The sequence below is a fragment of the Acidobacteriota bacterium genome (genome assembly GCA_040756905.1).
GTDB lineage: Bacteria > Acidobacteriota > Aminicenantia > JBFLYD01 > JBFLYD01 > JBFLYD01.
Genome location: JBFLYD010000047.1, coordinates 1 through 45,276 on the forward strand (window position 1 = coordinate 1; position 45,276 = coordinate 45,276).

At 35.5% G+C, this 45,276-nt stretch carries 36 protein-coding genes and 1 tRNA gene; 12 read left to right on the plus strand and 25 right to left on the minus strand.

What is annotated here, in order from left to right:
- The first annotated feature begins 214 nt into the window (after nt 1-214).
- Nucleotides 215-3,571: a DUF5107 domain-containing protein gene (locus tag AB1410_08035; protein ID MEW6456642.1), complete on the plus strand. Its 3,357-nt coding sequence runs from the start codon at nt 215-217 to the stop codon at nt 3,569-3,571.
- A gap of 27 nt (nt 3,572-3,598) precedes the next feature.
- On the opposite strand, the gene AB1410_08040 is transcribed toward AB1410_08035, so the two are convergent.
- The 4 genes from AB1410_08040 to AB1410_08055 all read right to left on the minus strand — a co-directional run bounded on the left by AB1410_08040 (nt 3,599) and on the right by AB1410_08055 (nt 7,040).
- The gene (locus tag AB1410_08040) at nt 3,599-3,898 is read right to left on the minus strand and encodes a hypothetical protein (GenBank protein ID MEW6456643.1); all 300 of its coding nucleotides are present in this window, start codon (nt 3,896-3,898) and stop codon (nt 3,599-3,601) included.
- Between the two features lie 315 nt (nt 3,899-4,213).
- Nucleotides 4,214-4,286: transfer RNA gene (locus AB1410_08045), tRNA-Thr, on the minus strand.
- Between the two features lie 56 nt (nt 4,287-4,342).
- The gene (locus AB1410_08050) at nt 4,343-6,457 is read right to left on the minus strand and encodes a glycoside hydrolase family 3 C-terminal domain-containing protein (protein MEW6456644.1); all 2,115 of its coding nucleotides are present in this window, start codon (nt 6,455-6,457) and stop codon (nt 4,343-4,345) included.
- 64 nt (nt 6,458-6,521) lie between these two features.
- Nucleotides 6,522-7,040: a peptidylprolyl isomerase gene (locus AB1410_08055; protein MEW6456645.1), complete on the minus strand. Its 519-nt coding sequence runs from the start codon at nt 7,038-7,040 to the stop codon at nt 6,522-6,524.
- A 482-nt stretch (nt 7,041-7,522) separates the two neighbouring features.
- Between AB1410_08055 and AB1410_08060 the strand changes: the two genes are divergently transcribed.
- Nucleotides 7,523-12,193: an LAGLIDADG family homing endonuclease gene (locus tag AB1410_08060; GenBank protein MEW6456646.1), complete on the plus strand. Its 4,671-nt coding sequence runs from the start codon at nt 7,523-7,525 to the stop codon at nt 12,191-12,193.
- A gap of 18 nt (nt 12,194-12,211) precedes the next feature.
- On the opposite strand, the gene AB1410_08065 is transcribed toward AB1410_08060, so the two are convergent.
- Entirely contained in the window at nt 12,212-15,298 is a 3,087-nt protein-coding gene (locus tag AB1410_08065) for a family 10 glycosylhydrolase (GenBank protein MEW6456647.1), read from the minus strand.
- Between the two features lie 200 nt (nt 15,299-15,498).
- On the opposite strand from AB1410_08065, the gene AB1410_08070 reads away from it, so the two are divergent.
- A complete protein-coding gene (locus AB1410_08070; protein MEW6456648.1) occupies nt 15,499-17,028 on the plus strand; it encodes a sensor domain-containing diguanylate cyclase in 1,530 nt (509 codons plus the stop codon).
- A 71-nt stretch (nt 17,029-17,099) separates the two neighbouring features.
- Here AB1410_08070 and AB1410_08075 read toward each other — a convergent pair whose 3' ends face one another.
- On the minus strand, nt 17,100-17,786 hold the full coding sequence (locus AB1410_08075; GenBank protein ID MEW6456649.1) for a VTT domain-containing protein: 687 nt from the start codon (nt 17,784-17,786) through the stop codon (nt 17,100-17,102).
- Between the two features lie 351 nt (nt 17,787-18,137).
- Between AB1410_08075 and AB1410_08080 the strand changes: the two genes are divergently transcribed.
- Nucleotides 18,138-18,296: a hypothetical protein gene (locus AB1410_08080; GenBank protein ID MEW6456650.1), complete on the plus strand. Its 159-nt coding sequence runs from the start codon at nt 18,138-18,140 to the stop codon at nt 18,294-18,296.
- 222 nt (nt 18,297-18,518) lie between these two features.
- On the opposite strand, the gene AB1410_08085 is transcribed toward AB1410_08080, so the two are convergent.
- The gene (locus AB1410_08085; protein ID MEW6456651.1) at nt 18,519-19,562 is read right to left on the minus strand and encodes a hypothetical protein; all 1,044 of its coding nucleotides are present in this window, start codon (nt 19,560-19,562) and stop codon (nt 18,519-18,521) included.
- Between the two features lie 169 nt (nt 19,563-19,731).
- On the opposite strand from AB1410_08085, the gene AB1410_08090 reads away from it, so the two are divergent.
- Nucleotides 19,732-20,055, plus strand: coding sequence for a hypothetical protein (locus AB1410_08090; protein MEW6456652.1), 324 nt, complete (start codon nt 19,732-19,734; stop codon nt 20,053-20,055).
- 159 nt (nt 20,056-20,214) lie between these two features.
- Here the strand turns inward: AB1410_08090 and AB1410_08095 are convergent, their stop codons facing one another.
- Nucleotides 20,215-20,871, minus strand: coding sequence for a methyltransferase domain-containing protein (locus AB1410_08095; GenBank protein ID MEW6456653.1), 657 nt, complete (start codon nt 20,869-20,871; stop codon nt 20,215-20,217).
- A gap of 217 nt (nt 20,872-21,088) precedes the next feature.
- Between AB1410_08095 and dcd the strand changes: the two genes are divergently transcribed.
- Nucleotides 21,089-21,646, plus strand: coding sequence for a dCTP deaminase (gene dcd, locus AB1410_08100; GenBank protein ID MEW6456654.1), 558 nt, complete (start codon nt 21,089-21,091; stop codon nt 21,644-21,646).
- A gap of 22 nt (nt 21,647-21,668) precedes the next feature.
- On the plus strand, nt 21,669-23,036 hold the full coding sequence (locus AB1410_08105) for a glycerate kinase (protein ID MEW6456655.1): 1,368 nt from the start codon (nt 21,669-21,671) through the stop codon (nt 23,034-23,036).
- A 16-nt stretch (nt 23,037-23,052) separates the two neighbouring features.
- On the opposite strand, the gene ricT is transcribed toward AB1410_08105, so the two are convergent.
- Genes ricT through uvrA form a run of 3 tightly spaced genes read right to left on the minus strand, consistent with a single transcriptional unit; the run spans nt 23,053 to nt 27,242 of the window.
- On the minus strand, nt 23,053-23,745 hold the full coding sequence (gene ricT / locus AB1410_08110) for a regulatory iron-sulfur-containing complex subunit RicT (GenBank protein MEW6456656.1): 693 nt from the start codon (nt 23,743-23,745) through the stop codon (nt 23,053-23,055).
- Complete coding sequence (locus tag AB1410_08115) at nt 23,738-24,742, minus strand: hypothetical protein (GenBank protein MEW6456657.1); 1,005 nt, start codon at nt 24,740-24,742, stop codon at nt 23,738-23,740. Before AB1410_08115 ends, ricT begins: the two co-directional genes overlap by 8 nt.
- The gene (uvrA, locus tag AB1410_08120; protein MEW6456658.1) at nt 24,729-27,242 is read right to left on the minus strand and encodes an excinuclease ABC subunit UvrA; all 2,514 of its coding nucleotides are present in this window, start codon (nt 27,240-27,242) and stop codon (nt 24,729-24,731) included. Before uvrA ends, AB1410_08115 begins: the two co-directional genes overlap by 14 nt.
- Nucleotides 27,243-27,373: 131 nt before the next feature.
- Here uvrA and AB1410_08125 point away from each other — a divergent pair, with 131 nt between their 5' ends.
- The 3 genes from AB1410_08125 to AB1410_08135 are packed head-to-tail and all read left to right on the plus strand — an operon-like array spanning nt 27,374 to nt 30,583.
- Nucleotides 27,374-28,258 carry a decaprenyl-phosphate phosphoribosyltransferase gene (locus AB1410_08125; protein ID MEW6456659.1) on the plus strand — a complete coding sequence of 295 codons (885 nt, stop codon included), beginning with the start codon at nt 27,374-27,376 and terminating at the stop codon, nt 28,256-28,258.
- A 4-nt stretch (nt 28,259-28,262) separates the two neighbouring features.
- Nucleotides 28,263-29,348 (plus strand): DUF362 domain-containing protein, encoded by a 1,086-nt coding sequence (locus tag AB1410_08130; GenBank protein MEW6456660.1) that lies wholly within the window; start codon nt 28,263-28,265, stop codon nt 29,346-29,348.
- Between the two features lie 38 nt (nt 29,349-29,386).
- Nucleotides 29,387-30,583 (plus strand): Xaa-Pro peptidase family protein, encoded by a 1,197-nt coding sequence (locus tag AB1410_08135; protein ID MEW6456661.1) that lies wholly within the window; start codon nt 29,387-29,389, stop codon nt 30,581-30,583.
- Nucleotides 30,584-30,941: 358 nt separating this feature from the next.
- On the opposite strand, the gene add is transcribed toward AB1410_08135, so the two are convergent.
- From add to AB1410_08190, 11 genes are all read right to left on the minus strand, one after another.
- Entirely contained in the window at nt 30,942-31,988 is a 1,047-nt protein-coding gene (gene add / locus AB1410_08140) for an adenosine deaminase (GenBank protein ID MEW6456662.1), read from the minus strand.
- Nucleotides 31,985-34,384, minus strand: coding sequence for a prolyl oligopeptidase family serine peptidase (locus AB1410_08145; GenBank protein ID MEW6456663.1), 2,400 nt, complete (start codon nt 34,382-34,384; stop codon nt 31,985-31,987). The genes add and AB1410_08145 overlap by 4 nt, the downstream gene beginning before the upstream one ends.
- A 79-nt stretch (nt 34,385-34,463) precedes the next feature.
- Nucleotides 34,464-35,630, minus strand: a complete 1,167-nt coding sequence (locus AB1410_08150) for an ArgE/DapE family deacylase (protein ID MEW6456664.1) — start codon at nt 35,628-35,630, stop codon at nt 34,464-34,466.
- 23 nt (nt 35,631-35,653) lie between these two features.
- Nucleotides 35,654-36,358, minus strand: coding sequence for a class I SAM-dependent methyltransferase (locus AB1410_08155; protein MEW6456665.1), 705 nt, complete (start codon nt 36,356-36,358; stop codon nt 35,654-35,656).
- Entirely contained in the window at nt 36,327-36,860 is a 534-nt protein-coding gene (locus AB1410_08160; protein MEW6456666.1) for a macro domain-containing protein, read from the minus strand. Before AB1410_08160 ends, AB1410_08155 begins: the two co-directional genes overlap by 32 nt.
- A gap of 50 nt (nt 36,861-36,910) precedes the next feature.
- A complete protein-coding gene (locus AB1410_08165) occupies nt 36,911-37,249 on the minus strand; it encodes a cupin domain-containing protein (GenBank protein MEW6456667.1) in 339 nt (112 codons plus the stop codon).
- A 228-nt stretch (nt 37,250-37,477) separates the two neighbouring features.
- Entirely contained in the window at nt 37,478-38,509 is a 1,032-nt protein-coding gene (locus AB1410_08170) for a hypothetical protein (protein MEW6456668.1), read from the minus strand.
- Nucleotides 38,496-38,627: a hypothetical protein gene (locus AB1410_08175; GenBank protein ID MEW6456669.1), complete on the minus strand. Its 132-nt coding sequence runs from the start codon at nt 38,625-38,627 to the stop codon at nt 38,496-38,498. The genes AB1410_08170 and AB1410_08175 overlap by 14 nt, the downstream gene beginning before the upstream one ends.
- 36 nt (nt 38,628-38,663) lie before the next feature.
- Nucleotides 38,664-38,825: a HepT-like ribonuclease domain-containing protein gene (locus tag AB1410_08180; protein ID MEW6456670.1), complete on the minus strand. Its 162-nt coding sequence runs from the start codon at nt 38,823-38,825 to the stop codon at nt 38,664-38,666.
- A gap of 1 nt (nt 38,826) precedes the next feature.
- Nucleotides 38,827-39,123 (minus strand): HepT-like ribonuclease domain-containing protein, encoded by a 297-nt coding sequence (locus AB1410_08185; protein ID MEW6456671.1) that lies wholly within the window; start codon nt 39,121-39,123, stop codon nt 38,827-38,829.
- The gene (locus AB1410_08190; protein MEW6456672.1) at nt 39,120-39,509 is read right to left on the minus strand and encodes a nucleotidyltransferase domain-containing protein; all 390 of its coding nucleotides are present in this window, start codon (nt 39,507-39,509) and stop codon (nt 39,120-39,122) included. Before AB1410_08190 ends, AB1410_08185 begins: the two co-directional genes overlap by 4 nt.
- A gap of 300 nt (nt 39,510-39,809) precedes the next feature.
- Here AB1410_08190 and AB1410_08195 point away from each other — a divergent pair, with 300 nt between their 5' ends.
- Together AB1410_08195 and AB1410_08200 are read left to right on the plus strand one after the other, a co-directional pair.
- Complete coding sequence (locus AB1410_08195; GenBank protein ID MEW6456673.1) at nt 39,810-42,320, plus strand: hypothetical protein; 2,511 nt, start codon at nt 39,810-39,812, stop codon at nt 42,318-42,320.
- Nucleotides 42,321-44,066 carry a sodium:solute symporter family protein gene (locus AB1410_08200; GenBank protein ID MEW6456674.1) on the plus strand — a complete coding sequence of 582 codons (1,746 nt, stop codon included), beginning with the start codon at nt 42,321-42,323 and terminating at the stop codon, nt 44,064-44,066. It begins immediately after the preceding gene.
- Nucleotides 44,067-44,105: 39 nt separating this feature from the next.
- On the opposite strand, the gene AB1410_08205 is transcribed toward AB1410_08200, so the two are convergent.
- Genes AB1410_08205 through AB1410_08215 form a run of 3 tightly spaced genes read right to left on the minus strand, consistent with a single transcriptional unit; the run spans nt 44,106 to nt 44,972 of the window.
- Nucleotides 44,106-44,276 (minus strand): hypothetical protein, encoded by a 171-nt coding sequence (locus AB1410_08205; GenBank protein MEW6456675.1) that lies wholly within the window; start codon nt 44,274-44,276, stop codon nt 44,106-44,108.
- A 40-nt stretch (nt 44,277-44,316) separates the two neighbouring features.
- Complete coding sequence (locus AB1410_08210; protein MEW6456676.1) at nt 44,317-44,631, minus strand: PhzF family phenazine biosynthesis protein; 315 nt, start codon at nt 44,629-44,631, stop codon at nt 44,317-44,319.
- The gene (locus tag AB1410_08215) at nt 44,562-44,972 is read right to left on the minus strand and encodes a hypothetical protein (GenBank protein MEW6456677.1); all 411 of its coding nucleotides are present in this window, start codon (nt 44,970-44,972) and stop codon (nt 44,562-44,564) included. The genes AB1410_08210 and AB1410_08215 overlap by 70 nt, the downstream gene beginning before the upstream one ends.
- Nucleotides 44,973-45,276 lie beyond the last annotated feature (304 nt).

Below are 45,276 nucleotides of genomic sequence, written 5' to 3' on the forward strand. Positions count from 1 at the left end.
ATCTTTATACTCAAATTTTATCTTTGGAGAGTTTGAGAGGAAATCCTCTCAAAGGAGGGGCTGTCTCCTTCTTAGACAGCCCCTCTGCTCAGCGAAGCGTCTAAGGAGATCTTTCTCCCATAGGGAAAGTGTCGTGTCACATCAAAACAACAAAAGGCATTTAGGTGACACGACACTAGATTCAATTATTTCAATTGATTATTGGAGGAATAAAATGAAAAGTAATAAATTCCTGACGATAATTTTACTGATTGGAATAATCCTTATCAGTCCCTCAGTTCTTGTTTTGGCTAAATCTCCAGTAAAAATATGGAAAGAGCATCTTATAATTCCAACTTATTTAGTAGACGAGCCTGATTTAAATCCTATTTTTTATACTGGAAGAGCTTACCAGGGAGCCAAGGGTCCTGTTTACCCTTATCCATTATTGGATAAGCTGACTGATGTCCGTAAGAATAAAACTTACAATGCAATCTATCTGGAAAACAAATATGTAAAGCTCTGTGTTCTTCCTGAAATAGGTGGGAGAATTTTTTCTGCTGTAGATAAAACGAATAATTATGACTTCTTCTATCATCAGCATGTGATTAAACCTGCCCTTATAGGCATGCTCGGTGCTTGGATTTCTGGTGGTGTGGAGTGGAATTTTCCCCACCATCACAGAGCCACAACCTTTATGGCAGTTGACTATACATTAAAAGAAAACCCTGATGGCAGTAAGACCATTTGTGTAGGAGAAATAGAACTTCGACATAGAATGAAATGGGTGATTGGCATAACTCTCTATCCTGATAAGTCTTATGTAGAAGTTACTGTTAAACTTTTTAACCGTACCCCTTTCGCCCATTCTTTTTTGTACTGGGCTAATGTTGCTGTCCATGCGAATTCAGAATATCAGGTAATCTTCCCGCCAAGCACGGAGTATGTAACTTTTCACGGAAAAAATCAGTTTTCAGAGTGGCCAATTTCATACAGTGTGTTTAACAATGTCGATTATACAAACGGTGTGGACATCAGCTGGTGGAAAAACCACCCTGCTCCGACATCTTTCTTTGCCTGGAACAGTAAAGAGGATTTTTTAGCAGGATATGACCATGGGAAAAAAGCAGGTGTTGTGCATGTGGCTGACCATAACATCGTCCCTGGAAAGAAATTCTGGGAATGGGGAAATGGTCCCCAGGGAAAAATGTGGGATAAAATCTTAACCGAAGCCGATGGCCCTTATGGGGAGCTCATGGTTGGAGCTTACTCAGATAATCAACCTGATTACAGTTGGATACAACCGTACGAGGTTAAAATTTTTAAACAGTACTGGTACCCAATTAGGCAAATTGGCAGTGTAAAAAATGCAAACATGGAGGCTGCTGTTAACTTAGAGATAACTCCAGAGAATATTGCGAAGATAGGATTTAACACAACATCAGAATACAAAGATGCAAAAGTATTGCTTAAAGCGGGAGAGAAAGTAATCTTTGAAAAAATATTAACTGTAAATCCCGAGAAGCCCTTCTGGAGAGAAATTGCCCTCCCTTCCGGAGTAAAAGAAGAAGACGTACAACTTTCTTTATTTTCTTCAGAAAATAAAGAATTAATTACTTATAGACCTGTTAAAAAAGAAAAATCCCCAAAGCCAGAGGTGGTGAAACCTCCGCTTACGCCTAGAGACATAAAAACAATCGAGGAGCTTTATCTCACTGGACTGCGTCTTGAGCAATTTCACAATCCAGCTTTAGAACCATATCTTTATTATGAGGAGGCATTAAGAAGAGACCCTGATGATTATCGAGTCAACACTGCCCTTGGAATTCTTTTTTGCAAAAGAGGAATGTTTAAAGAAGCAGAGGAAAAGCTCAATCGGGCGATTAACCGAATGACAAAAAATTATACAAGCCCTAAAGATATGGAAGCCTACTATTATTTAGGGTTAGCTTTGAAGTATCAAGGAAAATATGAGACTGCCTATGAGACATTTTATAAAGCCACATGGAGTCATGCGTGGCATTCAGCGGGATATTACTCCCTGGCAGAACTTGCATGTCAAAAAGGAGATTTTTTAAAAGCGTTAGAATTTCTCAACCGTTCCATTTCTACCAATGCTTTAAACACAAAAGCGTTAAATTTAAAGGCTGCGGTGCTTAGAAGAATGGGACAGTTTGAAGAAGCAGAAAAAATAATTTCCCAGACTCTCGTGATAGACCCATTAGATTTCTGGGCAGGAAATGAGCTCTATCTTGTAAAATCCATGATAGGATTGGAAAACGAAGCTTCCAAAGAAATGAAAGTCTTGAAGGAAATCATGAGAGAAAATGTTCAGTCTTATCTGGAATTGGCTGTTGACTATGGAAATTGTGGTTTTTTGGATGAGGCAATCGAAATTCTTTCAAGGCTTATTGACTCAGATAAAAAAGAACCCAGGACTTATCCGATGATTTACTATTATCTTGGTTATTTCTGGGAGAAAAAAGGAGGTATAGAGAAAGCTCTTAGATATTATCAGCTCGGAGGCATGATGCTCACTGATTACTGTTTTCCCTTTCGATTGGAATCAATGGATGTGCTTCAAAATGCTTCGAAGAAAAACCCCCAGGATGCTCGAGCTCCCTATTATCTTGGAAACCTCCTCTACGATATTCAACCAGAAAATGCAATAAAGGAATGGGAAAAATCCAGGAATTTGGACGACACATTTTCAATTGTCCATCGAAACTTAGGCTTAGCTTATGCTCGAATCCACAATAATATTCCAAAAGCTATTACAAGTTTAGAAAAGGCAGTTTCCTGTAACAATAAAGACCCAAGACTCTATTACGAATTAGACTTACTCTACGAAGCAGGAGGAGTATCTCCTGAGAAAAGAATGGAACTTATGGAAAAAAACCGTAAAACAATCATTAAACATGACGATGCTCTTTCTCGAGAAATCATTCTTTATGTTCAGTTAGGAAAATATGATAAGGCTATCGATTTACTGAAAACTCATCATTTCCATGTATGGGAAGGCGGGGGCAAGATTCATGATGTATATGTCGATGCCCATTTACTGAGAGGAGAGAAAAAATTTAAGGAAAAAAAATATTTTCAAGCTCTCAAAGATTATGAAGCAGCCCTTGAATACCCTGAAAATTTAGAGGTGGGAAAACCATACCGAGATGGGAGGTCTTCTCAAATCTTCTATTTCATCGGAACTGCTCATGAAGCTTTAGGCGAAAAAAGAAAAGAAAAAGAGTTTTATGAAAAATCAGTGGCTGAAAAACATGGTTGGTCAGAGATCTCCTATTATCAGGGACTGGCATTTCGAAAACTCAGTCGGGAAGATGAAGCAAACAAGATATTTGATGGATTGATTAAATTCGGAAGAGAAGGACTTGAATCCAGCCCATCTCTTGATTATTTTGCAAAATTTGGAGAAAAACAATCTGAAATGGCCAGAATAGCAAATTTTCATTATCTAATCGGCCTTGGATATTTAGGAAAAGGTAAAAAGTCAGAAGCTAAGTCCGAGTTTGAGAAAGCTCTTGAGATAAATCCCAACCACATTGGAGCCAGAATTCAATTATCAGCCCTAAAATGAAAGCTGGAGAAAAGTCAAATCTAAAAATTATTCGCCGCTCTTAGAAGCAAAAGCCTTACTCTTAATCAGATCCACTGCAAAAATCAGAATTGCTAAAGAGCCAAGAATTGCGGGGATAATATATACTTCCTTATAATTTAAGCCTTCCCACCAATGACCAAATACAGGTGAACCTAACCATGCCCCGAACCACCCAATGATTACCTTAGAGAAAAAGGATACTAACCCTGGCCTGACATAATACTTAAAACCAAAATGCAAAATCGCAGAGACAACCAAGCTGATAACCAATAAAGTAAGAAAACTAATGAAATCTATCCCAATCATCTTAAACCTCCTTTTCTTCGACTTTTATTTTTATATCCTAAAAATTTATTTTAGTCAAATCTCTGTATAAGTTAAAGACATTTGCGACATATGTCAAGTCTCAATTAGATAATCAATCAGTGTCTTATTCCCCACCGACTTGTGCTCTCGCTTAGTGTTATAATAGATCAGATATTCTGCCAGCTTCTGATTGAATATCTTGTCTGTCCCTCTTTTGTCCAATCTGGACAAAAAAATTTCGATTTTGGCTCACTTTACCCTATTTTGACAAAAACCGAGGAAGGACAGAAAAGCTTATCAGAAAAGGATTTTCAAAGCCGATGGAGAGATTCGAACCCTCAACCTGCTGATTACGAATCAGCCGCTCTAACCATTGAGCTACATCGGCATCTCTTTTTATTTAACAATTTATTTGGATTGATTTCAATACAAAATCCAAATCCATTATTTTAGCACGAATTTGCCTTTAAGTCTTATATCTTGCGAGGAGCTCCCTATTAATACTTCAAACTCTCCTGGTTCAGCTACCCAATCCTTTCTGATTTCATCGTAAAATGAAATTGCTTTTCTCTCCAGGGTGAAGCTTATCGTTTTTGTTTCTCCGGGCTTCAGATTAACTTTCTTAAATCCCTTCAATTCTTTAAAAGGTCTTTCAACGCTTGATTCCACATCCCTTATATAAAGTTGGACTACCTCAGCGCCTTCTATTTTGCCTGAATTTTTTAAATCAATTTTTACGTTAACAACTTCATCATCTGAAATAGCATCTGGAAAGATTTCAATATTATTATATTCAACAGTAGTATAGGATAGACCGTGACCAAAAGGAAAAAGAGTTTTAATATTTTTTTTATCAAAGTAACGATAACCTACGAAAATTCCCTCTGAATAAGACGTTTCTCCATCTTTTCCAGGATAAGTAAGATACGCTGGACAGTCTTCCCAGCGTAATGGAAAAGCTACCGGTAATTTTCCCGATGGATTATAGTACCCAAACAAAATATCTGCTATTGCATTCCCCCCTTCTTGCCCTGGATACCAGGCTTCGACAACAGCTGAAACTTTGTCTATCCATCTGTTCATTAAAACAGGTGAACCGGTATTTAACACAACTACGACATTTTTATTGACCTCAGAAATTTTCTCAATCAACTCATTCTGACACTCAGGTAAATTTAAGTCTTTTCTATCAAAGCCTTCACTTTCAAATTGATTTGAGAGCCCTGTAAATATAATGACCATATCAGATTTTTTTGCAGTAGTCACAGCATCAATAAAAAGTTCTTTCGGGGAAATTTCATCTTCAAGTTTACATCCTAATGAGTAATTAATTTCTACATCATTGCCGATCTTTTTCTTTAAGCCTTCTAAGGGACTTATCGAATAAAACGGACTCACTGCTGAACTACCGCCACCTCCGTGTCTATTGATTGCCGCGTTCGGACCTATTACGGCAATTGATTTCATTTTCTCGATATTTATGGGTAAAATCTTTCTCTCATTTTTCAAAAGAACTACCCCTTCCCTTGCTGCCTGTAAAGCAATTTCTCTGTGTTCCTTAGTATCAAGGGCTCCTCTATCCAGATTTGACTTTCCATCAAATAGCCCAACTAAGAACATCACTCTTAATATCCGTCTGACTTTATCATCGATTATCGATTCTTTTACTTCCACGCTCTTAACGGCTTTTAATAAATCCTCACCAAAGTAAATTCTCTCAGGCATTTCTAAATCAAGCCCAAAGTTTGCCGCATTTATTGTGCTGTGAGTTGCGCCCCAATCGGAGACAACAAATCCTTCAAAGCCCCACTCATTTTTTAGAATATCATTCAATAAGTGATTGTTTTCAGTGCAGTGAAAGCCATTTACCTTGTTATAGGCAGCCATAATTGACCAAGCCCTTCCTTCTTCAACAGCAGATTGAAAAGCAGGAAGGTAAATTTCTCTTAAAGCTCTTTCATCAACTTTAACATTTATTGAATGTCTTTCCCATTCTTGATTATTGCATGCATAATGCTTAGGAGTTGCAATAACACCTTGCTCCTGAACAATTTTTACATAAGAGACAGTCAATCGAGAAGTCAGATAAGGATCTTCTCCAAAACTCTCAAAATTTCTCCCACCCATGGGAACTCTATTAATATTAATGCAGGGACCTAATAACATATGTCTTCCTTTTGCTTTGACTTCTCTTGCAATAGCCCAACCGATTCTGCTTATTAATTCGGTGTCCCAACTTGCCGCCATTCCGATTGAAGAAGGAAAACATGTAGATTTATCCCATCTCACACCCACAGGCCCATCACACATTCTTATGGAAGGAATGCCCAGCCTCTCAACGGGATTGGTTTCAAATCCCTTGCCGCTCAAAAGAGTGATTTTTTCTTCTAAGGTCATCCGCTTTAACAACTCTTCGACTCTATTCTCCATAAAAAGTTCTGGATTTTTATATAAAAGAATTTTTCCATTCTGAGATGAATAAAGACTTATTAAAAATATTGATAGAATTAACGCCAAACCCGTGGATAATCCTGATTTACTTTTTGGATATAAATTCATAAATCCTCCTCCAAAACAAATTAAATTATATCCAGCCTTATTGTGCAAAATCAAATCCTTATCCTTATTGAATTGGAGGTGTGATTTTTTGAGGCTCTGGAAAATCTTTTCCTTTCAAATCTAATGTTATACTCTTTATAATAGGAGGCTTTAAAGGTTTATCTCTGTTATCTCTTGGAAGAGATGCTATCTTGTGTGCCACATCCATACCTTTGATAACTCGACCAAATGCACTGTATTTTCTATTAAGATGGGAAGCTCGTCCAAGTGTGATAAAAAATTGACTTCCCGCACTGTCAGGATGAGAGGATTTTGCCATTCCAACAACTCCTTCTTCAAAGGGAATGTCGTTAAATTCTCCCTTAATGCTGTACGATGGCCCTCCTTCACCATTTCCAATAGGGTCGCCACCCTGAATCACAAACCCGGGAATCACCCTGTGAAACGTTAGTCCATCATAAAACTTTTTCCTTGCCAAGTCGATAAAATTATTTACTGTATTTGGCGCCTTTTCTGGATATAGCTCTATTACCATCTGGGAACCATCCTTCATAATAATTGTAGCAACAGGGTTTTCAGGCATCTTTTTCTTCTCACCCGCGACCAAAACCATAGAAAGAGCGATAAAGAAAATTGCAGATTTCTTAATTATGTCCATAAAACCCTCCTTTTTTATCATAAAACTCCAAGTTTTTCTTAAAGAATTACTCAGCGTTTGTCAAGAAATCATGAGAATTTTTCCTGATTTTATGTTCGATAACGAAAGAAATAGCAATTATTTTAGCGAATCTCGTCATAAATCAATAAAAATCAATTAATATAAAAGCAATAAATAATTTGTAGGGCAACCCTTTAGAGCCTGCCCCAAACCTTGCCCTGAACTTATTTCATGGGTTGATTCGGGGGTTGCTTAATGCAAGGCTAAAGCCTTGCCCTACATGTCAATTTATTTAATTCGTTTGTATTAGTTAAATAATTTTTGAAGAAAATAAAAAATCTCTTGACATACTAAATATTGTGGTATAAATTAAAAAAGCACAATAAATTGAGATAATAGGAGGTAAAATGGCAAAACCTGTTTCCTTTTCTGAGAATGCATTAAGGATTTTAAAAGCCCGTTATTTTATGAAAAATGAAAATGGAGAATTAATCGAAAAAACCCCTGAGCAACTTTTCAGAAGAATAGCAAAGTACATAGCAAAGGCAGAAAAAAGTGAGAAATTGAGAAAATTCTGGGAGAAAAAATTCTATGAAATAATGATAAATAAAGATTTTATGCCAAACTCCCCTACTCTTACAGGAGCAGGAAGAGATATGTGTCTGAGTGCATGCTTTGTTTTACCGATAGAAGACTCCCTTGCATCTATTTTTGAAACTGTAAGAAATGCTGCTCTTGTTCATAAAGAAGGTGGGGGAACCGGTTTTGATTTTAGCAGATTGAGACCCAAAGGAAGTTTTGTTAGAAAAACACAGGGAATTGCCTCAGGTCCTATCTCGTTCTTGAAGGTCATCGACGCAGCCACAGAGGCAGTTAAGCAAGGAGGATGCGTTGCTCCTGAAACCCGAATTTCAACAGAAAAAGGCTTTGTTGAAATAAAAAATCTTGGACCCGAAGACAAACCTGGTTGGTATCCTCTTAAAATAAAAGTTATGACTGATGAAGGTGAAAGAGAAACAGATGAATTTTACAATAATGGTGTCGCTCCTGTTAAGACAGTGATAACAGAATGTGGCTACCATATTACAGCTACTTTTAACCATAGAATTAGAGTGATTGATGAGAATGGAAATTATGTATGGAAAAAAATGGAGGAGTTAAAAGAGGGTGATTGGGCAGTTTTACAGAAAAATTCATACTTTGAAAATGATTTCAACTTTCCTGAATTCATTGAACAACCTCATTGCAATTCAAAGAAAATTAAAATACCTAAAAAACTAAATCATAATTTAAGCGAACTTTTTGGGTATTTTATTGGAGATGGATGCTTTCATAATGGAAGATTAATCCTTTCAATTTCTCATTCCCAAATTGATTTAAAAGAACACTATGAAAATATTATGAAAGAGGAATTTGGAATTGATGGAAGAATTGAGCAAAAACAAAATGATAAAAGTATTAAGCTCATCTTTCAAAGTAATTTACTTGAGAAATGGTTCGATCTTATCGGGGTAAAGAAAGAAAATGCTTTGAAAGCAAGAATTCCTGAATTTATTTTTAAGACAACGAAAGAAAATGCTGCTTCATTTTTGAGAGGATTGTTCGATGCAGACGGAACAATTTCGAAAGAGGGTTATGTAGAAATCTCATCGGTGTCCGAGGGGTTGATAGATGATGTTCAAATGTTACTGCTCAGTCTTGGAATTCCTTCAAAAAAGAGATCTCAGGAAGACAGAAACAATAGCTTCGGAAAAAATCCCATTTGGCGACTCAGAATTATCACCCTAGAAGGATATAACAAATTCAGAGAATTAATCGGATTCACAAGTATAATAAAAAAAGAAAGATTAGAAAATATCAACCTGAAACCTTGGGAATTCAACGATATCATTCCTAATCAGCACTATTTAGTTGCGTCTTTATATAGATACACAGGAAGAGGCTGTTCCGCTGGAAGAACAAGTAGAGGTGCTGACAGAAACTTATACAGAGACATTCAACACTATCTTCCAGGAATCTCTGCTCAGAGAAATTTGACTCGATCAAGGTTAGCCTATTTAATCGAAAAGCATACTAAATTAAAAGAATCTAAACTTTTTTTGCTTTTTACCAAAAATCAGTTTTACGATAAGGTTAAAGCTATAAAAGAAGGCAAATCTCTTACGTTAGATCTCTCAGTTCCAGGAAATCATACATACATTGCAAATGGATTTGTTAGCCATAATACAAGACGGGGTGCTAACATGGGGATATTGAGGGTTGACCATCCTGATATCGAGGAGTTTATCACAATGAAACGCGATGGAAAAACTCTCACAAATTTCAATATATCGGTAGCAATTACAGATAAATTTATGGAAGCATTAAAAAATAATGGAGAATATGAAATTGTTAATCCCCATACTGGAAAAATTGTTGAGAAAAAATCCGCAAAGAAAATATTCGACATGATTGTCGAATCTGCCTGGATGATAGGAGACCCGGGTCTTGTCTTCATCGACAGAATCAACCAATTAAACTCAACAAGAGAGTTAGGAGAAATCCGAGCCACCAATCCTTGTGTTACTGGAGAGACTCTCATATCCACAGAAAAAGGGTTAGAAAAAATGAAAGAACTTGTTGAAAGATCCACAAGGGAATCTGTTTACATCAGCACAGATAATAGAGTTCCAATCGAAGTCTGGACTTCAAATGGATTGATGAAAATTTCCCAGGGAATAGGAATTTCTCAGAGAAGAATCACTAAAGCCTGGAAAACAGGTATCAAGGAAACATTCAAGTTAATAACAGAATCAGGATATGAGGTGGAAGCTACTGAAGATCATAAATTCTTAACCCCAGAAGGCTGGATAGCTCTAAAAGATATCATACCAGGCCATCACAAGGTATTAATCCAATCAGGTTCTGGAAAGTTCAACGAGAATTCTAAGCTTCCATTTAAATTCGACAATATATATCTCGGTGATAATGGAAGAATTTACAGATACAATTTTCCTCGGGAATGGTCAAAGGAACTCGGTCAGGTGCTTGGCTGGCTTGTCGGAGATGGCTGGCTTAGAGATGGCTGGCTTAGAGATGGAGATAAAAACTGTAGAGTTGGGTTTTCATTTTCTAAGAAGGATAGTGAAATTCTAAATTATCTTAAACCGATTTTAAATCAAATGTATGGTGAAGAAATAAAGGAAGTTACGAGAGAAAATGGCGTGACACATCTCTCATATCATTCCAAGTATTTTGTGGAATATTTTAAAAAATTAGGGGTTAAGTCGGTCAAGGCTGAAGAAAAAGAAGTGCCGAAAAGTATTTTCACAGCTACAGAGGATGCCGTAATTGGGTTTCTACAAGGATTATTTTCAGCAGATGGAACGATAGGACTTAATGAAAAAATCAAAGATAAATATGCTAGACTTACATCAAAATCTAAAAAACTTCTTAAAGGAATTCAAATTCTTCTCCTCAACTTAGGAATACGGTCAAAAATTTACCCAAGGCACAGAAAAGAAAGGATTGGGTTCAACTACATTACTAAAAAAGGAACAGAAAAATCCTATAGATTGGATGGAGTTCTTTATGAGTTAAACATCGCTTGTGAAAGCATAGAAAGATATTTAAATAAAATAGGGTTTCTATTAAATAAGCAAAAAAATAAAATTGAAAAAATTAAAAAATATGGATTTAAAATTGATAAATTTGAAGATCAGGTTAAAGAGATTAAATATACAGGGAAGCAAGAAGTTTATGACCTTACAGAGCCCATAACATTGAGTTTTATAACAAATGGCTTAATATCATTGGATTGCGGTGAACAGCCTTTACATGACTATGAATCCTGTAACCTCGGCTCGATTAATTTAGCCAACTTCTGGGATGAATCGAAAAAGGAATTTCAGTGGGAAAGGTTTGAAGAGGTTATTAACACTTCTGTCAGATTTCTGGACAATGTAATTGATGTAAATAAGTATCCTCTTCCCCAGATTGAATACATGACAAAAAGCAACCGAAGGATTGGATTAGGAGTAATGGGGTTTGCTGACCTACTTATAAAGATGAAAATAAAATATGATACTGAAGAAGCAATTGAAGTGGCTGAAAAGATAGCTTCTTTCTTCCTTAAAAAATCACTAAAAGCAAGTGAGAAATTAGCAGAGGAAAGAGGTAACTTTCCAAACATAGACAAATCCATCTATAAAGGGAAAAAGATGAGGAATGCAACGACTATTACGATTGCTCCCACTGGCACAATATCGCGAATTGCAGGATGTTCTTCATCGATCGAACCAATATATGCATTTGAAATGGTATCAAAGATTATCGATTCAGAAATTAAAGATGTCCATCCACTATATGAAGAATGGAAAAAAGAAAATCCGGATAAACCTTTGCCTGATTATTTCATTACCGCCCATGAGATCTCACCTGAATGGCATATAAGAATGCAGGCAGCCTACCAGCGTTTTGCCAATAACGCCGTTAGTAAAACGATTAATCACCCTAATTCTGCGGCAAAAGAGGATGTGGAAAAGGCGTATATGCTTGCTTATGACCTGGGTGTTAAAGGTGTTACGATATACAGGGATGGTTGTCGGGCTGAACAGGTTCTCTACAAAGAAGCACCTCCTGAAGGAAAAAAGCTTGCTCCCATGGAAAGGCCAGATTCACTCTATTCAGTAACTGACAAAATAAAAACTGGATTTGGAAACCTATACATCACGATAACATATTTTATGGGAAAACCCTTTGAAGTCTTTGCATCAATTGGAAAAAGCGGATATTCCACTATGGCAGACGCAGAGGCATTGGGAAGACTGACTTCGCTCTGTCTCAGAAGCGGCATAGAACCAAAAGAGATTATAAGTCAATTAAAAGGAATAGGTGGTTCAGAACCCATATTCCACAATGGGCACCTTGTTCAGTCAATTCCGGATGCAATTGCTCAGGTTCTTGAACGCCATATAGGAAAAGTGGAAACTCAGGGCAGAAAAGACCTTAATGCTTTGAAGTGTCCAATCTGCGGTGCATCGCTTCCCGATGAAAAATGTCCTATCTGCATAAACTGCGGCTGGACCCGCTGCACATAAATAGGAGACTTTGATTTTTCAAAATCCTATCCATAAGAATATCTCGAGGGAGCTATTTGAGCCTTTCTCAGGGTCATGGTTAAATTCTGAAAAAACACCGAATTCGAATATTTTCCAGAAATAAGAAAATCCAACATTAATGGAATATCCTGGTTTTCGAAAATTCTCCATAGGAAAAGAACTCTCTGCCTGAAGAGTGATTAAGAAATCACCAGTAAGCTTCTGAATCCCTGTGCCGAGCATCATCTCGAAGAAAGGAGAATTAGAAGGTCTTAGAGGCTTCCACAATTCCATATCTCCATAGAATTCCCAAAATCCAACTATATTCTTACCGATACCTAAACTGAGAAAACCTTCCTGGGCATGATGGGATTTGGTGGAAGATATTCCAAGATTTGTGTAGAGAAAATATGCAGGACCTAATGGAAAATCCGCCTCGGCAATAAACTCCGCTTCGCTCCTTTCTTTAGAGCTGATTTCCCCTCCTATGTCATAGAAACCTGAACTGTATACATTTAAATCCCATTTTCTGAAAGAAGATGTATAAGAAATTTCACCACTGGTTCCTATTGTCTTTCCCAAAATATCATAGGATGTCCCAAAGGAAATCTCTCTTTCTCCCTGCCTTCTTAACACAGTTCCGAATATTCTCTTAGGTTTTTTAACTTTTTTCTCTTCGGAAGCCCTTTCATTTTTCTTAATTTGTATTTCATCTTCTTTCGTCTTCAAAATTATAATGGCAAAAGTTTTTATTTCCGGGATTATAAAAGATATCTTCTCTTTATCAGATGAAAATTTAATTTTCTCTACTTTTCCATCTGGAGATTTTTTCAAAACCTCTATTACTTTCAATGGGATGTAAAGGTCTACCTCTATGTTCTTTAAAGGTTTCCTATCAAGATCCACCACAGAAAAACAAATAAAATCTTTTCCCTCTCTAAGCTCAGCGATTACCTTATATTCTTTTTTAAATTTTATTGGAGAAAAATTAATATCTTTAAGTTCCCTTTTGGTTAAGTCCTTCAATGGATTTTCTTTTCTAGGATTTCCAATACCATCATAATTTCCACTTTCTCCAATGATTATTATCTTTCTTCCCTTTTCAGTAAATTTCTTTATAACATCAATAGTATTATCTTCGAGATAATTGGCCTCAGGAAGAATAAGAAATTTGTATTTTAAAAGGGTTTCCAGGGAAAGGCCATTCTCCACAACTATATCAAATGGGATGAAATTTCTATGAAGATAAAAGGAAGTCTCCCTGTAAGTCTTAAAATGTTTAGAATCACCTAGTGTCATATCACTTAAACACCTTTTGTTATTCTGTTGTGACATGACACCTTCCCTATGGGAGAAAGATCTCCTTAGACGCTTCGCTGAGCACCCCCCAGACATGGGGAAGCCTCTTCCCCATACCCCTTCAGTGTGCTTTATGAGAAATTGTTTATTTGAGAAGATATTTATGGGGCAGCACACTATATCATAGAAATCACCTTCTCCTCTATCTCCAAAATCTCTGCTTCTTGAAGAATAGAGGAGAGCCACTTCAGCCATGGACCTGGACTTATAAAAATATTTTTCATTCTCCTTTATCCATGAAAAAATTCTTTCCCTGTATTCATCTCCTACTGTTTCAGCCATAGAAGGCCCTTGAGTTTCATAGTAGTTTGCTCCATTGGAGATAATTATTCCTGCCATTCTTTCAGCATCGTCAGGTTTATAACCATAAGTCAAAATCCATGAGGGTTTTTCTCCATCGCATGCCCTGGCAAATTTTATCATTGTGGAAAAGGCTACCCATTCTTTTAGAGATGCTTCTTTCATTCCTTTCTCTCCCAGATCCACCCTGTCCCCGATTGTTGATACTTCATGGCCAGTATAGATATCCTTTACGTCAAAGAACATTGCTGGATCATTAGCATAAAGAGTAGACCCAGGAGAGTCTCCATTCCAGTTCTCTTCAAAAACTACAATTTCAGGGTTGATTCTTTTGGCTTTTTCTTTAATTTCTACGAGAAATCCCTTGATTTTTTCATATCTCCACAGGATCCATCTTCTCCATACATAATCATCCCAGTTCTCCTTCCTTGGAGTTTCAAACCCTGTTTCTTCTTTAAATCTTCTTTTGCTGTAAGCATCATGGGAAGGCCATAGATTTTCATGATGACCTATGGAATGCTGAAGATAGACTACATCATTCCAGATTCCATCCACTCCAGTTTTTACTATCTCCTCCACTCTTTTTAAATAGAACTCTTTATAGGGAGAACATGGGGAAAGCCATGCATCGTATTCTCCTTTCTCCAGCCAGTGTTCCTCTTCAGAGGAAATATCATTAAAGGCAATTGGCTTTCCTTCTATTGAAATCTGCATCCAATCAGGATTTTCCTTTGATGGTTCTCTTCCTTTACCAGTTACCTCAAGCCCTGTAAGATACCAGACCACTTTCAAACCTTTCTCATGGGCTTTTTCAACAACTTTTTTTATTAATTTCAGGTTTTTCTTGAACTCATCTTCATCATGCCAGGCTGAATAATCCCAGCCGATTGGACAATCGGCAATGAGCACACTCACATTTTGCTCTTTAAAGGATTCAAGAGCCTCATCAATCTCTTTATCGCCCTCATCAGGCTCAACAGCGTATCCGGCAATTCTTGCTTTATAAGCCCATTCTGGTGTCGTGTCACCTAAATATCTATCGTTATCTCTTTGTGACACGACACCTTCCCTATGGGAGAAAGATCTCCTTAGACGCTTCGCTGAGCAGAGGGGCTGTCTAAGAAGGAGACAGCCCCTCCTTTGAGAGGATTTCCTCTCAAACTCTCCAAAGATAAAATTTGAGTATAAAGATAAAAAATTTAATTTTCTTTTGGGGTTATAAAGGGGGTATTTTAAGTCCCCCTTCAAGAGAGGCTGTCCAGACTTTTCAGACAGCCTCAAGTCTCTTCCCCATACCCCTTCAGTGTGCTTTATGAGAAATTTTTTATTTGCGAAGATATCTATAGGACAGCACACTAGCAATGATCTATCGATTGAGGGAGAGGCAATATAAAAAGATAAAAATAAAATGAAAAAACATGCTATTCTTTTAGATATTTTTTTCATTTTTTTTCCTTCTCAATATAGATATAATCTGTAAGTAAGTAAAGTTTTTTATAGTAGAAATTAATTTATTATTCTCCGAGTAGCAAGGTTAAAGAGGTCAACCATTTTCTGAGCGATATATTTATAATTTGACATTAGTGGTCATATACAATACAATTTTTTTCTATTGAATAAAATTAAAAAGAGTGGGGAGTTTAGCCATGAAAAATATTCCTAAAAAAAAGAAAATGGAGCTCGAGCTTCTCCATGAAATGGAGTTGATTCACAAAATTGGACTACAAATTACCTCAGAGCTTGACTTAAATAAGCTTCTTCAACTTATTGTAAATCAAATAAAAGAGACCCTTCATTACTCTTACTGTTCCATTCTTCTTAAACAGGGGGATGACTTAATCATTCGTGCTGTTACAGATTTTCCCGAGGATATCATCGGAAAAAGGATTCCCATTGGTCAGGGAGTAACTGGTCGATGTGCCACATTGGAAAAGGAACTGTTAATCTCAGACCTTTCTAAATGCAAGTTTTATATCCACCTGGGAGAGGAGAGTTTTCAATCAGAGTTAGCGGTTCCCATCATTTATAAAGAGAATGTCCTTGGAGTCTTAAACACAGAAAGCATCAAGAAAAATGCATATAACGGAAAAGATGTCAGAATTCTTAAAATCTTAAGCAATCAGTTGGCTGGAGCCATTCATAATGCTCAGGTCCACACTCAATTAGAGCTTGTTCAGAATATTGGAATTCAACTTGTTTCCATAATGAATCTGGATGAGCTTTTATCCGGGATAGTTCAGGAGACCAAAGATACTCTCCATTATGATTCCTGTGCTATTCTTCTTTTAGAAGGGGAGAATCTTATTGTAAAAGCAATTACGGAATTTCCTGAGGAAATAATGAGATTAAAGATTCCCATAGGTAAGGGAATAACGGGGAAATGTGCTAAGCTTAAAAAAATTATCAATATCGGTGAGATTCCTCGATATGACAACTATATTCCATCAGGAATAGAAGGAATTCAATCTGAGATCGCCTTGCCCATTCTCTTTAGAGATGAAATTTTAGGAGTTCTAACAATTGAGAGCAAAAGAAAAAATGCCTTCGATGAAGATGACATTCGGGTGCTCTCAATTCTAACTTCTCAGATTGCTGTTGCCATTCACAATTCAAAGATCTATTCAGAAATGGAGAAAATGGCTGTTACTGATCCATTGACAGGACTTTACAATTACCGCTATTTTTATAAAAAGCTATCCAGTGAGATAGCTCGATCAAAAAGATACAATCACCCTCTATCTCTTATCTTAATCGATCTTGATGATTTCAAGCTCATCAATGACATTTATGGCCATCTTAAAGGAGATACAGTCCTAAAATCAGCTGCTGGATTGATTATAAAAAATATCAGAGGATGGGATGAAGCCGTAACAATGAGAAGCAATGAAATTGACATTGCTGCAAGATATGGCGGAGAAGAATTTATGATTATACTTCCAGAGACAGGCATTGATGAAGCTCTGGTCGCAGGAGAAAGACTAAGAAAAATAATAGAAGAGAACTTAACTCAAAAGGTCAATCTTAGGAAGAAAAATGGCTCTTTCATGAGGATAACCGGAAGTTTTGGGGTTACTTCTTATAAGGAAGAGGACATGGAGAATTTTCTCAAAAGAACTGATCGGGCAATGTACAAGGCAAAAAAATTGGGCAAAAATAGAGTTTACGCCCTAAAATAAAGGGCCAGATACTTACTGAGACCTTGGATAAATCTCTCAGAGCCTAAAATAATTTGTCCTTTCTGAGCCGATCATACCTTTTGCTTATTTTTCAAAAAATTTTTTAAAAGGGAAACGTTAGCTGCAATAATAAGAAATACAAATAAAACAATTAAAAGAAAATCCGGAATTTTAATAGCATAGCCAAAAAACGCCAGAATATAAAACCGGGGTGTTCTGGAAAGTATTATTGCCATAATGTATTTCGCCAGAGGATAACGAGCAAGCACAACAAGGAAGCGAAAAGGATAAAAAGGAATGGGTGTGATCCCTGCAATAAAAAGGGCGAGAAAAGGAGCTTTATAAAACATATCTATAATCTTGATAATAACTTTATTTCTTGATGTAATTTTCTTAAAAGGTTTGAGGTCTTCTGCAACAAATTTAAAGATTGAATAGTTTAAAATTTCTGCAAGAGAAGTTCCTGCTATCCCTACAAGAGCAACGGTTAAAGAAGAATAAAATTTACCAAAATAGATAATAACAGGCTCATGGGGTACCAGAGCTATTAAAAATTCAGCAGGAAAACTGTAAAAAAAGAATACCAGTAAATCCCTGCTTTTTTTGATTTCCTCAGAACTCAACCACCATATAAGAAGAATAATAATCAGAGATATTTCAAGAGCAAATATAAGTGTTCTTATGGATAAACTAACCCTCTTCCTCTTTTCATCGGTAAAGGTAGTTAAAACCTTATTATTCTTTATTTTCTCAGACATTTAATATATGCTTTTTAGATTATCAAATTATATTTATATTGTCCTTTAATAAATACCAGGCTGGTTTTTCTGAATTTGCACGAATACTTGTATAACAATAGATGCAATTATTTTTCCGGGAGAACTCTTCTCTGAGCTCCTTTTGAGTTTTATAATTTTTTATTATTAATCCGCATGGAGAGAGTGACTCATCCGGATTCACATTAAAAAACCTCTCTCCAATTCGACATCGGGGAATAGAGCCATTTTCAAAATAATCAATCATCCTCTTGAAAACATATAATGGATTAAGTTTTCGTGATATCTCTCCAATTTTTAACCTTCCTAAAATTTTTATCAGATAATTCCATCATGTTCAAGAGATATCCTCTTTCAGGCTCAAGGTATGAGATTGAGAGGATAGCAGAGGAGACAGGTCTTGCTCTAATGCTTACAGTAATTGAATGCGAGGCAGAGAAGAAGGCAGGGCCAAAACACAGCAAAAATCCTCATCGGGATAGCTATTGGTGAGGAGAGCAACCTGATTATGTATATTATGAAGATAAGAAAGCTCCCATCTATAAGCCGCGACTAAGAACAAAGGGGTAGCGGAGAGATTTCTTGAAGGATATGGGATAAAGAAAAGCAGTGTAATCAGAAGATATATAAGGGCAACAAAGGAGAAGAGGCAGGAACTTCTTGTGACCTTAAGAGATTGGACATAAAGGTGATATTCATATTCTTTGGGTGTGATTATGGCTTTACACAGCTTGAACTTAGATTTCTCATCTTCAGTGAGATTACAGCTCTTACTTCTTTTTCGACTCCTTCCATATTTTTTTTAAAAGTTATTTCGATTTGAGAGATTTTCTTGAGTTCTGCTGATATTTTCTCGGTCTTTTCCTTATCTTTATACTTTTTAATTAAGTTGTAAACTTTAATAAGATCAATCGTAATACCTCGCATTCTGTAATCGCTCTGTGGTGCATTTGGAGTATAAGCTCTATATCCTGGAGGAAGAGGCTCGAGGAGTTTCTTAATGTCTATTGAAAAGAATTTTTCAGGAGCTCCTTTTTTGGAAACAAATAATTTGTTTCCGGTCAACATTGACACTGCGAATTCATTGTTATTGATTTTTACCTTTGATCTCTTTACAACTTCGTCAGAGTCTAATTTAATATCAATTCCAACTTCCTTTTTCAAAATTAAATCATCGGTTTTCAAATCTAAAAAATAAGCATATAATCCTGATTTCTCTAATAAAGGAAGAAGCTCTAAACCGAGAAGATTAAGCCCTTTTCCAAAAAGCCCTGCTTGAATTGTTTTCTCCTTGTCAGAAAATTTATAATATGCCTCATTTCTTATGTTGACACCGATTTTTAATTTAGAAGGTGGGGTAAATTCATTGGTTGAGTCTTCTTTTATAAAAGCTACCCCAGTAACCAAGGGGTATTTCCCTTTCCAAAGTTTTAAATAACTGGCTATTTCTTCATAGGTGATCTCTCCCAGAAAGCTGAATATAGTGTCCCTTCCTCGATAATTTTCAAAGTATTCTGAGAGCCATTTATATTCTTCATTTTTATTGTTGAGTTTGTTGTAAGAGAAGGCAAGTAAGCCAGTAAAGATTGGTAAAGAGATTTCCTCAGAGGCACCAAAGTTGCTTTTGAGATAATCTACCGCACCCTTATAATCTTTTCTAATGTCAAAATAGGAAGATAAATCAGTTTTCCAGTCAGCAAATGAATTAAACTTAAGAATTATAATGAAAACTAAGATAAAAAATATTTTTTTAATCATAATTCGAGTTATTCGATTCTTCTTAAATATAAAACAGACGCTTATGAAAATCAACTTGAAAAACTTTTTCAGGTGGACAAATCAGGAGGCACACCCATAATTATATTTTACATCAATTACAATGAATTGAGAAAGAGGGATGTCATTGGATTAAATTTAGGAATCTCTTATGCAAGAGAGAATTATTTTAAACTTAATGAAGAATACAAAAGTTCATCTGTTATTTCAAGGGACATTTCTCTGGTCATTCAACGATAAATTATATGAAATAGTGACAGTGCCATTCTCTACTCAATTCAGATTTGCCGTCGGGTTGATAATAGGGTTTTTGATCAACAATCAGACTACAATTGAATTAAAATCAATGATTAATTCAGAAATAATATTTTTTCTTAATGGGAAAATAGTTGCCACATCTCTGACCGAATCTGAAAGTTTAGATAATTTTAATTTTATAGAAAAAAGGTCTGATAATAATCCTATAGAAATTTAAATAGATAGCGAAAGTTATCTATTATCAAAAAATCCATTAAAAATTACAAATTCACGATGGATAAAAATCCGAGAAAAGGTGGACTCGGAATATGTTCCTACGATCAAAACAATACGAATTGAAAATTCTCGATAAAAAAACAATAAGCAAAATTTTAAATTAAAATTTATAACCTTCATAAAATGCTATATTATGAAGATATTTTGCTGTATGTTTTACTTCTGAAAACTCTGCCTCTTTCATAAGTAATGGAATTCTTCCCTTCTTTCCATCTTCAATGAGTTCAAAAAAGCCCATAAGTATGGACAAGATACGATTAAAAAAGTTTGAATCTGGTGGTCCAAAATCAATAAGCAACATCTTCCCTCGAGGTTTTAAAATTCTTAAACACTCTCCAAGAGAGGGCATCCTCTCTTCTTTTTTTATATGATGAAATGCCAGTGATGAAACAAGAACATCGAATGAATTATCTTCAAAAGGCATATTATCCATTTTAGAACAATACAATGTAATATTAATGCCGTTTTTCTCAAATTTTTTCTTAGCGATATTCAACACATTTGAATCCGGATCAAGTCCCTCCGCAGTAATTGAAGGATAAATTTTTTTTAAAATAAGAAGCAATGTTCCAGTTCCACAGCCAGCATCAAGAATTCTTTCTTTTCCTGAAAGTTTTAAATTCTGAACAATAAAAAATCTGAATTTTTTACCAAGTCCCATCAGAATACATCCAATATCATAAAATTTGGTAAAAAAATTTAAAGGAGTTGGCGGAATATAATTTTTAATTTCATCTCTTTTATTATTTCCAATCATTTTTATTGTTTAAATTTCCCATATAATTTTTAAAACCATCAGTAAAATATTATATTCTTATAAAATGTATTTAAAAACATAAATAAAACCATAAGTTTGAAAAATTACCTGGAGAGGGAAAAATATTTATTAATTATCGAGAATTAAATTTATCATCTCTTTAGTTGAACTAACCGATGAAATCTGTTTAGATATAATTGAAATTCAGGAGGAAGGTATGCTTAAACCTGATAAATGGATAAAAAAAATGGCCATTGAGAGAAAGATGATAGAGCCTTTTGAGGAGAAACAGATAACAAAAGGAGTGATTTCATACGGAGTTTCATCTTATGGATATGACCTGAGAGTGGCTGATGAATTTAAAGTATTCACAAATATAAATTCCACAGTTGTTGATCCAAAAAATTTTGATGAGAGGTCTTTTGTTAATTTCAAAGGAGATGTATGCATAATACCACCAAACTCTTTTGCCCTTGCAAGAACAGTGGAATATCTGAGAATTCCAAGAAATGTAACAACAATTTGCGTTGGAAAATCCACCTATGCGCGATGTGGAATAATAGTTAATGTGACTCCATTCGAATCAGAATGGGAAGGATATGCAACTCTGGAGATATCAAACACAACTCCCCTTCCAGCTAAAATATATGCAAATGAAGGAATCTGCCAGGTCCTGTTTTTTGAATCGGAAGAGGATTGCGAAATATCCTATGCTGATAGAAAAGGGAAATATCAAAAACAGACAGGCATTATCCTTCCAAGGATAAACAAATAAAACATGTTAGAGGGAAAGTGTCGTGTCAAAGAAGAATAAAAAAGGATGTTTAGGTGACACGACATTAGAACTGTTAACAATTGCAAAAGCTATTCTTAAAGAATCTTTAAAAGCTATAAACCCTGAGTTTCTCATAAAGAAAAAAATTGTAATAAAGAAAGGAAATCTAATAATTAAAGAAAGTCAATTTCCTCTAAACTCATTTAAAAATATCTGGATATTAGGAGCTGGAAAAGCATCAATTCCGATGGCAAAAGGGTTAACAGAGATTCTAAATGAAAGAATAACTGGTGGATTTTTAATCAGATCAGAAAAAATAAAATCCTTTTCTCCAAAAATTACAATCGAAAAAGGCTCTCACCCTGTTCCTGATGGAAAAAGTCTTTACGCAGCTTTAGAGATGGAAAAATTTATTAAAAGCAATATAAGAAAAAATGACCTTGTTTTTTTTCTTCTCTCAGGAGGAGCATCATCGCTAATGGCTTATCCTGACCATGGAATTTCTATTGAAGAAAAAGCTAATTTAACAAGATCTCTTTTAGAATCAGGAGCTGATATAAATGAAATTAATGCAATTAGAAAGCATGTTAGCAAATTCAAGGGTGGAAAACTTGCAAGGTATCTATACCCAGTCAGAGTTTTTAATTTAATCCTTTCAGATGTTATAGAAAACAGGATTGATTCGATAGGCTCAGGTCCTCTTGTTGCTGACTCATCGACCTGGAAAGATTGCTGGAAAATTTTTAAAAAGCATAAACTTTTAGAACTTCTTCCAGAAAAAATAAGAAAAATTTTTGAAAAAGGAAAACAAGGAAAATTGAAAGAGACTCCGAAGAAAGGAAATAAGATCTTTGATAATATTTACAATTTTATAATTGGAAAAAACTTAGATGCCCTTAAAGCTGCAAATGAAGAAGCCATAAAACATAAATTCAATTCATCTATATTAACTTCTTCAGATAGAGGTGAGGCGAAGGAAGTTGCGAAATTATACGGAGCAATCATAAAAGAAATTGTTTATTCTGATAATCCTGTTAAAAAGCCAGCCTGCATCATTTCAGGAGGAGAGCTTACTGTAACTGTTAAAGGAAAAGGCAAAGGTGGAAGGAATCAGGAATTTATATTAGCCTTATTAAATGAACTAAAGGAATTACAAGGAGAATTTCTTTGCATGAGCATAGGAACAGATGGAATTGATGGGCCTACTGATGCAGCCGGAGCCTGGATAGACCACAAAACATGGAAAGCAATCAAGAAGAAAAGATTGAACCCTGAAAAATTTTTATCAAATAATGATTCTTATAATTTTTTCAAGAACTCTGGAAATTTAATCATCACAGGAAAAACCTTTACTAATGTTGGTGATATGAGAATTTTCCTTATTCCTTAAACTTTATTTTTATTATTTATTCCTCAAGCTTATCTTCCTGAACTAATTCTTCTTCCTGAACATAGATTCTCCCACCTTCTTCTTCAAAGGCAAGGCAACACATCAATCTTCCGCATAGTCCAGAAATCTTCATAGGATTTATGTTTATGTTTTGATCTTTTGCTTTTTGAATTGGAATTGGCTCAAAATTTCTGATAAAAGAATGACAGCAAAGAACTCTTCCACAAACCCCCAGTCCACCTAACATCTTTGCTTCATCTCTCACGCCTATCTGTCTCATTTCTATTCTCATCTTAAATTCTTTTGCCAGATCTTTTACAAGTTCTCTAAAATCAATTCTTCCATCAGCGGTAAAGTAAAAAATCCCTTTTTTCTCATTTAGAAAAAAAATCACCTTTATTAATTTCATAGGAAGTTCTCTTACTTTTATTCTTTCAAGACAGAACTTAAAAGCTTTTTCCTCGTCGGCACTTTTTCTTGAAAGAGTTTCTAAGTCTTCTTCATTAGCTTTCTTTGAAAGGGTGTTAATTCCGGTTTTGTTGCTTAAATGATCTTTCCAATAGGGACAGTCATTTACTACCTGAGCTAATTCTCCTCCAAGATCATTCGGAACAATAACTTTCTCCCCTTCTTTTATTTCTTCTCCTTCCCATCGACATCTCATAATTTTTTTTGAGCCCAACAATTTAACACACACTATCTCAGACATACTCTTTTTCTCCCTCTAAGAACATCCCTATAAAGGAATTCAAAGCTAAATCCAGATTTACATTTTTTGAAATTGCAGATATCATCTCTTCTATTCGGTCAATATAATCAAAAAGGTTTTTGTTTTTCAATTTGACTTTCAAATCCAGTAGTTCATTTTTAAAATCATTGTTTATCAGTAAATCATCAGATTTTGAATCATTCAAATAGATAATATCTCTAAAAAAAATAGACACAATTTTCAATAAATCTTTAAATTCTTCTCTTGATTCTGATTTTTTATTTTTTACAATCATATTGTTCATTTCATTTATATATTCTATAATATTTTCTTTGTATATCATAGACTTTATTATTTCAAAAACCTTATTCCTTCTTTCTTTAAAAAATCCGAGGTCAACATTTAATGCTTCCTCTATATCTCCTTCAAATATCTGATATAAAAGTTTCGTTTCATCTTCAGAATAATTTTTAACCTTCATAAATTTAAGCCATTCTTCTTTTTTCAACTTTGAAATAAAGAATTTAAAACATCGTGACTGAATAGTTGGAATTACCGAAACGGGATTCTCAGAAAGGAGAATAATTTTTGTAAAAGAAGAGGGCTCTTCGAGAACCTTCAGAAGGGCATTTGAGGATTCCTCATTGAGATTTTCTGCATTTGAGATTATAAATACCCTTTGCCTCCCAATCATAGGTTTTAGATACGAGATTTCGATTAAAAATCTGATCTGATCTATCTTTATGAAAGTTCCTTCTGGCTTAAGAGTTATGATATCAGGGTGAACATCTTTTTCAATAAGTCTGCAATTCCTACAGTTCTCACAACTATCATCCCCTTGAACTTCACAATTTAGAGCTTTTGAAAGAACTTTTGCCACCAGATTTCTCACTGAAGAGCCATAAAACATAATTGAATGGGGAAGTCTCTCCTCTCTCAGAGAATTCCTCAATATTTTCTTTATAATTTCATTTCCTGGAATTTCATTGAATCCCATGTTTCTTCACCATTACTCTCTTTAAAGCAATTCCTGTGTAAGACTTTCCATTTTTAACAATATCTTCTGGAGTTCCTTCTGCTATGATATATCCTCCTTCATCTCCTCCTTCTGGACCCAGATCAATTACCCAGTCTGATGATTTTACTATTTCTAAATTATGTTCAATTATTATAACTGTATTTCCATTTTCTACAAGTTGAAAGAGGACATTAAGTAATTTTTTTATATCATCGAAATGCAGTCCAGTTGTAGGTTCATCAAGAATATATATAGTTTTCCCAGTTCCTTTCCTTCCCAATTCCTTGGATAATTTAATTCTTTGAGCCTCTCCCCCTGATAATGTTGTTGCAGACTGCCCGAGTTTTATATAGCCAAGTCCAACTCCTTTCAGAACCTCGAGCCTTCTTCTTAAAAATGGAATGTTCTTAAAAAACTCAAAAGCTTCATCTATGGTCATCTCAAGTACTTCATAAATATTCTTGCCTTTGTATCTTATTTCTAATGTCTCCCGGTTATATCTTCTTCCATTACATCTATCACATGTCACATAAACATCGGGTAAAAAATTCATCTCTATTTTTTTTACCCCAGCTCCCCTGCATTCCTCGCATCTTCCTCCTTTTACGTTAAAACTAAACCTTCCTTCTCTGTACCCTCTTATTCTTGCTTCAGGGACAAAAGAAAAAAGCTTTCTTATTGTCGAAAAAATCTCTGTATAAGTCGCAGGGTTTGACCTCGGAGTTCTCCCGATTGCTTTCTGATCAACATTAACAACTTTATCTACTGCTTCCATTCCTACTATTCTTTTATACTTTCCAGGTCTTTCTTTTGCATGATAAATAATCCTGGATAAAGCTTTGTATAGAATATCACACACAAGAGTGCTCTTCCCTGAGCCCGAAACGCCTGTTATTGAAACCATAACCCCCAAGGGAATTCTGACATCTATATTTTTCAAATTATGTTCTGAAGCGCCCTCTATTAAAAGAAATCCTCTGGGCTTTCTTCTCTTTTCTGGAATTGGAATAAATTTTTCGCCTTTTAAATAAGCTCCTGTTAATGAATTAGGACATTCAGTTATATTTTCAAGACTGCCTATCGCTATCACATACCCTCCTTTCTCTCCGGCTCCTGGACCAAGGTCCACAATATAATCTGCATATCTGATTGTTTCCTCATCGTGTTCAACTACAATTACAGTGTTTCCATTTTCTTTTACTTTTTTTAGGAAATAAAGAAGTTTTGAATTATCCTTTGAATGAAGTCCAATGCTCGGCTCATCCAGCACATATAAGATTCCTCTCAATCCAGAACTTATTTGAGAGGCAAGCCTTACTCTCTGGGCTTCTCCTCCTGACAATGAAACCGCAGTTCTGTTTAAATCAAGATAACCAAGTCCCATTTCAACCATAACTTCAAGTCTTGAGTCTATTTCCTGAAGTATCCTACTTCCAATTAACTTCTCTTTTGAATTCAACTCTAATTCTAATAACTTTTTTCTTAGAAATGTTATTGGAAGAGTCGAAAAATAATGTATATTTTTATCGTTAATTGTAACAGCAAGACTTTCTTCTCTCAATCTTTTACCCCTGCATTCAGGACAAAGTTCATCGGTCAATATCATATCCCCCCATTCATCAAAATCCGTAAGCCATCCTATTCCATTACATCTCTTACATGCGCCGAAAGGACTGTTAAAGGAAAAACTTCTTGGTTCTAACTCAGGAAGGCTTATCTCACAATAGGGACAGAAAAGCTTGGTTGAATAAAAAGATTCATTGTTCGTTTCATCCATTACAACGCATGTTCCTCCTGAGAGGTCTATGGCTGACTTTAAAGATTCCATAAACCTTCCTTCTCTCACTCCAGAAAGAGTCAATTCATCAACAAGGATTTCAATGTTATGTTTCTTTGTCTTCTCAAGATGAATATTTTCAGCAAGGTCATAAATCTTTCCATCTATTCTCGCTCTAATAAATCCTTTTTTTTGAATTCTTTGAAGCAGTACATGATATTCTCCTTTCTTTGCCTTGATTACCGGGGAAAGTATTTTTATCTTTTTTCCATAAAATTTTGACTTCACAATTTCAATAATCTGAGAAACTGTATTCTTTGCAATCTCTCTTCTGCATTCAGGACAATGGGGAATACCAATCCTTGAGAAAAGAAGTCTCAGAAGATCATTGATTTCAGTTACTGTTCCAACTGTGGAACGGGGATTATGAGAAATAGTCTTCTGGTCTATTGCAATTGAAGGGGAAAGGCCTTCGATTGTCTCATACTCAGGCTTTTGCAGATTTTCAATGAACTGCCTTGCGTATGTTGAAAGACATTCGATGTATCTTCTCTGTCCTTCAGCCCATAATGTATCAAAGGCAAGGGAAGATTTTCCAGAACCGCTCGGTCCTGTAATCACGATAAATTTGTTCCGAGGAAGGGTAAGATCAATCTTCTTGAGATTGTGCTGGGCTACTCCTTTTAAAACTATATTATCCATGATTCTATATTTTATTCCTTAAATCAATTTTCTTCAACCTCTTTTTTCTTCTTTTTTTCTTCGAATTGATTAGCTTATAGATTTATGGTATGAAAAGCTTTATAAAAATGAAGCTAATTGGATTATAATTAATGAAAGATAACGTTTTTTATTTAATTCTAATATCAATGAGACCGAAGCAGTGGGCAAAAAATATCGCTATTTTTGCTGCTTTAATCTTCTCTCAGACCTTTTTTGTTTACGACCATTTGATTAAAAGTATCCTCTCTTTTATAATCTTCTCCCTTTTTTCAGGAAGTTTTTACATAATTAACGACCTCATAGATTTAAAAAAAGATATAAAACATCCGATAAAATCAAAAAGACCTATTGCATCTGGAAGATTAAATAAATACTCAGCATTGATTGTATCAATCTTTATCTTAATCTTAACAGGTTATATATCTTTTTTGTTGAATTTGTATTTTGGCATCTCATTAATTTCATATTTAATTCTTCAGATTTTATATTCTTTTCTTCTAAAACATCTTGCAATTTTGGATGTATTCTCAATCGCAGCTGGTTTTTTAATAAGAGTTGTAGCAGGTGCTCTTGTGATTTCAGTTCCAGTTTCATCATGGCTTCTTCTCTGCACGATTTTCCTTTCATTGTTTATCGCCCTTGGAAAGAGAAGAAGCGAGCTTAACCTTTTGGGAGAAGAAGCTCTGAATCACAGAAAATCTCTCAAAGATTACAACATTAAACTCCTCGACCAGATGATAATAATTGTCTCAGCTTCAACAATTCTTGCTTATTCTCTCTATACTCTTTCTGAGGAAACTGTAAGAAAGTTTGGAACAACAAACCTCAAATTCTCGATTCCATTCGTTATCTATGGAATCTTCAGATACCTCTATCTCCTGTATCAGAAGGAAGAGGGAGGAAGCCCTGAAAATATCCTTGTAAATGATAAACCAACTATTATAAACATAATACTTTATGGAATAACAGTTGGAATTGTTTTATACATAAAATAAAAAAATGAAAACTTCTAAAGTTGTGGTATTAAAAACAAACCCAGAAACTGTCCTTTCTGATATAGAAAAAGCCATGAAACTTACAGAATTTGAAATTCATCTAAAAAAAGAAAACCCAACGATTCTGAAGGATAACATTTCATGGCATATGCCTTTTTTAAGCGCTAATACAACTCCCTGGCAACTTGAGGGTGTCATCCTTGCCTTAAAAAAAGCAGGATATAAGAGTATTGTTACAGTTCACAATAACACGGTGGTTACAGATCCAGTAAAAGGTTCGATATTAAATAAACTTGACCCCTTATATAAAAAATATGGAATTGAAGAAAAATATAACTTTATTCCAGAGGATATAAAATGGATCGTATATGAACCAAAATCAAAAATGCGAATTCTTGATAAAATTTACAAAAAAGGAATCTTTATTCCAGAATATTTTGTAGACAAAAACATAGTCCATCTTCCAACAGTTAAAGCTCATATTTATTCTACAACCACAGGCTCAATGAAAAATGCATTTGGTGGTCTTCTTAATACAAAAAGACATTACACCCACTCCCATATTCACGAAACTCTTGTGGACCTTCTTGCAATTCAGAAAGAAATTCATTCTGGCATATTTACAGTAATGGATGGAACTATTTGCGGAAATGGTCCTGGCCCCAGGACTATGATCCCTGAGGAAAAAGATTATATCTTAGCCAGCTCAGACAGCGTTGCAATTGATGCAGTATCTTCAAAGATGATGGGATTTGATCCGATGAGCATCCCATACATCAGAATAGCTCATGAAGATGGACTGGGTAAAGGAAGAATGGAAGAGATAGAAATACTGGGTGAGGATATTAAAGAAATAAACTTTGGTTTTGAAGTAGGAGATAATTTTGCCAGTAAATTTGGAGACTTATTCTGGTTCAGCCCCCTTAAAATATTCCAGAAATTACTTTTCCAGACCCCTTTAGTTTATTTATTTGTCTTTGGCTCCTATGTATATCATGATTTTATCTGGTGGCCACTCAAAGGAAAAAGGCTCCAGAGAGCCAGGATAGAACCTACAAAATGGGGGAAACTTTTTAGAGAAAAATATTAAGGAAGCATTAAAATTTATAATTAAGAAAGAGAGGGTAAATGAAAAATTCAAGAAGAAGTTTTATTAAAAAATTAGTTGTATCAACTCCATTACCATTTTTTATTTCCAGAAGATACATTTTCTCTCTCCCGATTCCTTATGAGTTTGAAGAGAGACCCTTTACTATTCCAATAGAATCTTTCTCTAAAAGAATTAAAAGAGCAAGAGAGAAAATGAAAGAAAATGGATTTTCCCATCTCCTTATATCTCCAGGAACAAATTTTTATTATTTCACTTCTTTAAGAACATGGTACAGTGAAAGAACAGAGCTTTTGATTCTTTCGATTGATAAAGAGCCCTACATTCTTTGCCCATCCTTTGAACTGAGAAGGTTCAACCGTCAACCACTTATAAAAAACTTCATTCTCTGGGAAGAGCATGAAAATCCTTTCGAGAAATTGAGCGAGTTCATATCAAAATCATCAGGCTCTAAAAAAATTGGAGTTGACCCAACTATGAGAGTGATAACTGAGGAAGGGATCAAAAAAGCTCTTCCCGATAAGGAAATACTGAATGGAGAAGAGATTATCAATATTCTGAGAATGGTTAAGGAACCAGATGAAATCGAAGCTTTACGAAGAGCTTCCTCTATAACTTTAAATAAACTCGAAGAAGGAATGAAAAAAATTTATCCTGGAATGACAGAAAATGAACTCCAGAGAATTTTAGGAGGAGGTCTTGTTCAGTTCGGTGAAAACTCTTCAATCCCTCATGGGTATGATGGAACGAAAAAACTTGAAAAAAATATGGTAATTCTTATCGATAAAGGGGATAGAGTTGCTGATTATGTTTCTGACATAACAAGAACATATTTCTTCGGAAAACCCTCTCAGAAATTCATCGAAGTTTGGGAAACTGTTCTAAGGGCTCAGGAAGCAGGGATGAAAGCAGCAAAAACTGGGGTTCCCTGTGAGGATGTTGACAGAGCTGCGAGAGAAGTAATCGATAAAAAAGGGTATGGAAAATACTTCATCCATAGACTTGGCCATGGACTTGGATTGGATGGACATGAACATCCCTATCTTGTAAAAGGTAATAAACTACCTTTACCTGAGGGAACAACAATTACAATTGAGCCTGGTGTTTACATTCCAGGGGAATTTGGAGTAAGAATCGAGGATGACTTTGTTGTTACTTCAAAAGGAGCAGAACCCCTTTCCCAGAGAATAGAAAAACTCCCTATTATAAACATTTAACATAAACAAATTAAATAAATTGACCTGGAGGGCATGACTTTAGCCTTTTGTTAAGCAACCCTGAAGGGTTGCCCTACAAATTATTTAATGCGTTTGTATTAGGTAAAATTTATTTTATTTTAAGAATTTCTATTTGAATTTTTTATTTAAATTATTTGATTTGAATTCTTTTTAACCCGAATTACGCAAGATTATTTGCAGATTACCGTAGGGCAAGGCTTTAGCCTTGCTTTGATTCACCAAAGATGCAGGGCTAAAGCCCTGCCCTACAAGGGCTTTGACATAGGTTTGCATAATTCGGGTTTAACATATATTTTTTAGCACAAAGTATATAAAACACCAATGTCTTCAAGGGAACCTACTCCATTTCTTTATATAGTTCTTCCCATTCTTTTTCAAATTGAGATTTCATTATCTCTTTATCTTGACTTGACATAAAGGAAGCTTCAATGCCATTGATAATAAGACGTTTTATCTCTTCTAATGTAAAGTTGAGTTTTTGAGCTAACAACAAATATTCTTGAGTAAGGGATGTATTGAACATAGTGGGATCATCAGAATTCACAGTCACCATTAGTCCATCTTCAAAATACTTTCTTATTGGATGGACATCCACAGACGCGCATATTCCAGTTTTCACATTACTTAACACACACATTTCCAATGGAATTTGTCTTTCCTTGAGCAGAGACATGAGTTGGAAATCCTCATAAACCCTCACACCATGTCCAATTCGTTCAACTCCCAATTTCTTAATAGCATTCCATATAGATTGTGCTCCTACCACTTCACCAGCATGAGCAGTGAGTCTAAAGCCCCGTCGCTTCGCCTCTTTGTAAACAAAGGCATAAGGGTCAACAGGAAAATCTTGTTCACTTCCGCCAAGACCAATTCCGATAACCCCCTTGCCCAAATAAGGCGTAACTTCTTCCAAACGTTGCATTCCTATCTCAGGACCATGATCCCTTATAAGGTCTATAATTAACTCACATCTAATACCAAAATCATGATATGCTTTCTCCCTACCCTTTATCAGGTATTCTGTAATTCCTTGTGTAGAGAGATTTTGCCTCCAATAATCACCTGGAGAATAGAAAGCCTCAACGTACTTCACATTTTGTTTGCTAAGACTGTTTAGCATTTGATAGGATATTTCTTCAAAGTCTCTTTCTTCTTTGATGAAAGTATTCTTCCAGGTCCATACCTCGATAAAGTGTGCAAAATCAGTGTAAGTGAGTTTCCTGCGCAAATCGTCGAGGCTCTTAATTGATGGGTCTTTCCCTTCCCTCTGAATAAGATTAAATAGCATCTCCAAAGGGATAGCTCCTTCCAGATGCAGATGAAGTTCTACCTTAGGCATTTCTGTTATAAACTGCTCTATTTTGTCAGTGAAGTTTTTATTCATTTTTTATTCTTAACATACTTGTCGAACCACTCGAACATCTCTGCCAGAACATGAAGGGTTGACTCCCTTGCTCTGTAACCATGGCTTTCATGGGGAAGCATGATCAATCGAGCAGTAGCCCCATGCCCTTTTAAAGCATGAAAGAGTCTTTCGGATTGAATTGGAAATGTTCCAGAGTTATTGTCAGCTTCACCATGGATTAGAAGAATAGGCTCATTAATTTTATGGGCATGCATGAATGGAGACAGTTTGAAATATACATCAGGAACTTCCCAGAGAGTTCTTCTTTCATTCTGAAAACCAAAAGGAGTCAAAGTTCTGTTGTATGCACCGCTTCTTGCAATACCAGCTGCAAAAAGGTCGCAATGTGCTAAAAGGTCAGCCGTCATGAAAGCTCCGTAGCTATGTCCACCCACACCCACACGTTTTGGGTCTATTATGCCCATTGAATCCAGCTTGTCTATTGCTGTTTTTGCGCTTGCTACAATCTGTTCTACAAAAGTATTATTCATGGTTTTTGGGTCACCAACAACAGGCATTTGAGCTCCATCCAGAACTGCATATTCTTGCGTTACAAAGAATAGCTGGGATGTCCCCCTGAAAAAGGTAAACCTGTTAGGAGAACCTCTTACCTGTCCAGCAACTTTCGGGTCGCTATATTCAAGAGGATAAGCCCAAACAACAAGAGGAAGCCTTTCTCCTTCTTTATAATTTGGTGGAAGATAAAGGGTCCCTGAAAGCTCAACTCCATCCTCTCTCTTGTATTTTACTAATTGTTTTTTCATTCCCGTAAGCTCCGGAGCAGGGTCTTTAAAATCAGTTATAGCTTGCCGTTTTTTTGTCTTCAAATTTACAAGATAATAATTTGGAGGTTCGGTTTTAGACTCATAGCTCGTTATTATCTGAAAGCGTGAATCTCTAACAAAGGCAAAAAATGTTTCATAGTAATTTTCTCCAGATTGATAAAGACGCTCTTTTTTCATGGTTTTAATGTTCATTCTATCCAGAAAAGGTCTATCTCCTTCTGGAGAGGCACCCCTTCCAGAAAGATAAATCCAATCTTTATCCTGGAGTAACACACTTTCTCCGAATTTTGTAGTTTTTGAAACAGGGAAACCCGGGTCGTTGTAACTATCGTGAATGCTCAGGTCGAAAACCTTTTTTGGGGCTACGTCAGGATTTTCAACATTTATTAAATAAGTTATGCGCCAATTTCTCTTCCAATCGAATTCTGTAATGAAAGACATTCCTTCAGATTCGAGCCATGAAATTCCTGAATATCTATGTTTAATTCTCATTATTTCCTCTGATTCATCCTTAAAAGGAGAAGATAATGTCATCAGTTTATCCCTGTGTGGAACTTCTTTTTCTGGATCACCTCCATCTAAAGCTTCAACCCAGGTAAGAGTGGCAGGTTTAAGGGGTCTCCAATCGATTGACCTGGGACCAGTAGGAACCCCTCTTATTGGAACTTCATCTGCTAAAGGAAGATCTGCGATGATATGCACTATTTCTCCTTTTCTGTCCCATATTTCTAAAGAATGTGCGAAGTAGTAATAAGGGACACTATAGGAGTAAGGTCTTTTTATTCTATAAACAAGAAGGAAATTTCCATCAGGCGATGGAGTTACATCCATGTATATTCCTGGTGAGCCAACTTTACGGTTGTTTCCAGAGAGGATATCTATTTCCACAATTTGAGAAGTTGTGTAATAATCAAACAAAGCTTCATCATAAGGGTCACTTAGAAGGTCCTGGAAAGTCCAAACTTTTGAAAATTTACCAGATACCTCCTGAACCTTTGGACCCACTGGAACTGAAGGAGCCTCTGGTGGGTTTCCTCTATTTTCTAAAACCATATTAACAAGTAAATGGCGATTATCAGGCATCCATTGGAAGCCACTGTTCAAAATAGCATTAATGTTAAGAGCTGTGATTGACTTTGCTTCTCCTGATTTTGTATCAGCTAACCACAATTCAACGCCATTCTCCTTATATCTAAGAAAAGCAATCCATCGGTCGTCATAAGACCATTGAGGAAAACCTAATTTAGCTCCATTCGGAGTGGAAATACGCTTAGTAGATCCATCTTTTAATCCTTTTAGTGTAAATCCGGTATAGAAAGTCATCTGCTGAAGGCTGTTATTTTTAGGTGTAATTCTAATACCAGCAAGCCTTAACATAGGCTGGGCAAGATAAGCAATAGAAGGCATAGCTTCATATTCAGCTAATAACATTGAATTTCCATTTGGGCTCATCAATGCAATTGGAGGAGGAGGTGCATCAAGAATACGTATTACTTCTTTTGGAGGAAGCTTGTAATGTTCCTGAGCGATCAGGACACTTCCTGGTATAAATACAAAAAACAAAGAAAAGATTAAAATAAGTTTTTTCATAAATTTATCTCCTCTCATCATATTCCTGAACTAATTTGTTAAATATTTTGATATTTTTTGTACTCATAAAATTAAAACTTTAAGAATTGCAAAAATCTACAATCACTCTGGCTAAAACCCTCGCAGTCTCAATAACAGAGTCAAAATCAACATACTCGACTGAAGCATGCAGTCCTTCACCGCTCGGACCAAAGATAACTGCTGGAATCCCTGCTTCTTTTAAAATTGCTGAATCTGTCCAGAAACTCAGTCCTTTGTGTTTCGGTTCTTTTTTTAAGACACTTTCATATGCTTTTTCCAATGACCTAACTATTAATTCATTTTTAGGTATTTCATAAGGAGGTCGATGAAAAAATACCTCAAAATTAGCTTTAAATTTTTCATCTTTCCTTGAAATCTTATCTATTAGGTCTTTCACCTCATCTACTACAGTTCCATAATTCTCTCCTGGTATTGTTCTCCTTTCCAATTCAATTTTACAACAATCAGGGTAAATGCTCAGCTCAGTCCCCCCACTAATTAAAGAGGCATGGATTGAGGGTGAACCAAGCAATGGATGTTTTTTCTGGGGGAAAATGGTACAAGCTAACTCATCCACTTCAAATAATATTTTTCCTGCATTCACAATTGCATCGATACCTTCATCTGGTCTACTGCCATGAGCTGCTTTCCCAAATACTTCAACTTTAGTCCATGCAAACCCCTTGTGGGCAATACATATTTCTAAACTTGTTGGTTCACATACAATAGCAGCATCTGCAGAATACTCCTTTATCAACTCTTCTGTTCCTATACTTGCATACTCTTCATCAGCCACAAATGCAAGAATTACATCTCCTTTTAATGGGAGCCCAGATTTAACGATTGCATCTGCTGCCATAATCATTGCTGATAAGCCACTCTTCATATCAAGGCTTCCTCTTCCATATACTTTACCTTCGTCATATTTTGGAGTTAGTGGTTCAATATCCATTTTATCTGTGCTCACTGTATCAGTATGTCCATTCAACATAAGAGATTTTCCGTTGCCATTTCCTCTAAGCATACCGATAACATTTACTCTATCAGGCCTAATTTCTTGAAATTTTACTTCAAGGCCAATTTCTTCTAAAAGGTTTCCTATGTAATGGGCAATTTTCGACTCTCCTTTTCCACCTTTAACAAGGGAAGGATTTACCGAATCAATCCTGATCATCTCCTCAAGCAATTTTAACAATTTTCTTTCGTCAATAAATAAGTCATCCATAATCTATTTTCTTCCTAACATTTTCATGATTCTATTTCTTTTTGACCAGAAAATACAACAAAACCTCCTTCGCTATAACCATCTTTTATAGGCTCAACAGCAACTACCTCTTTTGGGTCCCTGAAGATTGTCTGGCAAATTCTGATGTTCTTGTATTTTAATCTTTTAAACCAATCTAAGACCTGATTAACAGAGTAAAAATGGGCATATCGATAAAACTTGCTGTTATTCTTTTTTGATTTATAAATCTTACCAAGAGGGCTATCCCTATCAATCATTCCGATTATAATATTTCCTCCTGGCTTAAGAATTCTTTTTACTTCCTTTAGTGCCTTAATAGGGCTATCGAGAAAACATATCGTTGTTACAATCAGTACAAAATTGAAAGATTCATTATCAAAAGGGAGCTTTTCTGCTCTTGCTTCATAAACTTTTATTCCACGTTTTCTTGCTATACCTGCCATCGCTTTTGCCGGCTCAACTCCAACTTGAATACCAAGCTTAACTGCAAATCTTCCAGTACCTACTCCTACTTCTAAACCATAACCCTTTTTTGGAATAAATTTTCTTAAAGCCAGAACCTCTGACTCATAGACAAACTTGTTTTCATCAAACCATTCATCATACTCTTGAGCTGACTCTTCAAATATCTGGATATTTTTCATGTTTTTACAATCATTAGGGATGTTTTCCCATTCAGGGTTGAAATTTCGCAAAAACTCTTTCATGAATCTCAAGGTCCTTGTCGCTATAAAGCACAAATCGAATCCTTTTCACATATTTTAAATTTGGGACAACCTCTATAATGGTTTTAAATGCAACTTCTGCTGCTTCTTCTATAGGATAGCCAAAAACTCCAGTAGATATAGCTGGAAAGGCAATTGAATCTATTTTGTATTCCTCAGCTAATTTCAGCGCATTCCGATAGCAATTAGCTAAAAGCTTATCAGATGGTTTATCCACTCCATAAACAGGTCCTAAACAATGAATCACATATCGATTGGGAAGATTGTGACCTCCTGTGATAACAGCCTCTCCTGGCTTAATGGGTGCTAATGGACGACACTCCTCTTCCAATCCAGGTCCAGCTGCTCGATGAATCGCACCAGCAACACCTCCTCCTCTTCGAAGCTCAGCATTTGCCGCATTCACAACAGCAGTAAAATTTCCCTGCGATGCTATATCTCCCTGAATGCACTCTATCTTAATTCTAGATATCATTTTTTCCATATTAATTTGGCCTCCTCCCTCTTTACAAAGCTCCTTTCACTTTTCTCGCTTTAAGACCTTATCATTATTAAAATCATCTTAAATTTTTCCACTGCCTTTAAGGCATGGGGCTTATTGGCTGGCATTATGACCATCTCACCCTCTTTTAACCAAATAGATTTTCCAGATATTGTAATTTTCGCTTCACCCTCAAGAAGATAAGCAAGAGCATCAAATGGAGCTGTATGTTCACTCAATCCCTGTCCTTTATCGAAAGCAAACAAAGTTACTGTTCCTGTCTTTCTGTTTATTATCTCCCTGCTCACTACAGAATCATCCTGGTAATCTACTAAATTGATTAATTTTTTAGCCTGTGCTTCAAGATTTTTAATACCTATCTGTTTTTTCATCATATTTCATGCTCTTTTTAAAATTACTTTATCAATTTTTTCCATTTCATTAATAATTTTTATTGTTTTTTCCATTTTATTGTTTAAAATATAAAAATAATTATTTATTATGTCAATTTTCCTAAAAGGACAAATATTTTAAAAGTTTATCTTTTTATAAAAATCAGCCCCTTAAGGAAGAGAAAGATTTAAATTGTCAACCCTTTGAGATTTTCCGTGAATAGTCTATTAGTGGATTTGGCCGATTAGAGTCTTTATGAAGTCAAAAAAACGCTTATTGAATTTCACCTCGTATTCTCTTTTGTCTATATCACTATGGGTGATCCCAACCTCTCTGAGGAATTCTTCAATGATTTTACTAATTTTATTTAAAACCGACTCATTTCCATTTAATCCCCTATTATAATAACTTTCTAATTCTTCCTGAATCTTATCCCAGTATTTGGCTATATAATCTCGATAGAAGCAACTATCATTAGGTTTATTTGTGGATTTAGAGAGATCAAGGTTTATATCATAACCTGATATCCTTGCAAGAGGTTTAAACATATGTCGCCAGATACATCTCATTAACATGGACCAAGGTTGTTGTATTTTGTCTCTCAGGGTTCTAGCTATAATTTGAGCTAATTCTATAGCTGAGGCATCGAGTATAAGGGCAATGGGTTCTTTAGAACGAATTATCCCAATTATCTTTCTCTCTTCGGTTTCTACCAGTCGATCTGTAGCAAGGATTAAAGCCAACACTTTACACACAATATATTCGTCATGGATAAGAGAACTCAGCAAAAACAGGTCGGTTTCAAAAGAAGATGCAAGGGTTTTTGGATAAAGGTAACCCCGATCTTTCCAGGCGATGACGTATATCTGAACATAGAGTAGTCCTTCCAGAACTGCCATGACAAAGTCTAATGTATGGTAATTATTCTCATCAACTGATTGTAATAGACTTTCACTCATCACTATAAAACATAACAAATTCGATTCGTATTCTACTGGAATTGCAATTGCTTTTGGAGGTGTGGGATCAGATAAGTAAGAGTATTTCTTTAAGAAAGTCTTTGCAATTTCGTGGACAGTAGGTTTAATTAAGTTATCGGGAACAATTAGTATTCCTTCTAAATGTTCTTTTAAATGAAAGATATAGGGAGCTGATGAAAGCTCTTTTATCAGGTTAGCTAATGCATCAAGTTTTCCTTGAGGAATTTGGCAAAAGACCACAATTGGAATTTCATAGTTATATTGCTTAGATTCCCTCATCTGTCTTCTCCTCTATGCTTTCAATCACCCATCTTCTCCAAGACGAAGGAAGTTTTGCAAGTTCTTTGCGCCTCAGAGCCTTTGTTTTAAAAATTCTTTCTCTTTCGTTATTCTTCATAATATAGTCCTTCACTACTTTTTTAATTAAATTATTTTATTCGATTTTTAATTTATATTTCCCAGGAAATTTTAACACTTTTTTTATAAATTCATTGAACTTCCCAAAGTCATCTAAGTGCTCGCAAATAATTTTATGCATTTCCTCCGTAGTAATTTCAGAATAGAAATGAATAAGGCGATTTCTATATCCTGCCATTTTAATCAATGTTTCTTCTGAAAAACTCCCTTAAGACAATTTTATACTGTCCTAAATTTTTCGCAATTTCTCTATAACTTGTAATTCTTGCTCCAGGTATTTTTGAAAGAATATGGGCACCAATTTCAAACAGTGCTTCCAAAGCACGCCTTAAATAATGTTCTGCTATTGCAAAATTCTCCCCTTCTTTAAACTCTTCATAAGAAATACTTTGAAATTTTTTTAATTTTTCTACATCTCTTTGAATCTCATCTAATTTTGAAGTAATTGTATGTTTATTTAATGGGATTTCCTTCACACTCTCTCCAAAATTATTTTATCAATTTCTCTTTGAATTGGCTCAAAATCGATATATTCCAGTATTATCTTTTCTTCATAATTGAGGCGAATATTTCTATCTCTTTCATACAATATTTTTCCATTTCTTATTGCATCAAATTGTAATGAAAGGGGAGCATCGTTGAGGAATACTATATCTATTTCCTTAGCTGGAAAAATATCTGAAAATATTGAATAAAGTTTATTATAAATTTCAAGTTTATTTTCGGATAATCTGTTATTTTCAAATAAAATCCCTATATCCAAATCACTTTCTCTATGTTTAATCCCATGTGTAGAGGAACCAAAAAGATATACTGCGATAATTTTTAAGTTTTTTAATTCCTTTTGGATACTTTTCAACATACAACTTTTTTAACACAAAGCATATAAAACATCAATGTTTCAATGCTTTATTTTCCATACCTTTTCTTTAGAACTCTTCTTAATTTCTTTGGTAATCTTTTGTAGTTCTATGAGTATCCTGATTTTTTGCATTATATCAATGACTTTTATCATCCTTTCCATTATATTTTTATTTTTAAAAATATATTATTAGTTCTTGGCTCTGTCAATGTTTGAAAGTTTTCCAAAAAAATGATGAGGGGAATCGAAAAATATAGTAAGATTATGATGTTTTTTAAAATTTTAGTTGGGGAATTTAAAATGGGAAGCATAAAAAAAATTTATACTTTGTTTATTTTTCTTTATTGGATATTTTCATCCATTTTATCTTCTCAGATGGTAAACCCTGCCATTGACAGAGATGAGAAGCCATTTTCATACTTTAGATACCCTGTTGATGTTGTGGGAATAATGGATGGAAGGGAAGGAACTGAGATAACTCCTGAAGGTTATCTTTATACAGGCTATTGCGAATTGATGTTTTTTACTGGAAGCCCTCCTGAACCTGTAAATCAAAGAGTAAAAACTCTTTATAAAGGATACCTTCCAATTATTCAATATCAATTCATAAAGGAAGATGTAAAATATTCTGTTACAATTTTTGCTTTTACTCTAAATGGTAGCCCTGGAGAGAACCTTATAAATTTTATAAAAATAGAATTTCAAAATCTTTCCAATTCCCAAAGATCCGTCTATTGGACAGCTGGAACAAGATACACAGCTGAATCAAATTATATCCATGGAGTCCCTGACCACAGGTTTAAAAGGCCAGCAAAGTCTGAAAGAATAGGAACTTACGAGCAGGCAGGAGAAGAATTCAACCCTGAATGGCAATATGAGTTTTCTGATGGAATGATGATGAGGGATAAAAAAGTCTTATATTTTTTCCCTGAGGAAATTAAACACAAAAAACTCGTCACATTGAGAAATGAATACAGGAGTGAATATAAAAAGCCAAGAATCATGCCAACAACTCCAGTTGGTCTTGTAAAATTTGAAATTAAGCTTGACCTGGGCGAAACAAAATCCCTTGTTCTCAAAATGCCATACCATCCAGTGTGCTGTCCCATAAATCTCTTCCCAACTAATCAACTTCTCGTAAAGCACACTGAAGGGGTATGGGAAAGGGACTTCCCCATGGGTGGGGAGTGCTCAGTGAAGCGTCTAAGGAGGGCTTGCCCCCATAGGGAAAGTGTCGTGGCACAAAAGGATAACGAAAGGTATTTAAGTGACATGACAATAGTTGCTCAAGAGGACAATCTAATAGAAAAAATAAAAAATGCTGATTTTGATGAATATCTTAAAATCACAGTAAATTATTGGGAAAAAATTCTGGGAGAAGGAATTGAGATTTATCTATCTGAGGAAAAAGTGATAAATACTTTCAAAGCAAACTTAATCTATGACCTGATTGCAAGGGACAAAATTGGAAAAGATTATGTACAAAAAGTTAATGAATTTCAATATGATGCCTTCTGGTTAAGGGATAGTTCATACATTGTTAGAAATTATGATATATCGGGTTATCATAAAATCGCAGAACAGTGTCTGGATTTTTTTCTTAAATGGCAGAATGAAAATGGAAATTTTATCTCTCAGGGAGGACAGTATGATGGTTGGGGACAAACTCTGTGGGCATTCGGACAGCATTATAAGATTACAAATGATTTAAATTTTGCAAAAAAAGTTTATCATTCTGTTAAAAGAGCGATGGAGTGGCTCCATAATGCAACAAAAAAGGATCCTCTAAAAATTATGCCAGTTACAACTTCTGGAGATAATGAATTAATAACAGGCCATGTAACAGGCCATAATTTCTGGGCTTTAGCAGGAATAAAAAATGCAATCATTCTTGCTAATGCTCTTGAAGAAAAACAGGATGTAAAATTTTTTAAAAAGGAATACGAAGATTATTTCAAGAACTTTTTAAAGGCATTAAAATACATAACAAAAAAATCTGGGGGATACATACCTCCGGGCTTAGATGATCTGAGTGGTCAGAACTGGGGAAATATGCTCTCGGTGTATCCAGAAAAGATTCTAAACCCATTCGACCAAATGGTTACAGCCACTCTTAACCATACAAAGAAAAAATATCAGGAAGGAATTATGACCTATGGAGATGGAAAATGGCTTCATCTATATCTTACGATGAAAAACACTGAAACAGAGGTAATCCGGGGAGAACAGGAAGAAGTTCTTGAAGAATTCTATTCGATGTTAATGCACACAAGTTCAACCCATACTGGCTTTGAATTTTCAATATTACCATGGGGAGATAGGGATTTTGGACAGAATCTTACACCTCATGGATGGTTTGCTGCAAAATTCAGAGTCTTACTGAGAAACATGCTTTTAAGGGAGGAAGACAAAAATCTTCATTTATTATCAGTTATCTCTCCAGTCTGGGTGGAAGATGGAAAGGAAACATTTGTTAAGAATGCGCCAACAGATTTTGGAAAAATTGATTTCTCAATTAAATTTAAAAAAGATGGCGCTCTCGTATACATAAACTCTCAGTTTCGCATGCCTCCTGAAAAAATCATTATTCATATCCCCTTCTTTGTAGACCTAATCAGCGCAAAAGCTGATGAGAAAAAAGCAAAAATAAAAGATCAAACTATTTTAATTCCTTCGGCAACAAAAAAGGTCGAACTTTTATGGAAGAAAAAATCTGAAATTCCAGAATTTAGTTATGAGAAAACTGTAAAAGATTATAAAGAGGAATACAGAAAAAAATTTAAAGAGTTTCTCGAAAAAGGAGAAAAATAAATGATTCTCAATTATATCGATTGGTCAATCATAATTGTCTACTTTATTTTTTCTCTCATTATTGGGTTATATTTCTCGAAAAGGGCAAGTAAAAGTATTAACGAATATTTTCTTTCAGGGAGAAGCATTCCATGGTGGCTTGCTGGAACGTCAATGGTAGCCACAACATTTGCAGCAGATACTCCCCTTGCAGTCACAGGAATGGTATCAAAACACGGAGTAGCTGGAAACTGGCTGTGGTGGAATTTTGCCATGAGTGGAATCCTTACTGTTTTTTTCTTTGCTCCCCTTTGGAGAAGGGCTGGAGTTATGACAGATGTTGAATTTGCTGAGATAAGATACAGTGGAAAACCTGCATCATTTCTAAGAGCCTTCCGGGCGCTTTATTTAGCTATTCCGATAAACTGCATAATCATGGGCTGGGTCACATTAGGAATGGCAAAAGTGATGGAACTAACTCTTGGAATTAAAAAATGGGAAGCGGTTTTTATATGTTTCGGTGTGACTGTAATCTACTCAATAATTTCTGGCCTCTGGGGTGTTTTGGTCACAGATTTCTTTCAATTTATCATAGCTATGGGAGGTTCAATAGTACTTGCTGTATTTTCCCTTAAAGCAGTTGGGGGAATTGAAGGAATAGTTAAGCATTCTGAAGCTTTGCCTGTAAGAGGTTCTCCCCTTTCTTTTATTCCTGATGTAGGCTCTGCGTGGATGCCTCTAATTACATTTTTTGTTTATGTTGGAATGATATGGTGGTCATCCTGGTATCCTGGAGCTGAACCAGGAGGAGGTGGATATGTTGCCCAAAGAATTTTCTCCACAAAAAATGAAACTCATTCAATTCTTGCAACTTTCTGGTTCAACATTGCCCATTATGCTTTAAGGCCCTGGCCATGGATTCTTGTAGCTCTTTCGTCAATGATTGTTTTTCCTAACCTTTCAGACCCGGAAACTGGATATGTAAGAATGATAAAAGATTATCTTCCAAATCCATTCAGAGGTCTCATTTTAGCTGGCTTCGCTGCAGCCTATATGTCAACAATTGCAACCCATCTTAACTGGGGAGCTTCTTATGTAGTAAATGATTTCTACAAAAGATTTATAAAAAAATCTGAATCTGAAAAGCATTATGTGTTCATCTCAAGAGCAGCAACAATCTTTATCATGCTTCTATCTGGAGTGGTTACTTATTTCATGGGGTCTATTGAACATGCATGGAAACTTTTAATCTCAATCGGTGCAGGAGCTGGATTAGTTCTACTCCTTAGATGGTACTGGTGGAGAATTAATGCATGGTCTGAAATTTCTGCGATGGCAGCTTCTCTAATCATTTCTCTAATTTTACAGGTAGGCTTCAAGCTCGATTCAAACAACCCAATTGACTTCGCTAAAATTATGTTGATAACTGTTTCAGGTTCAATCTTGATGTGGCTTTCTGTTACCTATCTCACAAAGCCTGAGCCAGAACAGAAGCTTATCGAATTCTATAATAAAGTTAGACCTGGAAAACTTTTCTGGAAGCCAGTAGCTGAGAACTTCATGGAGATGGAATCGAAGAACAATCTGCTGATAAATCTTTTCTGCTGGGTTCTTGGCTCTATTTCTATCTATCTTTCTCTTTTTGGGATAGGAAAATTGATCTTTGGGTCTTATTTGAAAGGAATTATATATTTAGCATTATCACTCACTTCAATTTTCATTATCCTATTCCAAATAAAAAGAAATAAACTAAGATTGACAAATTAATTATGTCTTTATTCAGCTCTTTGTGATTTTGATTTTAAATCAGTCATAATGTTTTACTTGAGACCATGTTTCTTTAACCGACTTCTTCAGATTTCTGCAGATGTAGATGGGTAGATTATTTTCATATGGCATGCAATATTGACATTTAATAGTCTCTGCCTGTTCAACTTCTCTAAATAACTTCTTTAGGTCTTTCAGGTGACCACCCAATACTATAAGAATTTCTCCAGAATAATTCCTTTTTTCCCCTTTAGCATTTCTTTTTTACCAAGTCCAAGACAGAATCCGTGGAAAACGAAGGCATCTGGACTCTCCAGAAGAGTTCATATTCGCCTTTAAGCACACAGACTGCATGACCGCGGACACACACTCGCTTAATGATGTCATTTGATAACCATAACCTTACTTCAATTTGACTTGGTCGCCCCATTTCAATTCCCTGTTCTACCTGCACTTTTATTTCTTCAGATTGGTCTGGAGAAACCAATCCTTGCCTTAGCAGATAACAAGCCAGAGCCCCGGAAGTCGTCCTACTGGCGCGGGGTGAAATAGCTCTGTCCACCACGGTACAATTCCATGGGCAACGGCAAAGTAAGCAACCCTCTGCCTACTTTCTGCCTTAGGCATAAACCAGACAAATTCATAGTTCTGCACATCTTGGGCCCGCATAACGAAGCCAAACCAGCCTGCTCTTTCTTGACCCAAATGGTGCCCAAGAAAGCGCATCTCCGCCTGCATCGTGTAATTGCGCTTGATGTCATTTATGAGTGCGACCTTACCGCCGATGTGGTCTACCTCTTTATTGTCGATGATCTGGAGGATCTGTTCGCCCTCGGACTCGTTGATCTGCCACAAAGGAGAATTGGTTATCAGAGTTTTTTTACCCAGATCAACAAACTTGTTCATATGCCTGCCTCAATTTTACAATTTTTTCTTTTACATTTATTTTGCTTAATTCTGAATAACGGCCGAGCGTATCTGAAATTCCGAGCGAAGTGAGGAATTTGGGCGGAGTACCTAAGGCAAGAAGGCAGATACGCTCTGTTGAGCAATGCAACCAATTCATCCATCATTCATCCCATCCCTAGCGTGACTTTACTAAGCAAGAGCGTCGCATAAGAGACAATCTATTGAAATTATTAGAACAAACGATCTTTTCAATTGTATACACTGAATGGGATATTGGTTTTTAAATCAACTTCAAGCAAAC

Bases quoted from the DNA above. Each gene is read 5' to 3' on its own strand.
- AB1410_08035 (MEW6456642.1), top strand. From the start codon at position 215: ATGAAAAGTAATAAATTCCTGACGATAATTTTACTGATTGGAATAATC.
- AB1410_08040 (MEW6456643.1), bottom strand. From the start codon at position 3,898: ATGATTGGGATAGATTTCATTAGTTTTCTTACTTTATTGGTTATCAGC.
- AB1410_08050 (MEW6456644.1), bottom strand. From the start codon at position 6,457: ATGAATTTATATCCAAAAAGTAAATCAGGATTATCCACGGGTTTGGCG.
- AB1410_08055 (MEW6456645.1), bottom strand. From the start codon at position 7,040: ATGCCTGAAAACCCTGTTGCTACAATTATTATGAAGGATGGTTCCCAG.
- AB1410_08060 (MEW6456646.1), top strand. From the start codon at position 7,523: ATGGCAAAACCTGTTTCCTTTTCTGAGAATGCATTAAGGATTTTAAAA.
- AB1410_08065 (MEW6456647.1), bottom strand. From the start codon at position 15,298: ATGAAAAAAATATCTAAAAGAATAGCATGTTTTTTCATTTTATTTTTA.
- AB1410_08070 (MEW6456648.1), top strand. From the start codon at position 15,499: ATGAAAAATATTCCTAAAAAAAAGAAAATGGAGCTCGAGCTTCTCCAT.
- AB1410_08075 (MEW6456649.1), bottom strand. From the start codon at position 17,786: ATGTCTGAGAAAATAAAGAATAATAAGGTTTTAACTACCTTTACCGAT.
- AB1410_08080 (MEW6456650.1), top strand. From the start codon at position 18,138: ATGTTCAAGAGATATCCTCTTTCAGGCTCAAGGTATGAGATTGAGAGG.
- AB1410_08085 (MEW6456651.1), bottom strand. From the start codon at position 19,562: ATGATTAAAAAAATATTTTTTATCTTAGTTTTCATTATAATTCTTAAG.
- AB1410_08090 (MEW6456652.1), top strand. From the start codon at position 19,732: ATGCAAGAGAGAATTATTTTAAACTTAATGAAGAATACAAAAGTTCAT.
- AB1410_08095 (MEW6456653.1), bottom strand. From the start codon at position 20,871: ATGATTGGAAATAATAAAAGAGATGAAATTAAAAATTATATTCCGCCA.
- dcd (MEW6456654.1), top strand. From the start codon at position 21,089: ATGCTTAAACCTGATAAATGGATAAAAAAAATGGCCATTGAGAGAAAG.
- ricT (MEW6456656.1), bottom strand. From the start codon at position 23,745: ATGTCTGAGATAGTGTGTGTTAAATTGTTGGGCTCAAAAAAAATTATG.
- AB1410_08115 (MEW6456657.1), bottom strand. From the start codon at position 24,742: ATGGGATTCAATGAAATTCCAGGAAATGAAATTATAAAGAAAATATTG.
- uvrA (MEW6456658.1), bottom strand. From the start codon at position 27,242: ATGGATAATATAGTTTTAAAAGGAGTAGCCCAGCACAATCTCAAGAAG.
- AB1410_08125 (MEW6456659.1), top strand. From the start codon at position 27,374: ATGAAAGATAACGTTTTTTATTTAATTCTAATATCAATGAGACCGAAG.
- AB1410_08130 (MEW6456660.1), top strand. From the start codon at position 28,263: ATGAAAACTTCTAAAGTTGTGGTATTAAAAACAAACCCAGAAACTGTC.
- AB1410_08135 (MEW6456661.1), top strand. From the start codon at position 29,387: ATGAAAAATTCAAGAAGAAGTTTTATTAAAAAATTAGTTGTATCAACT.
- add (MEW6456662.1), bottom strand. From the start codon at position 31,988: ATGAATAAAAACTTCACTGACAAAATAGAGCAGTTTATAACAGAAATG.
- AB1410_08145 (MEW6456663.1), bottom strand. From the start codon at position 34,384: ATGAAAAAACTTATTTTAATCTTTTCTTTGTTTTTTGTATTTATACCA.
- AB1410_08150 (MEW6456664.1), bottom strand. From the start codon at position 35,630: ATGGATGACTTATTTATTGACGAAAGAAAATTGTTAAAATTGCTTGAG.
- AB1410_08155 (MEW6456665.1), bottom strand. From the start codon at position 36,358: ATGAAAGAGTTTTTGCGAAATTTCAACCCTGAATGGGAAAACATCCCT.
- AB1410_08160 (MEW6456666.1), bottom strand. From the start codon at position 36,860: ATGGAAAAAATGATATCTAGAATTAAGATAGAGTGCATTCAGGGAGAT.
- AB1410_08165 (MEW6456667.1), bottom strand. From the start codon at position 37,249: ATGAAAAAACAGATAGGTATTAAAAATCTTGAAGCACAGGCTAAAAAA.
- AB1410_08170 (MEW6456668.1), bottom strand. From the start codon at position 38,509: ATGAGGGAATCTAAGCAATATAACTATGAAATTCCAATTGTGGTCTTT.
- AB1410_08175 (MEW6456669.1), bottom strand. From the start codon at position 38,627: ATGAAGAATAACGAAAGAGAAAGAATTTTTAAAACAAAGGCTCTGAGG.
- AB1410_08180 (MEW6456670.1), bottom strand. From the start codon at position 38,825: ATGGCAGGATATAGAAATCGCCTTATTCATTTCTATTCTGAAATTACT.
- AB1410_08190 (MEW6456672.1), bottom strand. From the start codon at position 39,509: ATGTTGAAAAGTATCCAAAAGGAATTAAAAAACTTAAAAATTATCGCA.
- AB1410_08195 (MEW6456673.1), top strand. From the start codon at position 39,810: ATGGGAAGCATAAAAAAAATTTATACTTTGTTTATTTTTCTTTATTGG.
- AB1410_08200 (MEW6456674.1), top strand. From the start codon at position 42,321: ATGATTCTCAATTATATCGATTGGTCAATCATAATTGTCTACTTTATT.
- AB1410_08215 (MEW6456677.1), bottom strand. From the start codon at position 44,972: ATGAACAAGTTTGTTGATCTGGGTAAAAAAACTCTGATAACCAATTCT.